The organism is Liquorilactobacillus mali KCTC 3596 = DSM 20444, assembly GCF_000260415.1.
In the GTDB taxonomy this organism is placed as follows: Bacteria; Bacillota; Bacilli; order Lactobacillales; family Lactobacillaceae; genus Liquorilactobacillus; species Liquorilactobacillus mali.
The window spans coordinates 1-57671 of the sequence record NZ_BACP01000057.1 but is presented as its reverse complement, the minus strand read 5'-3'; the positions used below and the strand labels follow the sequence as shown (position 1 = coordinate 57671).

The window sequence follows — 57671 nt, the reverse complement described above, 5'->3', positions numbered from 1 at the left end:
GAATACCCCTCCAATGACAGCTGAAGGTATTGCATTGATCAAGGCCGATAATTTTCCTAGGAATGATAAAGCAATGAAGAAAATCGATGCGCCAACAAAAACCCTACGGCTCGCAACACCTGTAATTGAAATGATCCCAGCGTTAGTCGAATATCCAGTTAATGGTGTTGCACCTACTAATGAAGATATAAAGCATCCAATTCCTTCACCAATCACACCACGATTAACTTGCTCATCCTTCAAGGGTTCTTCGATAACCGCACTAACGGCAAACCATGTACCTGTTGTTTCAGCCAGTAACACCATATAGATAACAAGCATTGTCAAGATTGCTGACCAGTTAAATGATAATCCATAATTAATGAATGCAATATGTGGCAAACTGAAAAATGGTGCACTAGCGACAGATGAAAGATCTAATCCACCCATCAAAGATGCTGCAAAAGAACCACAAGCTAAAGCAATAATTACCGAGCTGATTCTGAAAATTCTACCAAATTTTGAAAAATACACTCCTAGCATAGAAAATATAATCATAATTGCGGCTGTAATAAATGCTAGGAAGACATTTTGATTCATTGACAATGCCTTCGTTGAGATATAAATATTACTTGTAAAAGCCGTTGGTAATAATGTTAAACCAACAATCATAATAATCGTTCCACTGACGATTGATGGAATAAAGTGCTTTACAATATACTTGTATACGCCTGTGAGCCCTAATAAAGTAACTGCAATTGCACCAATTAATGTTGCGCCCATTGCCGTGTCCAATTTTCCACCATCACTTATGATAATACCCACTAAAGCACCAATTGGAACAAATGATGGCCCCTGACACACTGGTAATCTTAGGAAAAACAATACCTGAATTAATGATGCAATCCCAGCACCCAAGAATGTTGATTGAATAAGTGCAGCTGAATTTGTTGCTGACATTGCTACGGCTGATGCAATAATAACAGGTGGAACATAAACATCCATTGCTAAAACATGCTGTAAACCTAAAATTAATGATTGTTGCCATGAAATTTTTTCATCCACTCCAATTGAAAGATTAGAGTATCTGATTCCACTCGTTTTTTCCATTTTTTCTAAATCTCCTTAGGATTTTTTACTTTATTACCCTGGACCCATACTTCCGTAATATTTGCAGGGGTACTCAAGTACAATAACTTAGCCAATCGGCTGAATGGTTCTGTGTATATGTCGAAACCTGGCAAACTATTAGCAGGTTGATTGGGATCAAGAACTTGAGCGTCAAAGATTTGACCCTCTTTGAAGAGACCAACAGGTAGACTTAATGCCTCACCGCCTCCACAAGTTGCAAGGTAGAAAGCTTCCAATACAGAAACTCTCGAGTCTGAAACACCTCTTTTTTCCTGTTCGATAGTTACATCAACACCATCAGTCAGCATTCTGCTTGAAATAACAGTTTGCTTGATATTATCATACAGACTTGGAGAAAATCCTCCTGAAATATCTGTCCCAAGACCAACTTTCACACCTTGTTTTTTCAAACGATTGACCGGTAATACTCCATTTGCAAAATAAGCATTTGAAATTGGACAATGAGCGATTGCTGCGCCATGCTCGGCAAAAAGCTCACCATCATGATCATTGACAAAATTGCAATGATCCATGATAGACTTATCATTCACCAAACCAAAATCAGCAAGAACATCTGCATCTCGCTTACCATATCTATCTAAAACGTAGCCATGTTCCCATTGGCCCTCACTACAATGAGTTTGTACATAAGCATCATATTTGTGTGCAAGTATTCCCAATCCTCTAAGAGTCTCATCCGTACAACTTGGCACAAATCTTGGTGTTACAACCGGATAGACACCTTGAGTAACGTTTTTTGCGAGTTCTCTAACCCTCACAATGAATGCTTCCGTATCAGCAATTGCTTGTTCGCTGCTCTCATCACGATAATAATCATGCGTCTGTTCTGGATTATCCATCGCAACTTTGCCAACAAAGGCTCTTTGACCCAATTGGGCAGATATTTTTGCTAATTCTATACTTGATTCAAGATGCTGTGTTGCAAAATAAACAGCCGTTGTTGTCCCACGGTTAAGCAACTGGCGTACCAAATCAGAGTATACCTTTTTAGCAAATTCAAGATCACTGTATCTTGCTTCAAGTGGAAAAGTGCATTCATCAAGCCAGACATTTAGAGGTTCATCCAGTGCAACTCCCGCTTGCGGCCATTGTGGTGCATGAATGTGCAAGTCTATAAAGCCTGGCAAAACAAACTTGTCTCCAAAATCAACTAGCAGATTGCTGGCCTTTGCTTCTGCTAATACCGCTTGATAATCAGAACTGCTCTGTGACAGCACGCTCTCAATAATACCTCGCTTATTAACAGTAATTAGCGTCTCCTCTAAATATTCGGCTTTACCATATGTAGGTGCATGAAAAAAATTACCCTTGAAAACTTGTTTACTTCGCAAAATACTACCTCCATAAATGGGATAACTTTTATGATAGTCATTTATCAGTTGAAAGTCAAACTATTTCGTTGGCTAAATAATAGATAGTTCGTTTTTTAATAGCTGTTAAATTTACAGTTTCATTTGCTTTTTATGAGTGGAAAATTTGTATTACGAGTATTTACACATATATTTATAATAAATCACGAATTTAATAACAAATTTTGAGCTGCCGCTACCTCATAATATAATCTTTTACCTAATTCCGAACTAATCTTATCGTTTTGAATCATTAGATTTATTTGTGTTAATTCGTATTGTAAAATTTCACTCAATTCATTGGTCTCTTCTACTTCGGAACTTAATCGCTTTTCCATCCTATTTTGTTCTGCCAAAATGCTCTGCTTCAATGCAACAACAATCGTTTTATCATCCGTTTCATTCTCCAATTTTTTGATAAATTCTTTATCAATTGGTTCAAAAAAGCTTTCAAGTTCATTGTATGCACCTATCCATCTATTGCGATAGTCAACATCAGAATATTTCTCTAATATAAGCAGGCGCTTGTTGTAAATCTTTATTTTCTCCATAATCTTATTTTTCTTATTTTCAGTCTCCGTTTTACTTAATTTCCGTTTATACTTACGAATCTTATCCTGCGTACTTTCTATCTCCTTACTAACATTATCTCTTTTAAAGATCTTTCTTAAAAAGTATCTCCAATTATGCTTAATGAACTCTTTGTACATTCGACTGCGCCTAATTGCTTTATTATTAATATCAGCATTTTTGAGCATCATTTTATCCCAGAGGTTAACTGCATCCGCTGACAAAGCATCTTCACCAATCGCTTCCCTCACCGCTTCATCACGCTTAAGGTTTAACTGTTTCATCACATCGTGCCATTCTTGACGATCGAGTCTCTGTGAATCCTCATATCCTAACTGTGAACGTATGCTCAACAACAGTTTTTGTTTCATACTTTTTTCAACCTCAAGCTGTTCAATATAATTAGTTGCTGAATTAACTAATTCTGCATGTGCTTTGCGCAATTCTTCATCAGTATATGACGTTTCCTTCTTTTTTAGGAAGAATCGTAAAACTATCAATGGAGTTAACAAACTCAGTAAAATTACAAATACCGCGATCCCAAGAATTTCCTGCACAATAGCTGAATTGCGTGACAAATCCATTGTTAATGGAATAGTTAAAGCTAATGCTAGAGTTACGGTTCCATGAACACCACTAATTGCAAAGATAAATGCATCTTTAATTTTCTTATCCTTCAGATAAACATAACTGAATCTAACTATTCCCATCACAACATATATTGTAATTGCAAGACTGATTAGTTTTGTCCATTCCGACACATCAGCTTTACGTGAAAAAATTTGAACGATTGAAGTTCCAAGTATTACAAAGACAATCCCATTTAATAAATCAGTTAAAATTTTCCAAATTTGATTAATCAAATTAATCATCTGTGAAGACTGCAGCAAAGTTCGATCTTGCTCTTCTCGGTGAAAAACTCCAGCAATAACAACCGCAATAACGCCTGAAACATGAATTTCTTCTGCTAACATATAAATAATAATAGGTGTCAAAATCTGTAGCATGATGTGTCCTGTTAAATCATTTAACTGACCTTTCAGCAAATTTTGCCGGATTCTTACTATTACAAATGTACTAATAATGCCAAATAAAGCACCTCCTAATGAAACAAGCAGAAACTTCGAAATACTCTCGCCTGGTGATAAATGTCCTGTGACCGCCCAAATTCCAGCAAGTTCAAGTGCCACTAATCCAGATGCATCGTTAAACATCGCCTCAAAGCTTAAGGACTGTTCTATCTTTACTGGCATTACCAGCCCTTCCTTAACAGACTCAAGAGCTGTTGCGTCCGTTGGGGTCGCAATAGCAGAAAGAGCAAGTGCCAGTGCAATTGGCCAGTTAAATGCAAATTTGAGTATTAAGGTCAAAAAGAACATAGTAATAATTGCTAAAATCACTGCCAACTGAACTATTTTCTTCAAATTTTTTGAAACAATCCTAGCCTTTGTTTGTTGACCCTCGTAAAAAAGCAGCGGAGCGATAATTAAAACCATAAACCACTCCGGATCTAGACTAACTTCGATTTTTGCCAGTCCTGGAATAACAGCAATTAAGACTCCCAAAATAATCTGCCACATAGCTTGTGGAATTATTTTAAACCTCTGTGCCAAAAAATTTGCAATGATAACTGTTATAATTACTCCCAAAATTTCAAATAATATTTCCATACTTTCTCCCGCCTCGTTTTTACTACTCAAAAATATAGTATCATATCATCCATAATTAACTTATCTTAATGGCTTTCATATGCTATAATAAATTACGTTATTTCTGGGTCATTAGCTCAGTTGGGAGAGCGCCTGCTTCGCAAGTAGGAGGTCATCGGTTCAAGTCCGACATGATCCATTTATCCTTCAATTCAATCGCTTTACTTTGTTTTTGTTAGTATGTATTATTATTGTGAGTAACAATAGAAATGAGGAATCTATACTATGGAAGACAAAGAAGCTTTGAGGGCACGATTATCATCTGAAGAATTCGAAGTTACACAAAACGCTGCAACTGAACGGCCATTCACTGGGAAATACGATGATTTCTACCAAGATGGCATCTATGTCGATGTTGTCAGTGGTGAACCACTATTCAGCTCAACAGATAAGTATGATGCTGGATGCGGTTGGCCATCATTCACTAAGCCAATTGATAGAACGCATATTTCTGAAAAAAGTGATTGGTCCCTGGGAATGCACCGCACTGAAGTTAGAAGTAAGGATGCAGCATCTCATTTAGGACATGTTTTTACAGATGGACCTGTTAGTGAGGGTGGTCTACGTTATTGTATTAATTCGGCTGCCTTACGCTTTATCCCCGTAGCTGATTTAGATAAAAACGGATATAGTGAATTTAGAAGTCTATTTGAAAAATGAATCTGGTATAAAAAATAGAGGAGTTGGGTTAAAAGTTAACTTTTAGCCTGACTCCTCTATCTATTCTTTTCCGCATAATCATGTTCCATAAGTCTGTCTCAAATTACTCACGGCAAAGTCAAAGCACTCTCTATGTTCTTAGTTTCGCGTTAGTACTCAAATTTTTCAGACTTATATCACATTATTCTTAACTTTTTTACGATAAATTATTTCTACTTAGCAAAACTATAATTTTTATTCTTTGCTTGATGAAGTAAATTTGACGAGCCCATTAAGTTATCAAAGTCTGCCTCTTCCATAAGATTTTCAGACAATATAATTTTTCTAATAGAGCAATGCTCTTTCAACGCCCGCTTTACAACCTTTGTCGTTACTTGATATCCTAGAACGGGTGTCAGTGCAGTTGCTAAGATAACTGAATTTTCAACTTCATTCTTGCAAACATCCTGATTTACTTCAATTCCTGCAACACAGTTCTCAATCAAGGTTGTAATTGTATTTTCCAAATAACTCTCATTTTGCAATAAATTCCTAAAAATCAGCGGTTCAAACGCATTTAACTCAAGTTGTCCGCCTTCAGTCGCCATTGTGATTGCCGCGTCATTGCCAACAACTTGGAAAGCAACCTGATTTACGACCTCAGGAATAACTGGATTTATTTTACCTGGCATGATTGATGAACCTGCCTGTCTTGCTGGTAATCTCAATTCTGCCAAACCAGCTTGTGGGCCGCTTGATAATAGTCTTAAATCATTGCTGAATTTTGACAAGTTAACCGCCAGTGTCTTCAACACTCCCGAAAATTCAACAAAGACATCACAATTCTGGGTTGCATCTATTAAATTATCTGCCGGTTTCAAAGGTATCCTTGTAATTGAACTAAGCTTTCCCACAATATTCTTTTGATAAATATCATCAGCATTCAACCCAGTTCCAATGGCCGTCCCCCCAATGTTGACAAAACTGAGATTATCTTTTGCACGCTCTAAGCGCTTGTAATCTCGTTTAAACAATGAAGCATATGCCCTAAAAGAATTTCCAAAAGTTGTCGGTACAGCATCTTGTAACTGAGTTCTGCCTAATTTGACAACATCATTAAACTCAGTTGCCTTTTTATCTAATGTTTCAATCAAATCAAGTACCTTAGACTGTACTTTTGGAAGTAGCTTCAAAAGTGCAACTTTACCAGCAGTTGGAAAAGTATCATTAGTGGACTGTGCTAAGTTAACATCATCATTGGGATGCACTTTTTGTGAATTACTCTGCCTATTTGCCAGATTAGCAATTACTTCATTAACATTCATATTGACCGATGTCCCAGCTCCACCCTGAAAAGCAGGAACTATAAAGGCATTTTGCTTATAGTCTTCATCGAGCAGCGTATCACATGCAGCAATGATAGCTTTTGCTTTTGTTCCATCCAATGCGCCTGAAATATGGTTCGACATTGCTGCCGCCTTTTTTACCTCAATCAGACTTATGATAAGTAACGGGTTCACCGGTTCATTTGAAATTGGAAAGTTGCGTACTGCTCTTGCAGCATTGATTCCAAATAAAGCATCTTCTTCTATTTCTAATTCACCAACACAGTCTCTTTCAACACGCATAATATGCCTCCATTTATGATTATCATATTTTATAATATGTAAATTATGATATACCAATTATGAAAACATTCAATATTTTATCTTCCAACCTCACTTCAAAATCCTTTGATAAGCATTGAATCCGTGCTTCGATATTTAAGAAATAAAAGTATACCATTATCCAAGAGCAAGGCTGTCATTTACTTCATAAATTTTTGCTTCTTTTCTCAGTAACATCTCGTCGGACAAAGAAATCTCAATTGGCAGCAAACTATTATATGATTCAAAAAAATATCTACGTGTTTCTAAACAAAATGCTGTCCGATACACAGTGTAATTAGCTTGATATTTCTTGCTTTTGGGCACAACAACACTATTCAAAATATGCCAGCTACTTACAAAGTTTTCAGACTCATTTTCAGGAATATCGGTCCTTTCACGATAGTAGACCGCCCGCAAAAATCTACCCGTTGGTGTATATGAACTCGAGGGTACTTTCTTTCCAGCAAAGCTACCAGTACTGATTCGCTGCGGCACTTGTCTTTGAGCTACCAAATTACTGCGAATATTAAGATAGTCAGCTAACTTAGCAGCTTGTTTCTCAAAATCTGCTGCATTGGTTACTACTCCATAGTTATTCACTATCATTTTCATTGGGTTTTGATCCGGTTCCAAAATTAAAAGCTGACCGCTTCTATCCGTTATTGCATAATGAAGATGTGGATTCTCATAGGGACGAACTGCATCCTCACCAGACATCAGCTGAATATTCTCAATATCAGCAATAATTTCCCTAATTGACTTGTATTTTCCTAATAAATAAAAAGGCAGCTCAAAGGGAGCTAATCCCACGTTGCCCATATCCAGCTCCTGATTAAGCTTTGCTCCATGACTGAAAGTCAGTTTTTGCACACTTAAACCGCATTCATTAATGCCATCTGAAATATCAAACTCAAATTGCCTTTTCCTACCAGTTCCAAGTATCCCATACTTGTTTTGAAATGAACGATCATTATAATCAGTCTGCCACCGATATTCACGTGGTACAAAAACGGGACCCGCTTGCAGTGAAGTCCAATCCATTGTTCTAGAAAAAACATGTGTCCCATCATTCGCAATTTGTAAGATACTTGTACACATTACTTTTCCCCCTTTGACTCCTACTATCATAGTCCTTTCAAAATCGGCTGATCATCTTTACCTAAGATAAAACAGACGATAAAATGCATGATTCATGATTCTAAGATAAAGATTTTTAGCACTCAGTTTTTTTAAATATTTATTGTCTTTTCGGTTCGGAAACCATTCCTGTGTTTTCTGCCAAATCAAGTCCAATAATTCAGTTCTAATTTTCTTGTCCTTTAGCCTAATTACCTTGCGCAACAAAACATTCCCGAAAAGATTTCGGTAAAAACGATACTCCAATTCATCATAGTATTCTTCAAATAATTGCTTATCTTTATAGTAATTCAGAATATCAGCGTATATCCATATGATTTCAGCGATACGCCCAGTCTCGCTATAAGAAATTGAATTGCTTCGCTGTACATAATGAACTTCGCACTTTGTATCAATTGCAACTTCGGAAATATCATTTAGCCATGCAACTACCTTGAAGAAAAAGTTTTGGTCTTCGTACAGTTTGCCCACCGGAAATGTTATCTTTGTTCTTTCAATCCATTCCCGCAAATACAACTTATTCCAGGCTACAACTCTGCCGTTTACTAGATAATCAGCTAGTGAATCATAGCCTTGACGCACATCTGATCTTGTCTTATCCTCAAAGTCCCAGAAAAAATTGCATTCAACAATTTTTTTTGAACCTCCACTACTTTGAGCGTACATTCGCTCCAGCATCTCAGATTCGACAAAATCATCTGAATCTATAAACAATAAATAATCTCCGAATACATATTGCAAAGCATAGTTGCGTGCATCAGATAAGCCACCATTTTGCTTGTGCAAAGTTCGGATCTGCTCAAAGTTTGCTTGGTATTCATCACACAAATTACCAGACCCATCCGTGCTTCCATCATCAACAAGGATAATTTCAAAGTCATTTTTATTCATCGTCTGTCCAAGTAGGCTGTCCACACATCTCTTCAAATAGTTTGCTACATTGTAAACCGGCACAATTACACTTATTTTTTTAGTCTTCGTATAATTTTCTTCGGTCATTAATTATTCTCCTCTTGAAATCAGTGATTAAACATCCTACGAATTCTACGGGCAAGTCCCCATGAAATACGAAAGAACCAGTTAATTTTCATGCCTATTTTTTTCCCAAATCGCCTATTGATACTCCTAATGATTTTCGTATGTTCCTGACTACGCTCGTCTTGCCAAAGCGCACTATAATGATGGATGCTGATAGTATTCTTCGTTTCGTTTGATTCTCCTGTCAAAAAATCCATTGGTGCAAAATATTCTGTCGGGTAAATATCGACACCTGCAATATTTTGATACTCATTCTTTCTAAATAGTCCTTTTTTGGCAAGATAATTTGTGGTATAGACTGGAATCGCTACAATATTCATTTCACCATCTTTTTTTATGAAATCAACTGTATCATAGATATCTCGCAAGTCCTTAATAACTTGATTTTTCGGTTCTGCGCCAAAACCCAGACCAGGATTAACAGATACTCCACCTTCATTTTCTTCCATTCCCATAAAGGCTTTCGACTTCAATAAATTATCCAGTGATTTTTTCAATTCAACGTCAGTATCTAGATAAATCCCACCATTTTGATAAACAATATCAAAGCCTGCATAATCAGAGACAAAGCTCCATTTCTTACGATCATAAGCTTGTTTCATGTATTTATTTTTCCTAACATCGTAGTTAGATTCGTCCCATTGAATTATCTCGTATTCTGGACATAGCTCACGCCACTTTGCAATATACTTCTTGTATTCATCTGGTAATTCTTTGCCACCAAACCAACAATAGTGAATCTTCGTAGGTATCATTTGGCTCTCCTTTAGTTAATTTCTAATAATTTTTGCATAGCTTTTGTAATATAGTGTCCATCACGGATTCTTTGTCCAATAATTCTGACATTCTTGCACAACTCCTGATATTTTTCTTCGGTAATACTGGCAAGAACACTATCAAGTTCAGACAAACTTTCAATGGTAATTCCCAAATTATTTTGCTCTACAAAGCTTGCTAAAGCAGCCTTCTTCCAAACAATTACGGGCAATCCAGAGCTTAAATAAAGGGATGCCTTGTGGGGATTATTATATCTTAGATATTCACCGAAAATTCCATTACACTTCGCTAAACTATCACCATCCCAAATTAAACCAAAACTTTGTTTGAGATATTTTGGAAGTTCTTCTGGTGAATATGAACCCTGATAGTTGATATTTTCAGGATACTCATTAGCTTGATTCGGGCCATACAAGTACACTGGAGTCTTACATTCCATTTTCTTTAAAAATTCTGATTTACCAAGATTCCCAGCAAAACAAACAGTTCTGTCATATTTATCATGCCCTACCATCTGCTGCGGATTGTCATAGTCAAAGATTTCTAGGGATACAATTGGCTTAATCATCCCTTCTCTCTTGAGCCACTTGACCATTTCTTCGTTATGAGCAATTATTCCATCACACTTATTAAAAAAAGCAATCTCTTCAGAAATATATTCAGGTTCATTGCGATGTAATCTTAACGACTCAACATCATGAAGCAGTAAAAATATTTTTGTTCCATTTTTCTTTTTTACTTCTTCAACAATTTTGTTATTTGTTCGTTCGTTAAATGCAGGATATTGAAACAGTACGTTATTCATTTCCTGCCTCTTTATTTCCCACGGAATATCCCACATAACCTGTTTAATACTCATTAGCTTTGCCTTACGGGCACCATTAAAATAAAAGATGATACTTTTAAAATCTGCCTTTTTCAAAAATTTAACAACATCCATTTTTGCCTTTGGGCCTGCCTCATATTGTGTTTTATCGTACATTGAAATCACAAAATTACTCATAATTACCTGACCATTTCCTCTATATAATATAATGAAGATTTCCTACAGTTTATTATACCCGATTGTTCAAAAAAATGAGAGTGCGATATAAAACACAAAAGTTGAGTATTAACCCCAATTTACAAATAAGTATAAAAAAGAGGTTTGGCCAAAAGTAAAATTTTAACCTAGCCCCCCTACTTATTCCGGATAAACGTGTTCTATAATTTCTCGTTAGTTCTCAAATTTTACCAATTTACATCTTACTTTCTCCCAAATACTAGTGACATTGAAAATATCATTGACAAATAAAAAAAATAGGTTCATAATTTTCATCATAAATAAGGTACTAAAGTACCTTATAAAAGAGAAGGAGCTAATTTATGTATTCTATTTTAACGCACTCAATTTCAAAGAATTATAAGGATTTTAAGGCTGTCAGTAACGTAGATTTAGCAGTTAAAGCCGGGGAAATATATGGTTTTATCGGGCTCAACGGTGCAGGAAAGACTACGATGATGCGCATGCTGCTCAATATGGTTGACCCAAGTGAGGGAAATGCTTTGATTTTAGGACAAGAAGTAGGAAAAGCAGCACCATTATTTTGGAATAATGTGGGTTATCTGATTGAAACACCACATAGTTACCCTAATTTAACTGTTGCAGAAAATTTGGATTTATATGGGAAGATGCGCTTAATTAAGCGTCCAATACGCGAAAAAAGAATTAATTATTTAATGGATCAATTAGCACTAACTTCGTATAAAAATTTCCTAGTCAAAGACCTCTCACTTGGAAACAACCAGAAGATTGGTTTAATAAAGGCCCTAATACATCAACCAAAAATATTATTGTTAGATGAACCAACTAATGGCCTTGATCCGGAAGGTTTAACACATGTTAGACATCTTCTAGTTCATTTAGCAAAAGATGAAGGTGTCACAATTCTAATTTCTAGCCATATTTTAAATGAAATGGAAAAAATATTTACTACTATTGGTATTTTGCATCAAGGAAAGCTTTTAAGGCAGGAAAGTAAAGTGGAATATCTAAAAAATGCTAAACATCAATTACAAATCACATTTTCGTCAGTAGAAGAAGTAATTGAAGCAAAGGATATCTATAAACAGCACAAAGTTAACTGGGTAAATAGCGAAACACCTTATCAACTGCGATTAGCAGAGTTCAAAGATATAGCAGCCAAGCAACGAATTTTAATAGATAACGGTATTACCCCAGTCGAATGGCATGAAGAAGTTGAAAGTATGGAAGAATATTTCTTATCAGTGTTAAAGGAGGCAGATAAAAAATGATATTACAGAATATTTTTGATTTAAAAATAATTGTTTCAATTGAACTCAGAAAAATCTTTAAAAGCCACCTTGTTGAGATGATTATTGCAGGGTTTTGTTTCTTAATGTTGATTCGAAGAGGTACCAATTGGACAAATTTTATTAATAATTCACTGTTGTTTTTATCAGCAGTAATTGGATCAGTTGGCTTTGGAATCCTGGCTAGTTGGGTATTTTCAAGAGAATTTACTGATGGAATATTTAAGGATCTGCTGGCTTTGCCAATTTCTAGATCCAACTTTGTTTTAGGTAAATTAATTGCAATTGAAATAGCAGAATTGTTTATTGTATCTATCTCGTTGTTATTAATTTTAATAACAGGACATTTTATCTTCAGTTCAGCGCCTACCATGGAATCTTTAAAAATGCTGTTGTCTAAGACCGAAGTGACATTTGTATACAATGTTTTACTAGCTTTTTTATGGCCATTACTAGCATCTTTTTTCAGAAGTGCGTTATTTCCAATGTCTCTCGCTTTTATTAGTTTAATTATTGACGTAATGTTTTCTTCTCAACCTGCAGGTCAATACATTCCATGGGCTATCCCTGGTTTTTACTTGGCCCACGCAGGCATGAACCTTTTTACAAGCAAAATAATTATTTGTCTCATAGGGAGTATCGGAATCTACGGAACCATCTTCTTGTGGAAACACCCTAAAAGAGTTTAAATCCTAGGAGGAACTTATGAATAAAAAAAAATCTACGGTTTCAATTGCCTTAACATTAGTCTTGGGAGCATTAGCACCAATGCTAGATACGACAATGACTAATATTGCAATAAATCAGATGATTAGAAGTTTAAGTACCACTGTTAATATTATGCAGTGGGTCACTACCTTATACGTTTTGGCAATGGGAATAACGGTTCCCATTGCCAGCTGGTTGATTGATCGAATTAATGGCAAAACACTTTACCAATTTGGAATCATTCTTTTCGGAATTGGTTCATTAGTATCAGCACTGTCAAATTCAATTCAACTATTAATAATAGGTCGTCTCCTTCAAGGAATTGCAGCCGGCTTAATCGTACCAACTTTGACAACATTGTTAGTACGCGTTTCTGGCGGAAATGGTCTTGGAAAGTTGATGGCGATTATTGGATTACCGGTAGTCTTGGCACCAATTCTCGGCCCTAGTATTGGCGGAGTCCTAATTCATTTCTTGAACTGGCATTGGATTTTTTGGATTAATTTGCCAATCGTTGCCCTTTCAGTTATCCTTATTTGGTTATTGTTACCCTCATTTAGTGATGACTTAAGAAAAACAAAACTAGATCTCAAAGGATTTTTACTCACTTCTGGTATTTTTACAACGTTTATTCTAGCAATCAATGAGTTAGGCAACTTGCCTAAAGAAAATACAATCTTTTGGACACTTTTAGAAATCCTAATTGGATTGAATTTAATAATTGTCTATATCATACATGCTCAAAAGAATGGTATAAAAGCAATTATTCCATTAAGTTTATTCAAAAATAATAATTTTTCTGCATCCACAACATTGTTATTCATGTCAGGGTTAACAGTTAATGGAGCTATGTTTCTTTTACCACTTTATTTTCAAAATATTCGTGGGCTTTCGATTATTTCAACAGGACTATATTTAATTCCACAAGGAGTAGGATTGCTTCTAGCAAGAACACAGGTTGGTAAACTAACAGATCTGTATGGCGCTAAATGGCCTACAATCATTTCAATTTTTATCTCGCTTTTTAGTACCCTGCCCTTTGTATTTTTCACAAAGCAAACTAATATTTCAATTATTATTGTGGTTTTATTGATCCGCGGTGTTGCGGAGGGAGGATTAACAATCCCTGTGATGACAGACGCATATAAAGGAGTCGAAAAATCTTTAATTGCTCAAGCAACAACTGGAATTCGAACAATCCAAAATATTGGTGGTGCTTTTGGCACAGCTATATTATCAACGATAATCCAATTTCAAATTAATGGTAGATTCCCAACTCTTGGCGTTTTGACACCAGTATACCAAGTTGCTTTTTGGGCAACAATTATAGGCACAAGTTTGGCTTTCATTCCTGCTATATTTTTGAGTCATAACTCAGTAAAACATTGAAAGATGGTGGACTAAATGTTAATACTAATTATTTTTTTGTTGTTTTCTATACTAGTTTTTAAAATTTTTAAAAATAAATGTCATTACAGATTAACAATCCTACTAGCAATTCTATTGATTGCTTTTGAAAGTTTGGCCTTGTTAGATAGTAAATATCACTATGGAACACACACTTTACAACTATCTTCTACTGAGAAAATCGCACCCCTAATTAAAGTAGGATCAGATGGAATATTGCTAAAAAGGCATGTCAATGAAGGAAAAGAGAAGTACAATGTGTATGTATATCATAATATAAAAAATAATAATAAGGAGTTTCTTTACTCTAAAAACCAGCATATCAGTATAGATCAACATATGAATGTGATGAATATTAAAACTGAGCGCCAGATTCGTAAATATAATAATGCTCTTGCCAAGATTTTCTTTGTAGGAATAACAACACAAAATCAAACAATAAGTTTGTCAAAAACTCTCGAGTTAACAAAAGAAAATCATATTTTGACAATAAATCAGTTGAAAAAATTTACAGTTAACATGAAAAAAGATAAATTGAGTAATAACTAAATTGAATGTAAAACACTGCTTGCTTAAGTGGAGGAACAGTTGATGGTTGAACGTAGAAGAGGAAAAAATTTAGAAAGCGCAATTCTTTCTGTGGTGTGGTCAGAGCTGCAAAATATTGGCTATCAAAGTCTAACAATTAGTGACATTGCAAAAAAAGCAAAGACTAATAAAAATACGGTCTATCGCCATTGGAAAAGTAAACCAGAATTAGTTTTTGCGGCCATTCAGCAACATATTCCAGACGTGTCTTTGGAGGCCCCTAATACTGGCAATATAGAAGAAGACTTAAAAGCGGTTTTGGGATTTTTGACTCCTATTTTAGATGTTGTTTCCAAGGAAACCTGGAAACAACTGTTGCCTGAGGCATTATTAGTCTTTTCCACAAATGATAACTATGTTAATGGATTGGTTAAGGCTATCAACGAATCCAACTTGATTACATTACAAATAAAAAAGGTTATTGAACAAGCAAAAAAAAGACATGAACACGTTCGAAGTAATATTACAGACGATCAACTTGCCTTGCCTGCATTACTTGTTATAAATCAAATATTGTTTTCAGGAACATTAACGCAGAGCAAAATCAACTCGTTAGTTAAAGAAATACTGATACCTGTATATATAGAACCCGCATAATTTAAAAAGTAAGTTTTGCAAACAATTTAATTAACTAGGACCCAAATGAAAAAAGGGTGCCATAAGACGGTAAAATTCTAGCTTAGACAGAAAATTTTGAGTTATTGAAACATTTTTGTGAGGAAACTAGGTCAAAAGTTAACTTTTGGCTTAATTTCTTCTACTGTTTTAATTATTCACCAATTTCTTCTAACTTATAAATATTCCTTTATTAGCCAAGTTATCAATACATTCTTTCATATATCGTTCATCATGTTCTGGATAAATTGGTCGTGTCTTTTTGACCATGCCCAAATTCTCATAAGGTGAGCAAGATTTGCCGCGATAATCTTTATCGTACCAGGCTGCATCCGGTTGATACCCTCTTCTTCTCATTTCATCCATTACCAAAATATGAAATTGGTACAACTTATATGGTGAGTATAAGAAAACATAATTTACAGTCGCATGTTTCTTCCCCCAGCCATTTCCTCTAAGTGCCGCAATTTCTCTATGCTGCCCCAAGAGTTGTTGCCTTGGTAATTTTGTAATAAGATCTTCGTGCCATAGTCTCATTATTTATTTGCCTTTCTTAATTTTTTTATCAATGTTGACTCCATAAGATATTTAACTTCGTATTTATCCGTTAATTTGACCAAGTATTGACCTAATTCATCATCTTTTTCTCTGAGTTTAATCAGCAATGCTTGATATTTCTTCTTTTCTTCAATTGTCGCTTTATTTTTAAAATAACCCCAAACATGTTGGTATGCAGTCGTTAGTGTCTTGATTGTTGGGTATATAGACTCCGTTTCCCTCAAAATTTGCTGATATCTTTTCTGACTTTCTTCATCCCAATGATTTCCCTTCGCTAAAGTCCTAATTTCATTGTAAAATTGCTGCGATCGCGACATCACCCAATATTTATTTTGTGCCCAAGGTTCTTGCCACTTCTCCATTATGTACTCCTTATGCTTCTTTTTATTTCTTTTCTAAGCATACATTCTAATTATCCATACTGCAAAAAATCAAACTTAGATAACTGAGAATCCAATAAAAAGACTTGAAGTGTGACATAAGTCTGTAAAAATCTGACTACTAATGAGAAATTGCAAATATAGCGCGTACTTTGCTATGAGCAATTCGAGATTAGGCGGAGAATTTTGACTTATGGAACACGTTTATCCGCAACAAAAAAGGAGCTAAGTCAAAAATTTGCTTTTGACCCAGTCCTTACTCAATCCGTCAGCTTCATGATTTTTTCAGTGTTCAGAGTTCTATCTAACTCCACCAACTGTCACACTTCACTTTATTACTTAGTTCTCTTAACTCGTTGCAGTCCGTGCATGTTACCTAGAATGAACACCAGAATTCCTAACCATATAAACACAAATACAACTGCTTTATGCCAACTGAATGATTCATTCATCACAAAAATTGCCATTAACAACTGGATAGTTGGATTTAAATATTGGATGAATCCAAGTGTTATAAAGTCCGTATTTTTCGTTGCCACTGCGAATAACAACAACGGAATCACCGTAATAATACCGCTAAATATCAGCAAAGTTGTTACTCCTAATCCATCCTGCGTCATCACATGAGGTGAAATCAGAAGATATACTATGGCGACTGGTGCCACAAAAATGGTTTCTAGCGTTAATGAAATAGTCGCGGGTAACTGAACTTGCTTCTTAATTAATCCGTACAAGCAAAAAGAGGCTGCCATTAATAGTGTATTTAAGGGTAACGAACCAGTTTGAATTGTAAGGATTACCACTCCAACGATGACCAGTAAAAGTGCAATTGCTTTTGAACGTGATAATTTTTCATGCAAAAACATAAGCGCAATAACAACATTCATCAGCGGCATTATATAATACCCCAGACTTGCTTCCGTTGCTTCGTGATGAGTAACCATATAGATATAAATGAACCAATTGATAGAAATTAAATATGAACTTAAGATAATCCAAAAAATTTTACGGTTCTTAATTAATTGCTTAGTTGTCCACCAAATTGTTTTCCAATCCCTTTGGACTGTCAGTACTATACAAATTGTAAGTAAGGAGAACACAATTCTATATGCAAGTGTATCCAATGCCGGCACCACACTGAGCAATTCCCAAAATACACCTAATAGCCCCCATAAAGTGTAGGCGGCTAAACCCGAGGTTATGCCTAAACGTCTTTTTTCCATCACTATTCTCCTTCATTATTCTCACTGCTATTAAAAATCAAAATTAATGCATCTTAAATTGTAAGAATAAGTCATTATATTTACTCAAATTTTTCTGTGACAAAGCATCATACACTTCAAGATGTGAAATTGTTTTGTTCGTTGGATACATTACTTTATCGTCTTGCATACTCTTGGGTAACATTTTCTTTGCTGCCTTATTTGGAGTAGCATACGCTACATATTCCGCATTTTGAGCAGCATTTTTAGGCTCTAACATAAAGTTCAGAAACGCATATGCACCCTTTATATTTTTGGCCGTTCTAGGAATGACCATATTGTCAAACCAGATATTTGAACCTTCTTCTGGAATTATGTAATGCAAATGCTTGTTGTTATCCATCATTTCCATTGCTTCACCTGAGTATGATACTGCAAGCGGTGCCTCATCTTGTGCCATATAGACTTTTATTTCATCAGCCAAAATTGCTTTGACATTAGGTGATAACTTTTTGAGCTTTTCATAAGCTGCTTGCAAGTCTTTGACATTGGTATCATTAACCGACTTTCCCTGACTATTTAAAGTCAGCCCCATGACCTCGCGTGCTCCATCAATCAGCATAATACTATTCTTGAATCTAGGATTCCATAGGTCATCCCAATGTTTAACTTCACTAGCTTTTACATATTTATCGTTATATATAATCCCTAGCGTTCCCCAAAAATATGGTAAAGAGTATTTATTGCCTGGATCAAAGGGAAGATTCAAAAATTTGGAATCAATATTGCCTAATCCCTTTAACTTACTGTGATCAATTGGTAATAATAAGTGATTATCAATCATCTTTTTTATTGTGTAGTCACTGGGAATTGCAATATCGTAAGCAGTTCCCCCTTGCTTAATCTTCGTATACATTGCCTCATTAGAATCAAAAGTCTCATACGAAACCTTATATCCAGTTTGTTTTTCGAATTTCGTAATCAATTTGGGATCAATATAGTCTCCCCAGTTAAAAATATTAACAGTTTTATCACTTTCCCCACTGCTGCTGTCCTTTTCAAGCTCAAATGAAATTATGAAAAGTGTAAGGCAGATCAAAATAATTCCGAAAAACATAATATTTATTTTTTTCATCTACTCTACCCCACTATCTAATCAAGTTTTGTTGAGCTTTACGATCTTTACGTTTACCCTTGGGACTATCTTTGCTGATGAAATAATACCCCATGACTAAAACCAATGAGAACAAGAACATTAATGCACTCAAGGCATTGATTTCTAAGCTAATGCCCTGACGCGCTCTTGAGTATATTTCAACTGACAATGTTTCAAAGCCATTTCCAGTCACAAAAAATGTTACTGCGAAATCATCTAGTGAATAAGTAAACGCCATGAAATAGCCTGCAATCATCCCAGGAGTTATAATCGGCAGAATTACACCTTTTAGTATCTGCCAATGATTTGCACCGAGATCTTGTGCCACATTAATAAATGAGGAGTTCATCTCCTGTAGTTTAGGCAGTACCATCAAGACAACAATTGGAATACTGAACGCAATATGCGAAAGCAAGACAGATATAAATCCTAGTTTAATCCCCAAAACAGTAAAGAATATTAAAAAGCTTGAACCAATAATTACATCAGGGGAGACTAAAAGAATATTATTCAATCCTAAAATCAAGGTACGTACTTGCGGATTCCTGACCGAATATATTCCAAGTGCTCCACTTGTACCGATAATCGTGGCAAGTAATGAAGACAGAAAAGCTAAAAAGAAGGTCTGTACCGTAATTAAAATCAATCTTTGATCCGACCAAATTTCCTGATAATGTGCCCATGTAAAATGAGCAAAATGATTCATCCCACCACTACTATTGAAGGAGTAAAAAATCAAGTAAAAAATTGGCAAATACAAAATCAAAAAAGCAACTATCAAGTATAAATTACGCCAATAATGTCTCTTTTTAGTATTCATTACCTGCCCCTCCTTTTCTTTTCACCCGTGAGAAACATAATTAATATCATCGCGGCAATCAAAATAACCCCAATCGTTGACCCCATTCCCCAGTCTTGTGTGACAAGAAAATTCTCTTCAATTGCAGTTCCAAGTGTAATCACTTTGTTTCCTCCAATTAAACGTGTCAACATAAATAATGAAAGAGATGGGATAAAGACAACCTGAACTCCACTTTTTATTCCATTCAAAGTCAGTGGGAATGTCACATTCCAAAAAGTCTGAAATTTGTTAGCTCCCAAATCACGACTAACATTGATTAGTGATTCATCCAATTCATCAATTGCGTTAAAAATTGGTAAAATCATGAATGGCAATTCAATATAAGCTGCAACAAGCATAAAGCTGGTATTAGTAAAGAGTAATTGATGTGAACCCAAGCCTAGCCACTCTAAGGAATTATTAACCGGTCCAGCTTGGCTAAAAATTCCAATGAATGCATATGCCTTCAGCAAAATATTTATCCATGTTGGCAAGATTATTAACATCAGCCAGAGCTGTTTATATTTTGTTCTTGTTAGAAAATAGGCTGTTGGATAGCTAATCAACAGTGTAATTAATGTAATCAAACCTGCATAAAAAACTGAATTAAAGGTCATACGCAAGTAAGCAACTATTTTGAAGAAATTCTCATAGTTGGTAATTGTAAAATTCCCATTAATACTGATAAATGATTGATATAAAATTAGTGCAACAGGAGCTAGGACAAATAAGAGCAGCCACAGGACATACGAACTGAAATAAAGCCCTTTTGCTTTCATTTTATTTCCCCCTCAACTTTTTGATTTTGACTACTTAGCCGCAAAATCATCCTAACTCCCTTGATAATTTTCTAAGCGCTGATAGAACTCAGTTTCAGTTTCATTAAATCGCATAATGTGGATTGCCTCAGGATCGAAGTCTAAACCAACATTCGCACCTACTTTTACCTTTTTTGTTGATCTAATCTTCCATTCATTTCCATCTATATCGGTGCAAACAATCTCGTAATGAACTCCACGGAATAACTGTGAAATAACTGTCCCCACGACTTTTCCCTTTTGTGCTGTAGTTACTTCAATATCTTCTGGTCGCAAAACAACTTCGATGGGCTCATTCTCTTCCATACCACCATCGACACATTCAAAAGTTTTTCCTGCAAATTTAACTTGTTCGTCAGCCATCATTGTTCCCTCAACAATATTACTTTCTCCAATGAAATCAGCAACAAATCGATTCAGTGGCTCGTCATATATTGCCGTTGGTGTTCCACGTTGAATTATCTTGCCATGATTCATTACAAAAATTTCATCACTCATCGCAAGTGCTTCTTCTTGATCATGTGTAACAAAAATAAAAGTTATCCCTAGTCTTTTTTGCAGCTCGCGTAATTCATACTGCATTTCCTTTCGTAACTTCATGTCCAATGCAGAGAGTGGTTCATCCAATAACAATACCTCTGGTTCATTTACCAAAGCTCTAGCAATTGCTACTCGCTGCTTTTGCCCACCAGACATTTCACTAATTTCACGATCTCCAAAGTCAGGTAAACGCACCATTTTAAGAGCCTCGTTTACCTTTTCCTTAATTTCCTTTTTACTTTTCTTCTTAATCTTCAATCCGAATGCAATATTATCGAATACATTCAAGTGCGGGAAGAGGGCATAATCTTGAAAAACAGTGTTAATCTTTCGCTTATTAGCCGGAATATGATTTATTTTCTGTTCATTCATCAAAATATCGCCGGAACTCTCTTCCATGAATCCTGCAATTAGGGACAGTGTGGTTGTTTTTCCACAACCAGACGGTCCCAACAGAGTATAAAACTTGCCTTTCTCTAATTTAAAGCTGATATTTTCCAAAATTACTGTATCTTTGTACTTCTTGGTCACATTACGAAATGTAATAATTGACTCAACCATTTTGATACCCTCCCCAAATAAATTAACTCGTGCCTCGCCTCATTTCTTTGGGTTCTTTTGCTAATTAGAATTTTTAAGGTTCTTTTTCAATTTTGCATCAGTCTCAACAAATCTAATCCGCGAGGAGTTTGTCAAATAGTTTTTTATGAACATTCAAAAGGGAAAGCCCTCTTCATTGACTGTTACTACAGCCGGATGGGAGACTTTCCCACGAATCAGTTTAACAGAATTAAAAGTAATAGACCACATTATTTTTAATTTTCGTGCAATAATGAAAAAATATATATGTGCATACCAGCAATCACTAATTTTTGCACACTAGTTACATTATCCGTCATTACCAGATGTACCAGATGAATTTTTTTACACTACCCTCCATATAACAGTCAACGAAGGGGCTGTGCCAAAAAATCATTACGGCACAACCCCCAGCTATTGTTATTTTAGTTTTTACTCGACTGCCTCAATCTTCACTACTTTACCCAATTCTTCAACTGTCGGTCGTTTCTTTAAGATACTTTTCAAATGATCCAGACTTACACCGGAACTCCATGAGAGAACCCCTGCTAAGACATCCTTCTCAAAATAATAGACAATATACTTCTCATCTCCAAGTTTCTCTGCGTACATCTCTAAATTTGAATCAACCTTACCAAATGCTTCCCAATTGATATCAAACACCCAACTATAAAAAACTGGTGTGTAATCATAAATTCCATTCTCGCCAGCCATCTGTTTCCCGACAAACAATCCTGAATTAATAGCATGTCTCACATGACCAGCACTTTGGCGGCCTAAAATCTGATCAGGATAAGAAATGATATCTCCAGCCGCCCAAATATCAGGGGCTGATGTTTTAAGATGTTCATCAACGACAACTCCATGCTCATCTACTTTAAGTCCTGCTTCACTTGCTAAACTATAATCTGTAAATGCTCCGATGCCTAAGACAAGCCCAGCAGCTTCTAATTCGGTTCCATCATCAAGCTGGACCTTGACTCCATTTTTGGTGAGCTCATAGTCAGATGCTTTACTGTTATGATAGATTTTCATTCCGGCTTCAAGATATTTTTGTTCATATTTTTCACTTAAAAATGCGGGAAATTTCTTATCAAAAATTCTGTCTCCCGTAATTACTAACGAAACTTCAGTGTCACTTTGAATCAATCCAGCAGCAATTTCACTTCCAATATAACCATTTCCTACAACAATCACATGATTGCCTTTACCGCTAAACTTGCGAATTTTAAGGTAATCCTGTTTTGATCTTAATGCAACTACTCGATCACTTTTTTCACCGTTAAGCGCTTTCGCTTTGCTCCCAGTTGCAAGGAGTAACTCATCATACGCATATTTCTCGCCCTTGTCGGTCTCTACGGCATGATTTTCAGGTTCAACTTTTGTCACTCGCGTTGCTAAACTTATCTGTGCATTATATTTTTGCGCTGTATGAAAATCAATATCCTCATCATGAAAATCTGGATCCACCCAAAGTTTTTTACTTAATGCTGGCCTAGCATAGGGCTCATCCGTGTCCGCAGAGATGATCCCAATCGTTCCTTCTTTATCTATCGAACGAATTCCAGCCACTGCTTGATCCGCAGCCATTCCGCCACCAACAATTAAATAATTATATTTTTTAGTTTCTTTTGCCATTCAAGTTGCCTCCTCTTATTGATAAAACAAGACTATTTTTACTAAACACTAAATAGTTCTCTGATTGTATTATAAAGTATCTTCTAAGCAACTTAAAAAAATTTGCTTATTTTTTATTTAAATTTGGTAGAAATGTTACAATTAATTGATTATTCAATTAAGAAAAGGAGCGATTCAGAGTGTATACTATTGGACTAACTTCCTGGAGTGAACATAAATCATTGATCAAAAATATCAATCATCCACTGACTCTGCAAGAATATAGTGCATTTTTTCCAACAGTTGAACTTGATACTTTCTTCTATGGAATACCACGTGTTACAAGCGTTGCTTCCTGGCTTACTCAGGTTCCAAGTAACTTTAAATTCGTCATCAAAGCTAATCATTCATTTACACTTCACCCTAGAGAAGAATTAACTACAGAAGAAATCTCGGAGAAGATTAGTGAATTTAAAAAGGCAATTAGTCCACTAGTTGATAACAATGCGCTTAAAACTATTTTATGCCAGTTCCCACCATACTTTGATGCAACAACAAAAAACGTAACTTATTTAAGATACCTGATAAAAGAACTTGCCAACCTGCCCCTCTCCTTTGAATTCAGAAATCGCAGCTGGTTTAACGTACACACATTCAACTCGCTCATTAACTTTTGCACTCAAAATGATGTAACTTTGGTTGCCGTAGATGAACCAGACGTTGGACAATTATCTATACCTTTCAAGTCTGTGATAACTAATAAGAAACTGCTGCTGGTTCGACTTCATGGTAGGAATAAAGCGGGTTGGCAGCATAAAGGACCTGACTGGCGTAAATACAGGACCTTTTATGATTACACTGACAGTGAGCTAAGTCATTTAAAAGATACCCTTTTACTTCAGCAAAATTCAGTCCAAGAAATCTGCATTATCTTCAATAATAATTCTGGCGGTCATGCAGCGAAAAATGCGTTATCACTAAAAAGTATGATGAATATCAAATTCGATAATTTGAATAAGAAGCCACCAGAACAATTGGACTTCTTTTGATTTTTGTTAAAAAAAGATTTAAAGAACAGTGATAAATAAGTTACCATAATTGATACTGAGTTAAATATTCAAAAAAGAAAGCGTAGAATGTACTGGTAATATTTAAGTAATTCCAAGTTAACCGAGAAATTTTGATCTAACACACTTATGAGGAACAAATAAAAAAACCAGGTCAACATTTAACTTTTGCCCCAGCTCTCTTAATTTCATATAACCATGTTCTATATTTTTTTCTAAATAATAATTCCGTCACAATGATCCATCTCATGTTGGATGATTTGTGCAATCAATCCTGAAAAATCCTGACTTTGTTGCACAAATTTCCTGTCTAAATACTCAACTGTAATATTTTCATATCGAGTTGTTGGTCGCTCCCCCATCAGAGACAAACATCCTTCTTTTGTTTGGTACAGCTTACTTTTTTTAGTGATTCGTGGATTAATCATTGGAACTGCAAATGGTCCCATCTGACAAATGACTATCCGCTTATATTCACCAATCATATTTGCTGCCATACCAACACATTCATCTTCATGAGCTTTTAAGGTATCTACCAAATCAATAATTATCTGCTTATCAGAAAGACTTGCCTCATCAGATTTAACACGCAGCTTACTAACATTTTTATTGATCGCACGAATCATCTGATGGCCCCGTCCGTATAGATTGGATGCACATCCGTCAATGCCTTCACCTTTTTTGCAACCTCGTGCAATACAGCTGAGTCTTCAGGTGTTTCTAATACTTTTACGATCAGCTTTGCAACTTCTATTACATCACTTTCATCAAAACCACGACTGGTAATTGCAGCAGTTCCTACACGGATTCCACTGGTTTTGAATGGACTCAATGTTTCAAATGGAATTGAATTTTTGTTAACCGTAATGTTGACTGAATCTAACAATTTTTCAGCTTGTTTACCATTTAGCCCAAAACCTAATACATCGACTAAAATCAAATGATTATCAGTCCCACCAGAAACTAAGCGTGCCTTATCATCATTCTCAAATACGTCTGCCATTGCTGCCGTATTTGCAATAACCCGCTTGCAATATTCCTTAAAACTAGGATCAAGCGCTTCTTTGAATGCTGCCGCCTTGCCCGCAATCACATGCTCTAACGGACCACCCTGCGTTCCAGGAAAAATTGCACTATTGATTTTCTTAGCCAGTTCTTCATCATTTGTCAGAATCATCCCACCGCGAGGTCCACGCAATGTCTTATGTGTTGTGGTAGTTGTGATGTCAGCATATGGCACTGGACTAGGATGCAAACCAGCCGCAACAAGCCCAGCAATATGTGCCATATCAACCATAAGTTTTGCTCCAACTTCATCTGCAATTTTTCTAAACTTTGAGAAATCGATTATTCTTGAATAAGCACTTGCACCTGCAACAATCAGCTTTGGTTTATGTTTCTTAGCTAATTCTAGAATTTCATCATAATCAAGCATTTCAGTATTCTTATCTACACCATATCCAACAAAATTATATGTTTTACCGCTAAAATTAACTGGAGAACCATGAGTTAAGTGTCCTCCTGCGGCTAAGTCCATTCCTAAAACAGTATCTCCAGGTTGAATCATAGCCAAATATGCAGCTGCGTTTGCCTGTGAACCTGAATGCGGCTGTACATTAGCAAATTTTGCTCCAAATAATTTCTTAGCACGTTCAATGGCTAAACTTTCGACAACATCTATGTACTCACATCCACCATAATATCGTTTTCCTGGATATCCTTCCGCATACTTATTAGTTAGTACACTTCCTTGGGCGGCAAGTACAGCCTTCGACACAATATTCTCTGAAGCAATCAACTCCAAATTTCCTTGTTGTCGCTTTTCTTCAGCAGCAATCGCCTGCCATAATTCTGAATCAAATTCTTTGTAATCCATCAGCCAATCATCTCCATTCTTGTTTGTTATTGTACCATAGCAAAAGATTTTGAACGAGGTGAGATATAAGTTGCTAAAATTTGCTTTAGCCCGAAGAATCTGGCTTACAGCACACATTTTATACTCAACCTTTCTAAATAATATTGCCCTCATACAAATAATATATCTCGGGATTTTTATGTGGCTTTCCATCTTCATCTTTCCAGAAGAAGTTCTTTTGGTTAACTCGATGTAATCCCTTATGATCATAAAATCTAAAGTTGGACGAATTATCGGTAAATAAATAAAAATTTTTCACATCTAAGTTTTGTAGGTAATCATAAAAATGTTTGTATAATTTACCCCCGATGCCTAACCCTTGGTATCCTTCTTTAACAATCAATAAGTTTAGAGCTCCACCATATTTCTTACCACTTAATGCCAGCAATTCTTCATCAATGTTCATAGTTTCCATATATTGTGCAAAAATATAATTTTTATCTTCGAATCCTGCTAACTGCAGCAATGCTTTTAACTGTCGCCTCTGCCAAACATATTGCAATCTTGACCATTGCTCGTGGCTTGTAGCAACTATTCCTGCAACCTTGTTATCAATTACTGCCACAAAAACATCATCTGATGCGACTAATAAATCACATAAGAAAAACTCTGCCATTGGCTTGACCAAGGGTTTTTCAATCCACTCACGATAATCCCATGTCTCTATGACCATTTCTAAAACTTCTTGATAGTCCGCATCTGCCATTTTTCTATAAACAATTTTCTCTCTCATCTTCAAACTCCCTAGGTATTTAAACCAATTTCTGTATTCTATCGTACCGTAAAACTCACGAAAGGCAAAATTCTTGCTGCTTTATTTATAATATTTTCCCCTTATCACCCATTTTCATAATGCCCTAACACTCTTTATGCTATACTAAGGGTGGAATATAAAATAATAAAAATAATTGGTGGAATTAATAATGACGCATCGCGTTTTCGCTCTATCACTTGGACCACCTTTTTTGGATTAACAATCCTAATAATACAAAAAATACAGAGGAGTCATACAATGGTAGAAGCAATTGGATTAAAAGTAGGAATGATTTTTGAAAAGAATGGTAAACTCATAAAAGTACTTGAAACTAACCATCACAAACCTGGTAAAGGCAACACAGTTATGCAAATGAAGCTGAACGATATTCGTTCTGGCTCCATTGTTCAAACTACTATGCGTCCTACAGAAAAGGTTGAATTAGCAGAAATTGATAAAAAGAATGCTCAATTCTTATACAAGCAAGATAATATTGTTTTCTTTATGGATTTAGATACCTATGAACAATATGAATTACCTGCTCAACTAATTGAGGCGGAAAGTAAATACTTAATCCCTGACTTACAAGTCCAATTAAACTTTTGCGGCAACGAGCTGATTGGAATGGATTTACCGACGACTGTTGAAATGACAGTTGTTGAAACAGAGCCAAACATTAAAGGGGCCACAGCTGCTAATGGTGGAAAACCTGCAACAATGGATACAGGGCTTATTGTTACTGTCCCAGATTTCATAAAAAAAGGTGAAAAATTGGTTATTAGTACCTTAAATGGGACATATAAGCAAAGAGCTTAAGGATTTTATCAATAACATCCCACTCTTTACCTGCTTTAATAGGTTACAGTATCAGCACAAAAAAGGACTGGATCAAGAGTTAAATTTTGATCTAGTCCTTTTTTTCAGATAACCGTGTTCCATAAGTCAAATTTATCCTTTTACTCCAATTTACTCACAGCAAAAAATGTTACGCTGCAAACTTTTGTTAGTTTTCAAATTTGATCTTCTTACATCATACAATCATTTCTATTTTGATAATTCCCCATAAAAATCTGATCATTTAATAATTTTTAAGTTATTAGGTTGCTCCGCTTTAATCACTTTGCGGTCCCTCAAATACTTGGCAATCAACTTTGGCATATCATCTTCATACACGCGTATGCTTTTATCCATATTAAACATTGGATATTCACCACCGCCAACGGCCCGGTACTGGCTAATAGCAACATCGATCCTATCGGTATCTTCAAGTACCTGATTATGGTACAAAATTCTAACAACCCGCTGCCCCAATGGCTTGGTTAAATCAAAAGTGTAATCTATTCCTGAATAATAATCATAATTATATAACTGGGATTTAACTACATTATGTCCATTTGTCATACTTACCGAACCATCCGCCTGAAGCTCAAAAAAGCTGGCACACCGCTCAAGTGCTGCCTTCAAGTCAGCACCACTAATTCGTTCAACTACCAAAGTATTTGGATAAACATAGCTATTCAAAATATCGCGTATGGTAATTTGAGTATCGTAGCCGCTAACCTCATCATTAAATAGTGCAGAACCTGCAATATCTGTTCTTGTAGCATCCATCTGAATGCGATTAATCAAATCCAAGTACGCATGTCCATACAGTCGCGCGTCCACATGATCATAAATTTGCATGTCACCTTCAACAGTTGCTACTGGCATGTCTAGCCAATCCTCAACGTCATGTCGCCAGTCCGTTAAAAGTGATTCTAGTTCTTGATTCACCGGTTTTTCAGTCGTATTAATAAGCTCCGCGCTCGCGCTTATAATTTTTTTATCATTGTCCAACTCTATTACAATCTGTCCTACATTTTCGGCACGATATCCGGGCTGAGTCGTTGGAATTCCATTAACAAGTTGAGCTATTTTTCTGTGTTGATGACCTGTCACTAGAGCATCGATCCCTGGTACTTCAGAAAGTAGTGCATACCCTTCGTTTTCTCCTGTTAACCTTTCAGTTAGTTTACCAGTATCAAGGCTTTTTTCAAAACCACCATGATAGGCAACCACAACTACGTCTGCTTGCTTTTTTAAAATCGGGACATATTTTTTTGCTGTTTCGAGAGCAGAACTAAAAGTTACTTCCTCAATGTTTCCTGCTTTTTCCCAATGTGGCACATACTGCGTGGTCAATCCTAGGACTGCAACCTTTATTCCCGCTTTCTCAATTATTCGATATGGTTGATCAATAATGGATTGTGCCATCTTTCCGCTAATATTCGCACCTAAAACCGGATATTTTCTATTTTTCAAAGTTTCCTTAATATATACTAGCCCATAATCAAATTCATGATTTCCCAAAACACCTGCATCTGCACCTAAAAAATTCGTCATTTGGCAATACTTCTGATTATATTTCTTAGTTTTCCTTGTTTGATAGGTATACTCAGATATGGGTGAACCTTCTAAAAAGTCTCCATTTTCAATATATATAACAACTTCATCATTAGCTGTTTCTTCCTTTATTTTCTTAATAACTTGTGCTGCTTTCAAATAGCCAAATGGATGTGAGTCTATTCTACTGCTAAAATTAGTTGGAAAAATGTAGCCATGTACATCACTTGTCGAGAGAATCCTAACCTTCATATGCCTAAACCGTCTTTCTTCTCAGCCTTTTTAAAAGTAAATTAATAAAAATAGCTTATTTTCAGTAGAATAATTTAACCAGTCCCCTCATTCAACGTGGCCCAATTCATAAAAATATTTTTCCATCTTCTTAACTAATTTTTCGAGAAATAACATAAAAACTCCTTCAATAATTTAATTCAATATACATTTCATTTTTAGACTTTTGTATCTGAAATAATAGTCTCATGATCCATAATCTTGCTTAGTCGCTCTCGATTCTCAGCAATCAGCAGCAGAAAAATTGTCTCTACAGCTGTCATTGCAGCAACCCGCGAAAAATAATACTCTGATTGCAAGACTCTTTGTCTAACTGCGGTACGTAGATGAATATCTGCCTCCAATGCAATTGGCGAGTCATTGCGATTCGTAATTGCAATGACTTTCATACCTTGTTTTTTAGCCACTTCAATTTGCTTTAACAATGACTTAGACTCACCTGAATTTGAGATGACCATCAATACATCCTTATCAGTCAAATTAAGAGTCTGACCTATAGAGGTCTGCCACGATTCTGAACAAATCGATAAAACTCCAATCTGATTAAATCGATAAGCTGCATCTGCAACAACAGGGAATGTATTACCCTCTGCTGCAATTTGTAAGATATGTGCGTTTTGAACTAATCTCATAATTTTTTTAATAGTCGGAGTAGATACACTATTTAGCGTATTAGTAATCTCAGCATTCTTATTATCCCTAATGTTAGCGATTGCCTGTTGAATATTATCAATATTAATAACTTTATAGTAATTAGACTCATCGTCGGAGACTTTCGCTAATTCAATCTTCAATTGATGAAACCCGGATAGCTGCAAATTTTTGCAAAAACGTGAAACAGAAGCTTCGCTGACAGCTGCTTTAGCTGCAAGCTCCGAAATTGTATAATTCACTGCATTTCCGGGATTCTTCAAAATAACCTGTGCAATCTTTTTGTCGGTCTGGGTCATAGCACTCAAGTTACTATATATTGTATCAACTACATTTTCGCTACTCATTAATCTCAGTCCTCCAAATAACTATATAAAATAGAATTAATTATATAGTATCATTTATTCTTTAAAAAGCGCTATTTTTTTTGGCTTCCAAATACCATAAATTGTCCCAGCTACAGCAGCTCCAATTATTAGTGCCAATACAAAATACAAAGGATTGTGCATTAATAAAACAACCCATAAACCACCATGAGGCGCAGGTACACTAACCTTCCATAATTGAGCCAATCCACCACCGATTACAGAACCAATAATGCAAGAACCGATTACCCGTAATGGATCAGCAATTGCAAAAGGAATTGCCCCTTCAGTAATAAATGAAATTCCTAAGACATAGTTACTGATTCCTGCTTTACGCTCATCTTCTGTGAACTTGTTCTTCCAAATTGTTGTAGCAATTGCTATTGCTAATGGTGGAATCATCCCACCAACCATAACAGATGCCATCATACTGCCATCCCCTGTTGCTGTTAATACACCAATTGCAGTCGTGTATGCTGCCTTATTCACTGGTCCGCCTAAATCAACTGCCTGCATCCCGCCAAGAATCGCTCCGAGTAAGATTGCATTTGCAGTTCCCATAGTTGTCAAAAAATGAACTAAAAACAGATTAACTACTGAAAAAATTGGATCAATCACAAAAAACATCAATGTTCCAACAAGAAACAAACCCAACACGGGAAATAATATCATTGGTTTTAAACCATCTAATGATCTTGGTAATTTAACAAACATTTTCTTCAGCATTAAAATCAAATAACCTGCGATAAAACCCGCAATAATACCACCAATAAATCCTGCACTACCACTTGATTTAACAATACTTGCACTTGCTTGGGTCGCCATATACCCACCGACAAAACCTGGCATCATAGCCGGACGATCACCAATCGAAAAAGCAATAAATCCTGCTAAAATTGGAATTAGGAAACTAAATGCGTTTGTTCCAAGAGAATTTAAGAAGATAAAAGCCGTTGAGTTTTTGCCCAATGATTGCTCTAATAGAAATGAAATTGCCATCAAAATACCGCCACCAACAACAAAGGGCAGCATATTTGAAATTCCGCTCATCAAATCTTGATAAACATGATGCCAGATCCCCCCTTGCCCATTGTCATCACTTGGGCTGCTATTTCTGTGTTCAACTTCAAAAGTAGCTAAATTCCCGTCTAACACACGCTGAATAAGTTCTTCAGGCTTCTTAATACCATCGATAACTGCAGTCTGTAAGACTTTCTTCTCAGCAAAGCGATCCACTTCAACTTTTTTATCCGCAGCAATGATTACACCAACAGCATTAGAAATCTCACTTGGACTCAGGCGATGCTTGACTCCTTCAGAGCCATTCGTCTCAACTCTCATCCTAACATTCATTTTTTTACCAGCATCAAGTAATGCTGACTCGGCCATATATGTGTGCGCGATTCCAGTTGGACAAGCAGTTACAGCAACGATTAATGGTAAATCTTTATTTTCAGACTGATGTATCTCACCCACTTTTTTCTTGTCGCTAGCCATTTTAAATAACTGCTGAACTTCCAATGGTGTTTTTGCCTTTTTTAAATCTGCAATTAAATTATTATCTAACAATAGTGATGATAGGTTAGCCAAAGCCTGCAAATGAATATCATTAGCATTGGCTGGCGCTGCAATCATAAAAAAGAGATACACTGGTTTACCATCAAGTGCATTATAATCAATTCCTTGTTCACTTTTCGCAAATAAAACAGCAGCCTCTTTTACCGCCCTATTTCTAGCATGAGGCATTGCAATTCCATCGCCAATTCCTGTTGTTGCTTCTTCTTCACGCTTGAAAATATCTTGTTCAAAAAGTGTTCGATCATTAATTATATCGTTTACAAAAAATGAGTTAACCATTTCGTGTAATGCATCTTCCTTGGTTTTTGCTTTTAAATCCATAATCATGACGTCTTTTTTTAATATGCTTAATATATCCACTTTGAAAACCTCTTTCCTATTTTTTTATTTAGTGAAAATAATTACAATCAAAATGTAAACGCTTTTTGTAAAAAAGTCAACATCCAATTTAAAGTGTTGACAAATAAATTTTCACGTAATACTATGTTGTTGTAAATTAATTTCATAAATATAATTTTTATGAAAAAATAAAAGAGGTGATTAAGTTGACACCAATAATCAAACGAGCTCTCACACTTATCAAACCAAATATGAATATAAGTCTAGGTGGTGGAAGCAACGTTGCCAATCTCGCTAATGCCCTTGCAGCAAAACCTGATTTGAATCTAACTATCTGTACTCCGTCCGAACTCACTAGAAGTCTTTGTGAGTCGCTCGGAATAACAGTTGCAGATAGCAATAAAATTAAACATCTCGATCTTGCCTTTGATGGATGTGATTCGCTGGACATAAATCTTAATGCTTTAAAGAGTAATGGTGGTATTCATTTATTTGAGAAAATCAATGCTGAATTGGCCGATAGATATATCATTTTGGCACCGTTGCAAAGAGTAACAAAATTACTCAATCCTGAGGTACCGCTCACACTTGAAATAGTTGCTGCCGCAAGAGCAACAGTATTGCGGCAAATTGAAAAATTAAATCTGAAAAGCAGTATTAGGATGGCAAATGATATTGCAGGTTACGCAAGAACACCCTTGGGGAATCTCTTGGTAGATTGTTATTCAAGTGACTGGAGTAACATTTCTGAGATTAACTCTGTGATTTCACAACAAAATGGAGTTATTGCAACGTCTTTTTTTGAAAATCTAGTAACACTTGGTTTAACTTTTGATGAAAATGGAAAAGTTCATGAATTTAGAAAGGAAGATTAATATGACAAAATATAATTGGGGCATGATTGGTACAGGCTGGATTGCACATGAAATGGCTGACGCGTTGAATGATGTTAACGGTGAGGTTTATGCTGTTGCCGATGTTAACAAAGAAATGTTGGAGAAATTTGCGTCAGAAAAGCATATTAAAAAAACATATACTGATGCAAATGAAATGATCAACAATCCAGATATCGATGTGATCTATATTGCTACTCCACACACATACCATTACCAATATATCAAGGCAGCTCTGGAAGCTGGCAAACATGTATTCTGCGAAAAGGCAATTACTGTCAATGCTAAACAGTTTGATGAAGTTGAGGTCCTTGCAAAAGAAAAGAACCTGATTTTAACCGAAGGACTCACCCTATATCACATGCCTGTTTTCAATCAAGTAAAAGAACTTATCGCTGCTGGTAAGTTAGGCGATATCAAATTGGTACAAGTGAACTTTGGAAGTTTAAAGGACTATGACCCTAAAAATCGCTTCTTCAATAAAGACCTCGCAGGCGGAGCCTTATTAGATATCGGAGGCTATGCAACTGCATTTGCAAGGACTTTCTTAACCAGTCAACCAAATACAACATTAACGACAGTTAAATTCTTTGAAACCGGTGTCGATGAACAATCTGGTATCATCTTGAAAAATGATCAAGAACAATTAGCCGTGATGGCATTATCAATGCGTGCAAAACAACCAAAACGTGGTGTTGTTTCAGGAACAAAGGGCTACGTTGAAATCAATAACTATCCCCGTGCTACAAGCGCTGAAATCACATATACTACAGATGCTCATGAACAAGCCAATGAGGTTTTGAAGGCTGGTGATGACACCCAAGCATTACGTTATGAAGTCCGTGATATGCAACGCTATATTGATAATGGTCATGATGATGGTCAACTCGCAATTTCAAGAGATGTTGCTCATATCCTAGATAGTGTCCGCAATGCTTGGGGAATGAAATATCCATTTGACTAAAAGTCGCTATAAGATGTAAAGCCTCAAATGACAATAAAAGTTGCTTATAGCAAGGCCTTCATTAAGAAGCTTTTTATTTTGACAATAAAATGTTGCTGTGTTAAATTATTCCCAGAAATTGGGGGTAATTAGCGTGAAGAAAAAAATTGTCATTGTCGGTGCTTCTCATGGTGGTCATCAGTCTATTCTTGAACTGCTCAGTCGCTATGAGGACGTCGATATTACATTATTTGAAGCGGGAGATTTTATTTCGTTTATGTCCTGTGGTATGGAATTATACCTGGAAAATAGTGTAACTAATGTTAACGATGTACGTAATTTCAGGTCTGAAAGTTTTCCGCAAGAAAATGTCCATATTTTAAATAATCATGAAGTAACTAAGATAAATAGCGATAAAAAAACTGTTTCGGTTACTGATTTAAAAAGTGGCAAGAGTTCTGAGGAATCTTATGATAAGTTGATTCTCAGTTCAGGTGTAACTCCCAAGTCCTTACCAATACCTGGTAAAGAACTAGAAAATGTTTTCTTGATGCGTGGATATGATTGGGCAACAAAAATAAAGGCTAAATTAGAAGACCCTAGTGTTAAAAATATTACAGTTATTGGTGCTGGCTACATTGGTATTGAGGCTGCTGAAGCTGCTACCAAAGCTGGAAAACACGTAAATCTTTTGGATGTTATTGACCGTCCTTTAGGAACATATCTTGATTCTGAATTAACAGATATTATCAGCAAACATTTAGAAAAAAACGGTGTTGCTATTCATACTGGGGTTAAAATATCAGAATACAGTGGACAAGATAATAAAGTTCAAACTGTTAAGAGTGATCAAGGAGATTTCCCAAGTGATGTAGTTATTCAAGCCGCTGGGATCCAACCTAACACTGATTGGTTAAAAGGAATAGTCAATCTTGATAATCGCGGTTGGATTAAAAATGACGAATATCTAAGAACCAACCTTTCTGACGTATATGCAATTGGTGATGCAACATTAGCATATTCAGTCGCTGCAGGTAAAAAAATTCCAGTAGCACTGGCTACTGTTGCTCGTCGTGAAGCTCGTTATTTGGTAAAACACATTTTCGAAAAAACTCCATCCGTTCCTTTTGCAGGAATAGTTGGTTCATCTGCTTTGAGTGTTTTTGATTATCACTTCGCTCAAAGTGGGTTAAATAGCTTTACTGCGGGGCGTGCAGGCGTTGAAATAGCTGGTTGTTTCTATGAAGATACCCTACGTCCAAGTTATGTACCTGAAGATAAGGGAAATACCAAAGTTTACGTAAAACTTTTCTTCAATCCAGAAAGTCATCTTCTCCTTGGCGGCGCGGTATTATCAACATATGACATAACTGCTCAAGGAAATGTCATAGCTCTTGCCATTCAACACCAGTTAAAATTAGAAGATTTGGCCGAAGCTGATTTCTTCTTCCAACCTGGTTTTGATCGTCAATGGAGTTTGCTTAACTTGGCTGCTCAACATGCTTTAAAGGAAGTAGAATTCACCAGAAAATAATTCATATTTAATTTGTAATAAAAAGCAAGATGCGGTTCAAGCTGAACCATACCTTGCTTTTTTTATACGCTCTTAAAATAATGAGCATGAATTTTGTTGTTAATGTTAGCCGATGAAACCAGACATATGTTAAGCTTCACGAATAAGTTTTAAATTTTCACGATTATCAGTAACAAATTGCAGATAATGAGCAAAGCATTCTTCTAAAAAGGAGATAGTTTTAGCATTTGTCAACTGGGATTGTTTATCGAATTGCTCCTTAGCATTACTTAATAAGAATTCATAACCTGGCATGACAAAAGCATTAACACCAGGAGAATTTAAAATTTGTCGAAGATTATCTTGAGCACGCGCTGTTCCTTGAAGGCCTAAGGAAGCTCCAACAATCATTATTGGCTGAGTTGTGAACGGATGTGTAGCTGCCGACAGCCATTCTATCGTACTTTTAAGTGCTGCCGGAATTGCATGATCGTATTCAGGTGTAGCAATGATAATCCCATCAGCAGCAGCTAGCTGATCACTCAAAGTATAAACACTCTCAGGAATATCTGCTAATCCTTCTTCGCTGAACAACGGAATATCAGCTATTTCGGCCAATGTAATAGTAACATCGTTAATAAAATGTTGTTGCATATACGTTAAAAGCATACGATTATATGAGATTTGAGCGTTCGTTCCCACTAATCCTACTAAGTTAAGTGACATCTAAATTTCCTCCGGTTTCTGATTAAGTTTGTGATTTTGTCTATCAACTATGGTATAAATGGCCATAATAATAGTCAAAATGGCGAATCCCCAGCTGCACAACATCAAGACAAAGTAAGGCTGATCGTTCCCAAATAAATTTGCAACACCGTTAACTAAAGTTGGTGATAAAAAAGCACCTAAGTTAATACCCACTAGAATAATAGAAGTCGATAAGTTTCCGGAATTAGCTGGAGCTATTTGGGCTGCTCGGTAAAAAGCTTGTGGGAAAACCCAGCCAAAGAAAATTCCGCAAATGATAACACCAAGTGTCACCACTAGGACACTAGTCGCCGTAGCGACAATCATAAAACCAATTGAAATACCTAAGAGAGCAATGGGTAAAATAAAGTTACCAAGAAATTTACTAATTTTTCCGAATGGCATGCTAGCAAACATCGAAGCTGCTCCCATTCCAGCCAAAATACTTGAGGCAATTGCAGGAGTGGTAATGTGTTGTGCAGTCACAAAACTAGCTAGTTTAATCGTCATCATCATGAACATTCCAAAAATTATAAGCATTAAAAACGCAAGCATAAAGACATGAACATTAGTTGACTGTTTCGGTGCTTCATTTTCACTATTGTGGTGTTCAATCGGAATCTTAACAAAAAGTCCAAACATCAGTAAAGGAATCATTGCAATTAAGTAACCTGCAAATGCTGTTTTCCAACCAGCAAGAACCAAAACACCTAGTAATAAACCGAAACCCGCATTTCCTAAATTCTGTGAGGTATTTTGATAACCCAGCATATCTGCTAATTCTTGCTTTTTATAGAAACGGTACATTAAACTAACAGCAAACGGGTTAAAAAGTCCAATACCAAGGCCCATGATGAAGCGAGCAATTATAATGATTGTATAATTAGTAATAAAAACAGGAGTTAATCCTCCAATTAAGTACATTATCAAACCACCCATTATTGTTCGCTTAATTCCAAATTTATGGGCAATCAAGGTTGAAAACATAATCATGAGTAATACACCCAAATTAGGTAAAGTTGAGATCATTTCAACTTGCGCGGTAGTTTGCTCCGTAAATGTTTTTTCCATTAATGGGATGGCAATTGCAACTGATGGTGCAGTCATTGATAAAATCGAAAGAGATAGGATCGATAACTTGAATAACCAACTGTGCGATTTAATATTTTCCATAAGATTAAGCCCTCCTAGCTTATTTTTTTATCAATTTATCATTTTTAATTTTTATATATTCACTAGCACTTGTCCCAGCAATTCGTCCAGATGTCCAAGTAAAACCAGAAGCTAAACCTTCATAAGCAGGATAACAGTGGCCTTGATAATAGCCCCCCGCATTAGCTCCACCCGTATAGAGACCAGGAATAGGTTTGAATTTGTCATCTAAAACGTTTAAATTAGTATCAACACGAACCCCACCTACAGTACCTAGGTAAGCGACTTGAGCGGTAAAAGCGTAAAAAGGACCTTGTTCAACTGCATAGACAAGTGACTGCCCAGATTTTGCGAAATCAGTATCGACACGATTATGAACATTATGATTATACGCAGTAACTGCCTGTACCAATGTATTTGAATCCATGCCAGCAGCAGTAGCTAATTCAGCCAAAGAATTTCCCTTAAAAGCAGTTCCAGCAGCAACAGAATCGTTGGCAAGTTTAGTGAAATCACCAGGCTCAGTATTAGCACCAGGACCGGCTTTAGAGACCTCGAGTTGACCACCATTTTCGGTGAAGTCATCAAGAGTTGCTTGGTCAACTACAAAATAATACTTACCACCAACCGAGTACCCAGCATTAGCCCATTCAACAGTATCATAGACCACATCTTCATTAGTAAATCGTTCTCCCTTTGGACTTACCCAGAATAATGGTGTCAACAATAGTTGAGTTAAAGCAGAATTAGAGAAACCAGCCAGATGTTCCTTTGAACTTTTCTTAGTGACTTTGGATTTAGCAAGTTGTGCAGCATGAATTAAGGCTGTTCCATCAATGTTGATTCCACCGGCAGCAACAAGCGCCTTGAGTCCTTCTCCATTATTGGGTACCCCTAATTGACGCAGGTTACGCGTATGCATAGTCTTGGCAACTAGATCACTGTCGCCACCAAAGCCACCTGTTGCAACAATAGTAGCCTGTGCCTCAACTTCAATGATTTCACCATTAGCGTCAGTGGCTGTGATACCAATAACTTGACCAGTGCTGTCTTGTTCAATAGATTGCATAGTGACGTTAAATTCAAACTTAACACCTTCATCAATCAGGGTTTGCTGAATACGTTCATAACTACCGTCTTTATCTTGATACATATGATAAACGCCACCTTGATAATCTCGATTACGATGCGCAAACTGTGTTGTATCAGCGGTAGCATTTAATTTAATATGCATTCCCATCTTTTGGATCCAAGCCAAGGTATCAGCTGCAGTATTAACAATTTTATGAACTAACGGCCCATTAGAAATGTTATGGTTGTAGCTAGTCAACTGCCGAATAGCTTCAGCTTTGGACATAACCATCCCACGTTCACGCTGTTCCTTGGAGTCAACGGCGAAAAAACCACTCGAGATTTTAGTGTTTCCACCGATTTGAGATTGTTTTTCTAAAACTAAGACTTGCAAACCATGTTCAGCTGCGGCATACGCAGCAGCCAATCCAGTTCCACCAGCACCTGCAACGACAACATCCGTTTTAATTGATTTGGTCATAATAATCACTCCTACATTAAGTTATGATTATATTTTATAGTGAAATGTTGCACAATATCAGTGGAAAATGTATCTTAATCTTATGGTAAATATATCTTTTATAAAAAGCAGGTGATTTTAAATGGCTACAAACTATACAACAAAAAGCGCTTTAAAGGTTGATGGAATAGTATCTAAGCAACTAGAATTACCCTCAATTACAAGCAGTACAACTAATTGTTTTAAAGTTCACATGCAAATGGTTGAATGCCTAGCAACTTGTGCAGTAACATTAGGTACAACTGAAATTCCCTTACGGCCGTTTGATTTGATCTTAATTCAACAAATAGATCAATTAATATTTAAAGCCACTGATCAACCCGTTGAAATTAGAATTTTTGATGAATGGCTACAAGTACCTAATCCATTAAACATGATGTTAGTAGGCGATAATCCACTGATTCACGATTTGATGAATGCTGTTGATTCGCAACAAAATCAGTATATAGTTTTTCGACATTTGGAAACTAAAATTGTTCATGAATACTTAAATATAATTGCTACTTTAGAAAAGTATTCACCAGATAAATTTCTGACATTCCAGCGAGAAAGCCTACTGGGCTTGTTATATACTGAACTATCACGCAAACATCATCAAAAAGTTTCGAAAACAGATTCCTTTTTCCCCCAGGGCCCAATTCGTTATGCTGGACCAGATGCACAGGCAGGAGCAATTTTTACGTATTTAACCCAACATATTAACGACGTAACTTTAGTAAGTGCCGCAACTCATTTTGGTTATCAGCAAAACTATTTTTCACGTTTATGTCGAAAATTGTTTAAGCAATCTTTCTCAAAGTTGAAAACAACATTACGTATGGAAATGGCGTCTCGTATGTTGTCACTATCAAATAAAAATATTGATGAAATTAGTAATGAGTTAGGCTACAAAAATTTAACTAGTTTTTATAGCCATTTTCGTAATGAGCGTGGTCGAACTCCTCGCCAATTTCGCGAAGATTACCAACAGCACATTTATCATCCATAATGGTTACCATATAATATTTATTCGGCTGGTAACCTAGTCTTCTCCAACTCATACTCTTTAAAGAAACTATACAATTTCGTTGCGAGAATTTTTTATCTCACTTAAACGTACGCGATTTATTTAGCTTGAATAACAAAAAGGGATCCAGTTAACTTCCTTTGTAGGAAATTAACTAGATCCTGTTTGAATCACTGATTACATGTTCATAATTTAATTTATTAATAATTCTTCAAGAAGTGGTCATACTGCAACCTTTGAAGAGTTAATTTTACTTGGATTTTCTTAAGTAAGGTGCCATCATACTAATCAACCCAATTGTTTGACTTGGAAATGCTAGAATTGCCTTGTTCAAATCATCTTGGGTCAGCTTTAGACCAATTATCATTGCCAAGATGTTAATTAATTCTGGTGCTTCGTCACCATAAACGCTTGCCCCTACCAAATAAGAATCCCGATTAAATATTAAGGTCGCTTCTGCGTCAGGTTCATTTTTAGTTTGAAAACGTAGCCGTTTACCATAGGGTATCTCCTTAATGAGATACTTATCTTTTTTGTTCTCTATATCCATCTCGCTCAATCCGACTTGTGCAATTCTTGGAAGAGTGAAAACGACACTTGCAATAACAGGATAGATGATTGATTCAGTATTCTCACCTAATAACAGACTTGCCAAGTAATTAGATTCAAAAGTTGCTGTAGGTGTTAATCTAGGAATCTGCTTATCAATGACATCACCACTAGCATAAATATGTGGTACAGATGTTCGTAAGTGATCATCAACAACTATTCCGCCTTTTTTATACTCTACTCCAGCAGCGTCAAGGTTCAAACCATTTATATTTGGAATTCTGCCAGTTGCATCAAGTACATAGTCAGTCCTAACCTCCAGGCCAGATGCTGTTGAGACTATTAGTTGATTATCTCTTTTTTGAATTTTTTGCACAGCCTCATTAAAATAAATTTTTATTCCCATTTCTTCCATTTGCTGCAGTAATTTACCCACATATTTTTGATTAAACCCGCGCAGAGCTCCAGGTGCGAATTCAATAATAGAAACTTCTGTTCCCGCAGCTTTTACAAGCATCGCAAACTCTAATGAAACAATCCCAGCTCCGACAAAAGTCATCCGGTTTGGCAATTCCGACAAATCTAAGAATTCACGGCTATCATGCAGAAATTCATTTCCATCAACTGGTAACCGATTTGGTGTTTGCCCAGTTCCAATTATGAAATTCGTTGCACTCAAAATTTTCTCGCCTACTTTAATAGAATGTTGATCAAGAAAAGAAGCTGTCCCATTAAAAATTTCAATCCCAACTGCTTTAAATTGCTGTTCTAGCATTAAGTGAATTGGATTAATTGTTGCCTGTTTATATGCCATTAGTTCTGGCCAATCGATATGCAAATCACCTTTTAAACCCATGCCTGTGTATGCCTGCGATTGATGAATTAGGTCAGCTGCTCCATCTAACAAAATCTTTGCGTTACAGCCATAGTTAGTGCATGTGCCAGCAATTAGATCTTTCTCAACTATTGCAACTTTCTTACCTTTTTTCTGTAAATCAACTGCTGCATGCCAGTTTGCATGTCCGCTACCAATAAAAATAACATCAAATTTTTCCATATCTTATCACCTTTTTATTTTTTATTTGTTAATTCATCAATAAGTTCCTGTACTCGATTATTCAAAGTATGTGTCTGACTTAGTATTTTGGTAAACTGTTGCTGGTCATCTCCTACTAACTTTTCTTGAATTCTTGCAATCTCAATCTGAATTAGTTCAAACTTCTGTTCTGCACTATTAGTGAGAAACAGTTCAAAACTTCGTCCGTCAGTAACAGACTTCTCACGCTTTATCCAGTTCTTTATCATCAACTTCTTAACAACTGGTGTTAAAGTATTTGTATCCAAATCCAAATTCCTACAAATCACGACTAAAGTGCTTTTCCCTTGCTGCTTTATATTCAGTAAAACCATATATTGCAGATATGTTAACTCATACTTGCCTAAAACTATCTGATATAATTGGTGAAAATAACGATTTGTTGTGTAAATGGATAGACACAGTTCATCATAAAAAACATTCTGGTTATTCATAGTCTCCCTCCCTTTTATATCGTATGCGATACATATTACCATTTAAACTTTTAATAAGCAAATTTTTTTATCTTTTCATTCTTTAATACAAAAAAGAACTGGGTCAAAAATTATATTCTGACCTAGTCCTCTATTTATTCCGTATGGATGTGTTCCATAATCCGAGCTAAAACTATTCTTTTTTATCTTTTTCTTCAAAATACTGTTGTAATCTTCTTAATTCACTTACTTGTGACTCAATAGAACCCAGCATCTCCGTTTGAATCTTCTGAATTTGCAATAAGTTAGGTTGATCTTGCTGAATCAAATGATCGATTTTTGAATGCAGAACTCTAATCTCTTCTTCTGACTTCTGATTAACCTGATAATCATTACGCGACTCCATCCGGTCATACTCAGACGAGCGATTCTGACTCATCATTATCAGTGGTGCTTGGATGGCAGCCACCATACTTAAAAATAGATTCAGCAAAATAAACGGATACGAATCGAAATGTACGCCAAACCAATGAAATATATTTAAGAGTATCCAGAAAATCATAATTCCAACAAAACTTAAAATAAATGCCCAGCTGCCACCAAAATGTGCAACTCCATCAGCTATCTTTTGTCCAAAAGTCAAAGAATGTTCTAGTTGCTCGCGTACATCTACCATTTGATAGGCATCATTTTCCATCACACGTGTTAATTTTCTAGTTAACTTATCATTTTGCCGGTAATCTTTTGCAATCATTTGATCCATTTTTTTCACACGATATTGCACTAAATGCTCACTACAGATAAATTGACTATCAGCCGCTTTAGGATAGTCTCTTCTTATCAGTGCTCTTAGAGAACCATCTAGGTCTTTTAGAAAAACTCCATCTACTAAATCATATTCCTTTTGATCTACAAGACATTTTAGTCTTTGCTCCATATTTTTCTTCATTGACAATTTCCCCTCAATTGAATTATTTTAGGCGCTTATGTTGCGAGGGTTCGTAATCATCAGCACCATTAGCTTTTGCTTCAGCACCATTTACACTACACCTATGACTATCTGACATTTCCCTCACCACACTTTCTAAAATTCTCATAATTTCATACATATTTACCATAGCTATTTCTTGCAGGAGTGTCAATCATTCAACTGAACAATATTTTTTTAATATCTTAAATAAAATAATAAATTATGCTCTAATGCTTCATTTAAAAATTAAATTGTCTGTAATAACTATAAATTACAATTAATTATTAATTTTGCTACTTGCCGTTTCTCACTCTTTTTCATATAATTTCCATGCTAGGATAATCTAATAACTTAAAAGAGGCTTAATTCTTATGAAAAGTTTTCAGAAACATCTACTAGTAGCTGGGTGTTTAATTTCGTTTTCAATACTGTTAGTTCTCCCACAATATTTTTCCGGTGGAATAATTTTAGGCCCAGATTTTCTATTTCATTACAACCGTTTTTATGACACTGCTATGCAAATAAAAAACGGTAACTTTCAATATTTCATCTCTACATACGGATTTCAACAATCTGGCCGAATTGTTAATGCTTTATACGGTCCAATTTTTGCTTATTTACAGGGAATATTATTACTATTATCAAGAACTTGGTATAACTACCAAATCTTTTCGCGCCTTGTTCTAAATATGATCGCCAGTTTCTCTATGTATTATTTAATGCGCACAGCTCGTATAAAAACTCGAGTAGCGGTTCCGATGGCTTGCTTTTATTTAACGACCTTCTCTATTCAGGATTGGACATTTCGTCAAGGATTCACAAGCTGGGGGGCTGCAATCATCCCACTTGCTTTAATCCCAGCATTCAAGTACATCACCGATCACAAGATAAATAGTATTCAACTTGCTTTGTGTGTCTCATTGCTTCTCCAGATTCATGTTCTAAGTACTATTCTTTTGGTGATAACCTACATTCCTTTTTTTACTTATGGGCTATTAAAATCATCAACGCCTAAAAAAGATATTTTTAAAATCTGCATTGCTATTTTTATCTTTTTGTTGCTGACGATGAATATATGGACTGTTTTACTCGCTATTAGTCACTCAAATAACTTAGTATTGCCATTTATAAACAAGCAAATGTATTCATACTCTGTTACAGAAATCGGATGCTATTGGCTTTTTACTTCGTTGCCGCTTATGGCAATAATAGTATTTCTTCTTTATTTATCCATAAAGAAGTGGCATAGTCATACTCCACTTGCTAAAATCTGCAGTATTAATTTTTTCATATTTTCACTTCTGTCTACCAGTATTTTCCCTTGGTATTTGATAATTAAGTACCAAATAAAGCCTCTCGAAATTTTTCAATTTCCTTTCCGCTTTTTTGTAATTGTGACGATTTTTGCTTGTGTCTTGTTTGCACACTTTCTTTCAAATCACCTATCTAGGAGTAATAATAATAAAATTTATGGTGTCCTCTCACTAGTTGTTCTTGTGGGCCTTTTTCAAACAACTACCTTCGCAAATAAAAAATATGAATACTGGATGACTAATAGTTCGCCTCTTAAAAATCTAGGTATGCTTGTTTTTAATTCTAAAAATGATAAAAAGATTCACAATTCACTTTATTCTACAGATCTTAATTCAATACTAGAACTGGTTCAGAAAAAGACACCTGATTATTTACCGAGTTATCATAACAATACCAAAAAAAATTACAAATTGTATAATCGCTATATTATTTCTGCTAATTCACACTTTATAAAAAGTGTTCACAATAATTCATTAGTTATTATTTGGTATGCAAAAAAGAGAAAGATGATTAGTGTACCTGTAATAAAATACCGTAATACAAAACTAATTTTGAATGGACATAAAATAACAGGCAAAAAGAATCAATACCACCTGACAAAGATTGGAACACCTATTGTGAGCCAAAAGAAAGGAAGAAATAAGCTAGTTATTAGTTATAACATCGGTAATTGGTTCTTGCCCGTCATGTACATTGTTATAATTACATGGTTTAGTTGCCTAACTTATATTGGATGGAAATTCTTTAGAAAATTAAAAAATAGACAATAAATTTAATAAAAAAGAATTGATAAAAATTAGCATGAGCTAACATTATCAATTCTTTTTCATTTTTAGTATCAACGGCGAACAAATTAATTTCTTATTTTAAATCCAATTACTCATTCTCATTGAGTTCACGCTTCCTAAGATACGGCAACAAGAATCCGACCCCAAATAAAACAAAGACAGTGATAAAGTTCATTATCAATTGGTAATCGAATGACTTAGTTCCAAAATCAGCATCCTGTGGAATAAAACCTAATGTGGCACACACAAACGTAAACAAGAAACACCATCCGCCAACAGTTAATGCAAGTTTACGATTCCGAATAAATATATAATCTGAATGGAATTCTTTGTCACGCCATCTAATTGCTAAGAATGCAAAAAATACCCAGCATGTTTTATATGGCGAAACTATTCCATTGATATTTAACAACCAATTATAGATAGTATTAATATTTGGCAAAGTTCCCGTCAATAATAATAAGAACAAGCTCAATCCTGTAGTCATCAGATATGAATTGACTGGTAATCCTTTTTTATTTTTCTTGGTTAACCAGCTTGGCATGAACTTATCAGCCACATCTCCTGCAAAAACACGACTCGATGCATCCAATAAAACCGCTAATTGTGCCATCATGAAAATTGCTTGTACGACTGCAAAGATATACATTAGAAGTTTGCCTAATCCCAATTCTGCGCCAAGCATTGAAAAAGCATAATATGGACCATTCATCTTGAAATCGTGTGGAATTGCATTCGCATTGAAAAAGACTGCTAATGACAATGTTCCAAAGATAGTTAAAAATGCCGTCATTAATGCCAGCAACCACATTGCCTTAGGAAATTCATGCTTAGGATCGCGCATTTGTACTATATACGGAGCTGCTAGTTCGGCACCAGACATTGCAAAAATCAGTAATCCTGTAGTCGAGAAGTATTTCAAACTAAAGTTTGGCATGAATGCTCCCAAATTAAATGGCTGTGTTGCGATATGCGTACCATGCATCAATGCATAACCCGCCAATAAAACAAACAACATTGACATAACGAACATTGCCCCGCCACCGATTAGTGACAATATTTCTAAAGAGTTTTTAATCGCATTTTCTAATAAGATAAATATTAGTATTATCGCAAAGGTCAATAAGCCAAATTCAAATGTAGACATCCTATCACCTAAGGTATTATTTCCAAGAATCATCCAACTAAATGAAACAATTACCGAATTAGAAACGTCCACTATATAGGGAACACTTTGAATCCAGTACATCCACGAAGTCCAATAGCCTAGAGTATCATTACCGCCTCGTCTTACCCAGGAAGCCAATCCCCCACTTTGATTGTTAAAAGTAAGACTCAGCTGACTGACAATTAGTTCATATGGGATTACGTAGGCAAATAATAGGAAGATCCAAGATACAACAACAGAAAGCCCTTGATTTTGGAATGGATAAAAAATGTTTTCAAAACTAATGATGGTTACGAAATCTAAAAGTGCAATTACCGGCCAACTCATATAATTCTTTTTGGACTGTAACAAATTATTAGACATGCTTATTCCTCCAAATTTAATTGTTTTATAAAGTAAAACAATTATCATTTGGTGGCTTATGCATGGTTGTAGCTATTTCTAAACACAAAAAAGGTTTCCTCACTTAATCTAAAATCGACTAACAATTAGTCACAATTAAGTATTTTAAAACAAATAGTTAAAGAAATAAAGAGGGTACTCTTTAGCAGGAACTGTAAAACATTAGTCCACTTCTTGATTGTTAGTTTCAGGTCCAAAAAAATATACAATAATTGCTGCAATGACAGCAAAGCTACTTATTACGGTAAAGATCATTGTTGTATTTGAGATACTCAGTAACCATGCAACACCAATTGGCATCCCTACAGTTATTAATTTAGAGATTCCGTTCGCAATTCCTGCGCCACGAAAACGATACTTAGTGGTAAATAACTCTGAAACATAAACGCCGACAACAGATGCCATCAACACATAAAAACAAGTCGTCAATAAGAATCCAAGTGCCATAACAATAGTTGGGTCAGTTTGCCGTGAATAAATAATTCCTAAGATTGCTGCTAAGATAAATGCTGTAACAATTGTTGGCTTCCTACCAATCCTATCAACTAATTGTGATCCTAAAAATGCACCTGCTGGGGCTCCCATCATCATCACTGTCGTGAACCCTAATGAAGAAACGATATTAATTCCTTGCTTGACCAAAAGTGTTGGTACCCAAGAAGTAAACGTATATTGGCAGACAATTGTTGCCGAAACAGCAAAAATTGCAACAAGGAGATTGCGTCCAAAATGACTATTAATTTCATCAGCAACCTCGGCGCTATTTATCTTGGAATTAATTTGAGCTTTGCCTACTCCTTCATCTTTCATCTCGTTTTCAATCTCATTAATAACACCTTGAGCCTCTTCTATTCGGCCATGTGCAATGCTCCAACGAGGTGATTCAGGTAATTTACGTCGAAAATACCATAAGATTAAAGCCGATATTCCAGAGATAATAAACATTATTCTCCATGTGAAATGGGGAATCAACAAGGTACACATCAGCATTGTAATTGGCGCTCCACAGTTAGCAATGAATGAGGTCAGTGCACACCATTTTCCACGACTCTTGACTGGTGCAAATTCATTAATCATTGCATATCCGGTAACTATTTCAGTTCCTAATCCAATACTTGCAATCAGGCGGCAGACAATCAAGAAGTACATGTTGGGTGCGAATGAACCAATCAAGGTAAAAGAACCGAAAACTATTAAGTTAAGCTGGTATGCCTTTTTTCTGCCAAAAAAGTCGCCCACTACTCCTGCAAAAACTGATCCCAAAAATAAGCCGAAGAAACCAACTGCCAAAAAAATTGAGTTAAGTTTCAGCGTTGACCAATTTGTTTCCAACAAGTAGCTGCTTACTCCACTCGCTAAGTAGACATCAATCGCATCTAGAAACATACCAGCTGAAACTAAAACAAAAATCTTATAAAAGGTTGTTGTTGGTTGTATCTGATTCATTCTTATCTTTAATTGCCTTGCTTTTTTATCATCTTGTATATTCTGTGAATTGATTGCTTCTTCCATATATACTTCCCCCTTTATTCAAACACTGGCATGTTTTTTTCGAAGTTTCTTATCTTCTCTTCTTGTTTCAGTGTTAGCTCAATGTCATCTATTCCATCAATAAACTTCTGTTTCCAAGTTGCATCAATCTCAAATGAATACACGTTATCTCGGCAAATCACTTTTTGCTGTGGCAGATCAACCGTAATCTCGTCATCAGGTGCCAATTGTGCCAAAGTATTTCTAACACTCTGCGGCAAAATAATTGGTAATATTCCATTCTTTGTACAATTCATAAAGAAGATATCGCTGTAACCACCAGCTATTATGATTTTGAAACCCCAATCTTTTAGAGCCCATGCAGCATGTTCACGTGAGGAGCCACAACCAAAGTTGTCACCACTGATTAGAATAGTTGCATTTTTACGTTCTTCTTTATTTAAAATAAAGTCTGGATTGGGTGTCCCATCATCTAGAAAGCGCCAGTCATGAAAGAGATGTTGACCATAGCCCACTTTTAAAATGTTCTTCAAGAACTGTTTTGGGATAATTTGATCTGTATCAATGTTGTTGTTCATCAAAGGGATAGTTGTTCCCTTATGTATTGTAATTGCTTCCATATTAGATTGCCTCCTCTTGGCGAATATCAATAAAATGTCCATGAATTGCTGCAGCTGCGACCATTGCTGGACTTGCAAGATGTGTCCTTGCATCTTTTCCTTGCCTACCTTCAAAGTTACGATTAGTTGTTGAAGCACAGTGAATTCCCGCCGGAATTTTATCTGGATTCATTGCTAAACATGCTGAACACCCTGGTTCGCGCCACTCACATCCTGCATCCTTAAAAATCTGATCAAGCCCCAACTTTTCAGCTTCATTTTTTACCGTCCTTGATCCAGGAACAATCCACGCAGTTACATTTTTAGCAATGTGATGTCCCTTCATGACTCGTGCAGCTTCTTGAATATCGGCTAAGCGACCATTTGTACATGATCCGATAAAAATCCACTGAATTGGAATATCAGTTGCCTTAATTGATGGTTTTAAGTCCATATAATCATATGCTCGTTGAACATTCATATCTGTAATCTTCGGCAAAGTTGCATTCACTGGAACTGCCATTGAAGGATTAGTTCCCCACGAAACATAGGGTGCCAATGTGCTAACATCAAATTCAATTACAGTATCGTAGTCGGCAACATCGTCCGTGTAGAATTGTTTCCAGTACTCAATAGCTTTATCCATATTTTTAGGTGCATATTTGCGGCCTTTCAGATAATCAAAAGTTGTTTGATCTGGACGCATCATCCCCATCTTTGCTCCACCTTCAATTGCCATGTTGCAGATAGTCATCCGATTTTCCATCGATAATTGCTTTACCGTTTCACCAAAGAACTCAACTGCATATCCAGTCCCGAAATCGACACCATTTTGCGCAATCAAAGCCATGATAATATCCTTTGCAGCAACACCTTCTTGCAATTTGCCATACAAATGAATTCCCATCGTTTTAGGTTTGAGCTGCCAAATCGTTTGTGTAGCTAGAACATGTTCAACTTCAGAGGTTCCTATTCCAAATGCAATTGAGCCAAATGCCCCATGTGTTGCAGTATGCGAATCTCCACAAACTACGATTTCTCCAGGTTGTGTTAGTCCAAGTTGTGGCCCAATCACATGAACAATTCCTTGATCTTCATTCCCCATATCTGCCAATCTAAGTCCAAATTCCTTACAATTTGCTCGAAGTGTCTCAATTTGCTTGCGTGAAATCTGATCTTTAATATTGAAAATATCTTTTGTTGGTACATTGTGATCCATCGTTGCAAACGTTCGATCTGGACGTCTTACCGTCCGCTTGTTCGTTCTCAAGCCCTCAAAAGCCTGCGGCGATGTAACTTCGTGAACAAGGTGCAAATCCACATAGATTAATTGTGGTTCGCCTTCTTCTCCACTAACCACATGTTTTTCCCAAAGCTTATCAAATAATGTTTTTCCCATTTTATTCATCCTCTCAAATTTTCAATTATTTGTTCTATGACTTCCTTAGTCGTTGCCTTTCCTCCAAGATCTGGTGTTACAATACCTGTTTCAATGGTTTGTTCAACTGCCCTTGCAATTCTATCGGCTATCTCATACTCAGCAAATGACTCGCGCAGCATCATTTCGATACTTTGAATCATTGAGATTGGATCGGCAATTCCTTTACCAGCAATATCTGGTGCCGAACCATGAATTGGTTCATACAAACTCGGTCCATTAACTCCAGTACTCATAGAAGGAATTGTTCCAAGCGACCCTGTTAAAACAGATGCCTCATCACTCAAAATATCTCCAAATAAGTTTGCCGTGATAACTACATCAAAGGAACTTGGCTGTGTAATAATTTTCATTGCAGCAGCATCAACATAACAGTAATCCACTTCAACTTGCGGATATTCATTACTCATTTTTTGTGCTACTTCGCGCCACAATTTTGAGGTAGCTAGAACATTTGCCTTATCTACAACAGTTACATGTTTCTTACGATGCATACTCATTTCAAAACCTATGTGCATAATTCTTTCAATCTCTTCCACTGTGTAACTTGAAGTATCGATTGCTTCATGTTCATCTTTTTTTCTAGGAGTTCCAAAATATATCCCACTTGTCAGTTCTCGAACAATTACAAAATCAGTATTTTGAATTACCTCCTCTTTGATTGGAGACTTTCTAGCCAAGATTGGATTGATCTTAGTTGGACGGATATTTGCAAACAATCCAAGTTCATTTCTGATTGTCAATAATCCAGCTTCTGGCCTGACACTTGCTTTGTCCCACTTAGGACCGCCAATCGCACTCAATAAGATTGCATCAGAACTCTTACATCCTTCGATTGTACTTTGTGGTAACGGCTCACCACATTTATCAATCGCCTCTCCACCAAAATTATATTTATGTATTTGATATTCAAAATCTGTCCCCTGCCTTGCGGCTTCCAATACCTCAAGTCCTGCACTCATTATCTCTGGCCCAATATAATCACCTTGTAAAACCGCAATTTTTTTTGTTTTCATTCACTTTATTCCTCTCAATTATTTTTAATTAATTTACTCGGACAAAAAAGGCGCCTCATTCAAATTAGAATGAGACGCCTTCCTCTCGAGCCCCATTCCTACAACGGTAAATAGGACTCGACTAATAATGTCAGAGTCCTGGGTCATAGTAGTAGGGCAAATTCAATTGTGAAACTATTACACATACTATTACTCATGATTAGAACTCCTTCCGTTTAATTTAAGAATAATTTAACGCCATTTACATTGCTTGTCAATGATAAATTGAAATAAATCTTAATAATAATAAAAAAATTCTCAATTTATAAAATTTAAAATTATGCTTAAGCGATTATTTCACAATAACACTTTCTCCTTCATTTATAATTCAATTCCCAAAAAATGGGCAACTTGCTCAACATCTTTATCTCCACGTCCAGAAATATTAATAATCACAATTTGATCTTTCCTCATTTTGGGAACAATTTTCACAGCTTCAGCAACTGCATGAGAACTCTCCAATGCTGGGATTATTCCTTCAGTCTTGGATAACAGAATAAATGCATCAATTGCATCCTGATCGGTGATTGCATCATATTGTGCACGTTTCGTATCCTTAAGATAGGCGTGCTCTGGTCCGACTCCAGGATAATCAAGTCCTGCAGAAATTGAGTATGCTGGTAACACATTTCCCTTTCCATCTTGCAGAACATACGTTTTCATCCCGTCCGAAATACCAACCGTTCCGTTTGTCATCGTAGCTGCATTGTCCGGTGTATCGACACCCTTCCCAGCCGCTTCAGCACCAAACAACTTAACTTCAGGATCATTAATAAATTCCGCGAATGCTCCAATGGCGTTAGAACCGCCGCCAACGCAAGCAATTATTGCATCTGGCAACCGACCTTCTTTCTCCAGTATCTGTTTACGGGCTTCTTTACTGATAACACTTTGAAAGTCTTTGACAATTGCTGGATAAGGATACGGTCCGACAGCTGAACCCAATACGTAGAAAGTATCATCTAAATGCTGTGCATAATGGCCAAAAGCAGCATCAACTGCATTTTTCAAGGTACCGTTACCTTCCTCGACCGAATGAACCTTGGCTCCTAATAAATTAATTCTAAAAACATTCAGTCTCTGCCTGCGAACATCCTCCGCTCCCATAAATATCTCACAATCCATGCCAAATTTTGCTGCCGCTGCCGCAGTTGCTACACCATGTTGTCCCGCACCCGTTTCGGCTATAACCTTTGTCTTGCCCATTCGTTTTGCAAGAAGTATCTGTCCTAGCACATTATTTAATTTATGAGCTCCTAAGTGATTCAAGTCTTCTCGTTTTAAATATACTTTTGCCCCACCCAATTTATCGGTTAGTGACTCAGCAAAATAAAGCGGTGTTTCACGCCCAGAGTAGTCTTTTAAATAATATGCCAATTCCGCTCTAAACTTTTCATCATCCTTATATTTCAGATAAGCATCTTCAAGTTGTTTCAGTGCTTTTGCAACATCATCAGGTACATATTGTCCACCAAAAATTCCATAATAACCATTGTTTGTCATAATAAAAACTCCTTTTTATTTTTATAAAAAGAGAGTCCTGTCCAAATAAAAAAACTGACAGTACATAACTATGCACCATCAGTCCTTAAACAACTGTATTCGGCATAGACTCTCTCAAAACTACAAAGTAATTAAGCAAGTCTATGTCCATTAAAAACACTCAACTTGCTCTAGCTACGCCAAAGTTGCCATTTTTGAATGTTTAAACTCATAATACAGTCATCCTTTCTATCATTAATTGTTAATTATTATCACTTTATTCTAATCAAAAGTCAAGTTCTTTATCGTTTTAAAAATAGGCTTGCTTTAGCCGTTACATTTGTAAAATGTAAAGTAAGTCTCTACAAATCTGCAATCATTAAAATCATAATATCCTAAGCATTCTTCACTAGGTGCCTCACAGCCTCAATTTTTTTCTCCCTCACAATGTCATAACTGATTCGTTAAATAAATAATTGTGCACAACACAGTTCTAAATAATGTAATTTTACACCTTTTTATTTACGATTAATTTGTTACAATTATTTTTAATTACATGTATGTGATATAATTGGCATATAATATCGAAAGATAGGGGAAAGTTAAATGAAAATTAGATTAAAGCTTTTTTTTGCGTTATTTTTTGCGTCACTAGGACTGTTTGCATGGCAAGCTCCTACAGTGCACGCTGAAACCACTTATACAATTGGTACAGATGTTACCTTCCCACCATTTGTTTATGCAAATTCCAATAATAAATATGTGGGAATTGATATGGAATTAATCCGCTCTATTGCTAAAGAGGAAGGCTTTAAAGTCGATATAAAACCACTTGGTTTCAATGCCGCCGTTCAGTCTCTCAGCTCCGGACAAATTGATGGTGTGATCGCTGGAATGACGATTACCGATGAACGCAAACAAACTCTTGATTTCTCAACACCTTACTATGAATCTGGAATTGTCATGGCAGTTGCCCCTAGTAGTAAAATTACAAGTCTCAAAGGGCTAAAAGGTAAAACTGTTGCTGTCAAGACTGGTACACAAGGTGCCGCATACGCCAACTCAATTAAGGATAAATATGGGTTCAAAGTCGTTACATTTGATGATTCTGATAATGTCTATAATGATGTTAAAACAGGTAATTCTGCAGCATGTTTTGATGACAGTGCCGTTCTTAACTATGGCGTTAAAACAGGTTTAGGATTAAAGGTCGTCACAAAACCTGCAGATGTTGGTCAATACGGTTTTGCTGTTAAAAAAGGCCAAAACCAAAAATTACTAAAGATGTTCAACGCTGGGTTGGCTAAGCTAAAGAAAAATGGCAAATATGATCAAATTATCAAGAAGTATACTGGTAAAACGGCCACAAGCAAGACAACTAAATCAAACTCTGAAGACAGAACATTCTTAGGACTTTTGCGTCAAAACCAAAAAGCCATCTTAAATGGGATTTTGGAAACTCTTAAGTTAACGATTGTTTCTATCATTTGTGCAACAATCTTTGGTATTCTTGTCGGATTACTTGGAGTTTTACCAAATAAATTTGCACGGGGTGCTTCTACCACAATTATCTACATTTTCAGAGGCTTGCCTCTTCTTGTTTTAGCTTTATTCATTTATAATGGTATACCAAGCTTGACTGGTACCAAAATTCCAGCCTTTGTAGCTGGTATTATAACCTTGACATTAAACGAAGGTGCTTATACTGCCGCATTTGTTAAAGGTGGAATCGATGCCGTCGACAGTGGCCAAATGGAAGCTGCAAGAAGTCTGGGCTTGCCTTTTGGTAAAGCAATGCGCAAAGTTATCCTGCCTCAAGGTATCAAAATAATGGTTCCTTCATTCATCAATCAATTTATCATCACTTTGAAGGATACTTCAATTCTATCAATTATCGGAATTCTAGAATTGACTCAGACAGGTAAGATTATTATTGCTCGTAACCTTGAAGGATTCAAAGTCTGGGCAATCATTGCAGTAATCTATCTCTTAATTATCACATTGCTAACATTACTATCTAAGTGGGTTGAACGGAGGATTAATGACTAATGGCAAATTTAAAAGTAGATGTATCAGATCTAAATAAAAGTTTTGGTGATAATCATGTTCTAAAAGGTATTGACTTCAAGGTTGCTAATAATGAAGTTGTTGTGCTAATTGGACCATCAGGTTCAGGTAAAAGTACACTTTTACGTTGTCTGAACAGGCTTGAGGCCCCTACTTCTGGAGAAGTATCAATTGACGGAAGGGATATTAGTAATATCAAGACCAATATTGATCAGGCACGTGAAAATATCGGAATGGTTTTCCAGCATTTTAATCTCTTTAACAATTTGACAGTTGGCCAAAATATTGAACTGGCTCCCGTTGAATTAGGCAAACTTTCAAAAGAAGATGCTGCTGCGCAAGCTAAAAAATTACTCGCAACTGTTGGTCTGGAAGATAAATATGATGCTAAACCGCAGTCTCTCTCTGGTGGACAAAAACAGCGTGTTGCGATTGCACGGGCACTTGCAATGAATCCCGATATTATGTTATTCGATGAACCAACATCAGCTCTTGATCCTGAGATGGTCGGCGATGTTTTAGAAGTAATGAAGAAACTGGCTAAGGAAGGGATGACAATGGTCGTTGTTACCCATGAAATGGGCTTTGCAAAAGAAATGGCCGATCGTGTTGTCTTTATGGCCGACGGTGTAGTCGTAGAAGAAGGAAAGCCTGAAGATGTCTTCGATCATCCACAAAATGAACGAACAAAGGCATTCTTGGATAAAGTTATTAACGTCTAAAAAATAGTATCAGCATAGCATTTAGCATGAGTACTTCAAATATAAAATACATTTATTTGTAATAACTACCAGAGGGTTGGGTCAAAAGGTAAATTTTGACCTAGCCCTTTATTTATTTCGGATAAACGTGATACATACATCAAAATTCTCTGTTTCACTTTGAATTACTTATAGCAAAGAACATGCGATATTCGTAATTTCGCGTTAATAATCAAATTTTACCGACTTGTGTCACACATTTTTTCTCTAAAAATTCATGTTTTATTTGAAAAACAAGCAAATATCATTTCAAAAAAAGTCTCATGTTTCCTCTAGAATATATATGTAACTCATGTTTCACATATATTTATTTAGAAAAGAGGTTTATTTTGGCTAATACTACTACTGCAAAAAAACGTCAGCATTTGTATGAAATTGATTTTATGCGTATTTTTTTTACGCTAGGGGTCTTATTTAACCATACCGTTAATCAATTCACTTCAGCAATGACAGACGGTGATGCCTACTACACTGTACGCAGTGTCCGTGTCATGTTTCACTATACCAGAATGGGTTTTATTTTTATTAGTGGTGTCGTTTTAACTTTGACATACTTTAAAAAACATGACTGGTCAAAATTCCTTAAAAAAAGATTTGGTGGTAGTATCTGGCCTTATCTATCATGGAATGCTCTCTTAATGATTCTAATGATACTGGTTGGTAATCCGAACTATTCACTTAACTCATTTGGCAGTAAATACTTTACAATTGTTATGCATGGCAGCAGTTTTTACCTTTATTACATGTTGCTCGTGATGCAATTATATCTGTTATTTCCCGTAATAGTCTATATTTTCCAGCGTTTTACAAATTTTCACTCGCTGATTCTATCAATCAGTTTTATCATCCAATTATTGACAGACTTTTGGGTTAAGTTCGGTATGAGCCAAACTGATACTAGTTCATGGCCCTACTGGTTCAAGGCAGTCAGCATCAACATTTTTGCATATCAATTCTATATATTCTTTGGAGTTTATACTTGGCTGTATCATAAGAAGGTTTACGCATTTCTTGACAAACATATTAAAAAACTAGTCACACTCGCCATATTGATGGCATTTGGCATGATTATCTATTACCGTGTCTGGAATCAGCAATACTTGAAGCTGGATAGTGATCACGCCTTGTCCCTTCATCAACCCTATATCGTATGTTACGATATTGTAATGCTTAGCCTAATCTTTTGGATTGGGAAAAAGTACGCAGAACGACAAGCTCGTGGTTTACCCAATTGGCTACAATCATTAATGGATCGAGCTGTCAAAGTCAGTTTTGGTATGTACTTAAATCAGACGATTGGTCTCTTAATCGTAAGTACAATTTTGCATACACTTTCATTGCCCAACTGGTTATTAGTTGTGCTCATCCCTGTCGGCTGGCTCGTTGTTGTTCTCATTTCATTTACACTTGCATGGACTTGCTATAAGGTTCCTCCATTTGGATTCCTAATAGGACGTCCAAATTGGCATCCGTTTAAGAATCGCAATCTACCTTCCATCAAGAACATTTTGATTTCTAAAGAATAAAATAAAAACGAATAAAAAAAGGGCTGTGCTAGAAAACCTAATTG

50 protein-coding genes and 1 tRNA gene (1 of these 51 running past the window's edge) are annotated in these 57671 nt (G+C 36.0%); 17 read left to right on the top strand and 34 right to left on the bottom strand.

The window, feature by feature from the left end:
- The 3 genes from GSM_RS09935 to GSM_RS09925 all read right to left on the bottom strand — a co-directional run.
- A protein-coding gene (locus tag GSM_RS09935) for a uracil-xanthine permease family protein (protein WP_003691501.1) crosses the window boundary here: on the bottom strand, positions 1–1089 show its 5' portion. The gene continues 237 nt to the left of window position 1, outside the view; the window shows 1089 of its 1326 coding nt (coding positions 1–1089); its start codon is at positions 1087–1089; its stop codon lies off the left edge, out of view.
- A 5-nt stretch (positions 1090–1094) separates the two neighbouring features.
- Positions 1095–2462 (bottom strand): guanine deaminase, encoded by a 1368-nt coding sequence (gene guaD, locus GSM_RS09930; RefSeq protein WP_003691503.1) that lies wholly within the window; start codon positions 2460–2462, stop codon positions 1095–1097.
- A gap of 182 nt (positions 2463–2644) precedes the next feature.
- Positions 2645–4720: a cation:proton antiporter domain-containing protein gene (locus GSM_RS09925; RefSeq protein WP_003691504.1), complete on the bottom strand. Its 2076-nt coding sequence runs from the start codon at positions 4718–4720 to the stop codon at positions 2645–2647.
- A 105-nt stretch (positions 4721–4825) separates the two neighbouring features.
- On the opposite strand from GSM_RS09925, the gene GSM_RS09920 reads away from it, so the two are divergent.
- Together GSM_RS09920 and msrB are read left to right on the top strand one after the other, a co-directional pair.
- Positions 4826–4898 (top strand) — tRNA-Ala (locus GSM_RS09920).
- A gap of 86 nt (positions 4899–4984) precedes the next feature.
- Positions 4985–5419 (top strand): peptide-methionine (R)-S-oxide reductase MsrB, encoded by a 435-nt coding sequence (msrB, locus tag GSM_RS09915; protein ID WP_003691506.1) that lies wholly within the window; start codon positions 4985–4987, stop codon positions 5417–5419.
- 212 nt (positions 5420–5631) lie between these two features.
- Here the strand turns inward: msrB and GSM_RS14250 are convergent, their stop codons facing one another.
- The 5 genes from GSM_RS14250 to GSM_RS09890 form a co-directional block, all read right to left on the bottom strand.
- Entirely contained in the window at positions 5632–7026 is a 1395-nt protein-coding gene (locus GSM_RS14250; protein ID WP_003691507.1) for an aspartate ammonia-lyase, read from the bottom strand.
- Between the two features lie 156 nt (positions 7027–7182).
- Complete coding sequence (locus GSM_RS09905; protein ID WP_003691509.1) at positions 7183–8145, bottom strand: linear amide C-N hydrolase; 963 nt, start codon at positions 8143–8145, stop codon at positions 7183–7185.
- 57 nt (positions 8146–8202) lie between these two features.
- Positions 8203–9183: a glycosyltransferase family 2 protein gene (locus GSM_RS09900; protein ID WP_003691511.1), complete on the bottom strand. Its 981-nt coding sequence runs from the start codon at positions 9181–9183 to the stop codon at positions 8203–8205.
- 20 nt (positions 9184–9203) lie between these two features.
- Positions 9204–9977: a glycosyltransferase family 32 protein gene (locus GSM_RS09895; protein WP_003691512.1), complete on the bottom strand. Its 774-nt coding sequence runs from the start codon at positions 9975–9977 to the stop codon at positions 9204–9206.
- Between the two features lie 11 nt (positions 9978–9988).
- Entirely contained in the window at positions 9989–11002 is a 1014-nt protein-coding gene (locus tag GSM_RS09890; protein ID WP_003691513.1) for a sugar transferase, read from the bottom strand.
- A 362-nt stretch (positions 11003–11364) separates the two neighbouring features.
- On the opposite strand from GSM_RS09890, the gene GSM_RS09885 reads away from it, so the two are divergent.
- From GSM_RS09885 to GSM_RS09865, 5 genes are read left to right on the top strand one after another with little or no spacing between them, the layout of a single operon-like run.
- Entirely contained in the window at positions 11365–12294 is a 930-nt protein-coding gene (locus GSM_RS09885; RefSeq protein ID WP_003691514.1) for an ABC transporter ATP-binding protein, read from the top strand.
- Positions 12291–13001: an ABC transporter permease gene (locus GSM_RS09880; RefSeq protein ID WP_003691515.1), complete on the top strand. Its 711-nt coding sequence runs from the start codon at positions 12291–12293 to the stop codon at positions 12999–13001. The genes GSM_RS09885 and GSM_RS09880 overlap by 4 nt, the downstream gene beginning before the upstream one ends.
- Positions 13002–13017: 16 nt before the next feature.
- On the top strand, positions 13018–14409 hold the full coding sequence (locus GSM_RS09875) for a DHA2 family efflux MFS transporter permease subunit (RefSeq protein ID WP_003691517.1): 1392 nt from the start codon (positions 13018–13020) through the stop codon (positions 14407–14409).
- 15 nt (positions 14410–14424) lie between these two features.
- On the top strand, positions 14425–14976 hold the full coding sequence (locus GSM_RS09870) for a DUF4811 domain-containing protein (protein WP_003691519.1): 552 nt from the start codon (positions 14425–14427) through the stop codon (positions 14974–14976).
- Between the two features lie 42 nt (positions 14977–15018).
- Positions 15019–15612 (top strand): TetR/AcrR family transcriptional regulator, encoded by a 594-nt coding sequence (locus GSM_RS09865; RefSeq protein ID WP_003691520.1) that lies wholly within the window; start codon positions 15019–15021, stop codon positions 15610–15612.
- A 189-nt stretch (positions 15613–15801) separates the two neighbouring features.
- On the opposite strand, the gene GSM_RS09860 is transcribed toward GSM_RS09865, so the two are convergent.
- From GSM_RS09860 to GSM_RS09825, 8 genes are all read right to left on the bottom strand, one after another.
- Positions 15802–16167, bottom strand: coding sequence for a TIGR02328 family protein (locus tag GSM_RS09860; RefSeq protein WP_003691521.1), 366 nt, complete (start codon positions 16165–16167; stop codon positions 15802–15804).
- Complete coding sequence (locus GSM_RS09855; protein WP_003691522.1) at positions 16167–16550, bottom strand: DUF1722 domain-containing protein; 384 nt, start codon at positions 16548–16550, stop codon at positions 16167–16169. The genes GSM_RS09860 and GSM_RS09855 overlap by 1 nt, the downstream gene beginning before the upstream one ends.
- Before the next feature lie 353 nt (positions 16551–16903).
- Positions 16904–17791: an EamA family transporter RarD gene (rarD, locus tag GSM_RS09850; protein WP_003691523.1), complete on the bottom strand. Its 888-nt coding sequence runs from the start codon at positions 17789–17791 to the stop codon at positions 16904–16906.
- Between the two features lie 43 nt (positions 17792–17834).
- On the bottom strand, positions 17835–18905 hold the full coding sequence (locus GSM_RS09845) for an ABC transporter substrate-binding protein (RefSeq protein ID WP_003691524.1): 1071 nt from the start codon (positions 18903–18905) through the stop codon (positions 17835–17837).
- 13 nt (positions 18906–18918) lie between these two features.
- Positions 18919–19746 (bottom strand): ABC transporter permease, encoded by an 828-nt coding sequence (locus tag GSM_RS09840; RefSeq protein ID WP_003691531.1) that lies wholly within the window; start codon positions 19744–19746, stop codon positions 18919–18921.
- Positions 19746–20546, bottom strand: coding sequence for an ABC transporter permease (locus GSM_RS09835; RefSeq protein WP_003691533.1), 801 nt, complete (start codon positions 20544–20546; stop codon positions 19746–19748). The genes GSM_RS09840 and GSM_RS09835 overlap by 1 nt, the downstream gene beginning before the upstream one ends.
- Before the next feature lie 51 nt (positions 20547–20597).
- Positions 20598–21686, bottom strand: coding sequence for an ABC transporter ATP-binding protein (locus tag GSM_RS09830; RefSeq protein ID WP_003691534.1), 1089 nt, complete (start codon positions 21684–21686; stop codon positions 20598–20600).
- Positions 21687–22136: 450 nt separating this feature from the next.
- Positions 22137–23342: an NAD(P)/FAD-dependent oxidoreductase gene (locus GSM_RS09825; RefSeq protein ID WP_010078183.1), complete on the bottom strand. Its 1206-nt coding sequence runs from the start codon at positions 23340–23342 to the stop codon at positions 22137–22139.
- 179 nt (positions 23343–23521) lie between these two features.
- On the opposite strand from GSM_RS09825, the gene GSM_RS09820 reads away from it, so the two are divergent.
- Positions 23522–24370 (top strand): DUF72 domain-containing protein, encoded by an 849-nt coding sequence (locus tag GSM_RS09820; protein ID WP_003691540.1) that lies wholly within the window; start codon positions 23522–23524, stop codon positions 24368–24370.
- A gap of 233 nt (positions 24371–24603) precedes the next feature.
- On the opposite strand, the gene GSM_RS09815 is transcribed toward GSM_RS09820, so the two are convergent.
- From GSM_RS09815 to GSM_RS09805, 3 genes are all read right to left on the bottom strand, one after another.
- Positions 24604–25014: a peptide deformylase gene (locus GSM_RS09815; protein WP_003691541.1), complete on the bottom strand. Its 411-nt coding sequence runs from the start codon at positions 25012–25014 to the stop codon at positions 24604–24606.
- Positions 25011–26264 carry a serine hydroxymethyltransferase gene (gene glyA / locus GSM_RS09810; protein ID WP_003691542.1) on the bottom strand — a complete coding sequence of 418 codons (1254 nt, stop codon included), beginning with the start codon at positions 26262–26264 and terminating at the stop codon, positions 25011–25013. The genes GSM_RS09815 and glyA overlap by 4 nt, the downstream gene beginning before the upstream one ends.
- Positions 26265–26397: 133 nt before the next feature.
- Entirely contained in the window at positions 26398–27036 is a 639-nt protein-coding gene (locus GSM_RS09805) for a GNAT family N-acetyltransferase (RefSeq protein ID WP_003691543.1), read from the bottom strand.
- 279 nt (positions 27037–27315) lie between these two features.
- On the opposite strand from GSM_RS09805, the gene efp reads away from it, so the two are divergent.
- A complete protein-coding gene (gene efp, locus GSM_RS09800; RefSeq protein ID WP_003691545.1) occupies positions 27316–27873 on the top strand; it encodes an elongation factor P in 558 nt (185 codons plus the stop codon).
- A 258-nt stretch (positions 27874–28131) separates the two neighbouring features.
- Here efp and GSM_RS09795 read toward each other — a convergent pair whose 3' ends face one another.
- The 3 genes from GSM_RS09795 to GSM_RS09785 form a co-directional block, all read right to left on the bottom strand.
- Positions 28132–29691 (bottom strand): bifunctional metallophosphatase/5'-nucleotidase, encoded by a 1560-nt coding sequence (locus GSM_RS09795; RefSeq protein ID WP_003691547.1) that lies wholly within the window; start codon positions 29689–29691, stop codon positions 28132–28134.
- Between the two features lie 197 nt (positions 29692–29888).
- Positions 29889–30728 (bottom strand): MurR/RpiR family transcriptional regulator, encoded by an 840-nt coding sequence (locus tag GSM_RS09790; RefSeq protein ID WP_003691548.1) that lies wholly within the window; start codon positions 30726–30728, stop codon positions 29889–29891.
- Positions 30729–30782: 54 nt separating this feature from the next.
- Complete coding sequence (locus GSM_RS09785) at positions 30783–32684, bottom strand: PTS fructose transporter subunit IIABC (protein ID WP_003691549.1); 1902 nt, start codon at positions 32682–32684, stop codon at positions 30783–30785.
- A 185-nt stretch (positions 32685–32869) separates the two neighbouring features.
- Between GSM_RS09785 and GSM_RS09780 the strand changes: the two genes are divergently transcribed.
- The 3 genes from GSM_RS09780 (at position 32870) to GSM_RS09770 (ending at position 36033) form a co-directional block, all read left to right on the top strand.
- A complete protein-coding gene (locus tag GSM_RS09780) occupies positions 32870–33538 on the top strand; it encodes a ribose-5-phosphate isomerase A (protein WP_003691550.1) in 669 nt (222 codons plus the stop codon).
- A 1-nt stretch (position 33539) separates the two neighbouring features.
- Complete coding sequence (locus tag GSM_RS09775; RefSeq protein ID WP_003691551.1) at positions 33540–34520, top strand: Gfo/Idh/MocA family protein; 981 nt, start codon at positions 33540–33542, stop codon at positions 34518–34520.
- A gap of 133 nt (positions 34521–34653) precedes the next feature.
- The gene (locus GSM_RS09770; protein WP_003691552.1) at positions 34654–36033 is read left to right on the top strand and encodes an NAD(P)/FAD-dependent oxidoreductase; all 1380 of its coding nucleotides are present in this window, start codon (positions 34654–34656) and stop codon (positions 36031–36033) included.
- 129 nt (positions 36034–36162) lie between these two features.
- Here GSM_RS09770 and GSM_RS09765 read toward each other — a convergent pair whose 3' ends face one another.
- The 3 genes from GSM_RS09765 to GSM_RS09755 are packed head-to-tail and all read right to left on the bottom strand — an operon-like array spanning position 36163 to position 39463.
- Positions 36163–36738, bottom strand: coding sequence for an NADPH-dependent FMN reductase (locus GSM_RS09765; protein ID WP_003691553.1), 576 nt, complete (start codon positions 36736–36738; stop codon positions 36163–36165).
- Positions 36739–37932: an MFS transporter gene (locus GSM_RS09760; RefSeq protein WP_003691555.1), complete on the bottom strand. Its 1194-nt coding sequence runs from the start codon at positions 37930–37932 to the stop codon at positions 36739–36741.
- Positions 37933–37951: 19 nt separating this feature from the next.
- Positions 37952–39463: an FAD-dependent oxidoreductase gene (locus GSM_RS09755; RefSeq protein ID WP_003691557.1), complete on the bottom strand. Its 1512-nt coding sequence runs from the start codon at positions 39461–39463 to the stop codon at positions 37952–37954.
- A 121-nt stretch (positions 39464–39584) separates the two neighbouring features.
- Here GSM_RS09755 and GSM_RS09750 point away from each other — a divergent pair, with 121 nt between their 5' ends.
- Positions 39585–40490, top strand: coding sequence for a helix-turn-helix transcriptional regulator (locus GSM_RS09750; protein ID WP_003691558.1), 906 nt, complete (start codon positions 39585–39587; stop codon positions 40488–40490).
- Positions 40491–40758: 268 nt separating this feature from the next.
- On the opposite strand, the gene GSM_RS09745 is transcribed toward GSM_RS09750, so the two are convergent.
- The 3 genes from GSM_RS09745 to GSM_RS09735 all read right to left on the bottom strand — a co-directional run bounded on the left by GSM_RS09745 (position 40759) and on the right by GSM_RS09735 (position 43515).
- Entirely contained in the window at positions 40759–42114 is a 1356-nt protein-coding gene (locus GSM_RS09745; RefSeq protein ID WP_003691559.1) for a dihydrolipoyl dehydrogenase family protein, read from the bottom strand.
- Positions 42115–42128: 14 nt separating this feature from the next.
- Positions 42129–42587, bottom strand: a complete 459-nt coding sequence (locus GSM_RS09740; protein ID WP_003691560.1) for a MarR family winged helix-turn-helix transcriptional regulator — start codon at positions 42585–42587, stop codon at positions 42129–42131.
- A 172-nt stretch (positions 42588–42759) separates the two neighbouring features.
- Positions 42760–43515, bottom strand: coding sequence for a DUF1003 domain-containing protein (locus GSM_RS09735; RefSeq protein WP_003691561.1), 756 nt, complete (start codon positions 43513–43515; stop codon positions 42760–42762).
- A gap of 392 nt (positions 43516–43907) precedes the next feature.
- Between GSM_RS09735 and GSM_RS09725 the strand changes: the two genes are divergently transcribed.
- A complete protein-coding gene (locus GSM_RS09725; RefSeq protein WP_003691562.1) occupies positions 43908–45620 on the top strand; it encodes a putative glycosyltransferase family protein in 1713 nt (570 codons plus the stop codon).
- A 106-nt stretch (positions 45621–45726) separates the two neighbouring features.
- Here the strand turns inward: GSM_RS09725 and GSM_RS09720 are convergent, their stop codons facing one another.
- The 6 genes from GSM_RS09720 to trpB all read right to left on the bottom strand — a co-directional run bounded on the left by GSM_RS09720 (position 45727) and on the right by trpB (position 53294).
- Positions 45727–47169, bottom strand: coding sequence for an APC family permease (locus tag GSM_RS09720; protein ID WP_003691564.1), 1443 nt, complete (start codon positions 47167–47169; stop codon positions 45727–45729).
- A gap of 201 nt (positions 47170–47370) precedes the next feature.
- Entirely contained in the window at positions 47371–48720 is a 1350-nt protein-coding gene (locus GSM_RS09715; protein WP_003691566.1) for an MFS transporter, read from the bottom strand.
- 14 nt (positions 48721–48734) lie between these two features.
- Positions 48735–49319: a 3-isopropylmalate dehydratase small subunit gene (gene leuD / locus GSM_RS09710; RefSeq protein ID WP_003691568.1), complete on the bottom strand. Its 585-nt coding sequence runs from the start codon at positions 49317–49319 to the stop codon at positions 48735–48737.
- Between the two features lies 1 nt (position 49320).
- Positions 49321–50697, bottom strand: a complete 1377-nt coding sequence (gene leuC, locus GSM_RS09705; RefSeq protein ID WP_003691569.1) for a 3-isopropylmalate dehydratase large subunit — start codon at positions 50695–50697, stop codon at positions 49321–49323.
- Positions 50698–50702: 5 nt separating this feature from the next.
- Entirely contained in the window at positions 50703–51752 is a 1050-nt protein-coding gene (leuB, locus tag GSM_RS09700; RefSeq protein WP_003691570.1) for a 3-isopropylmalate dehydrogenase, read from the bottom strand.
- Positions 51753–52112: 360 nt separating this feature from the next.
- A complete protein-coding gene (gene trpB / locus GSM_RS09695) occupies positions 52113–53294 on the bottom strand; it encodes a tryptophan synthase subunit beta (protein ID WP_010078182.1) in 1182 nt (393 codons plus the stop codon).
- A 585-nt stretch (positions 53295–53879) separates the two neighbouring features.
- Here trpB and GSM_RS09690 point away from each other — a divergent pair.
- The 3 genes from GSM_RS09690 (at position 53880) to GSM_RS09680 (ending at position 57627) form a co-directional block, all read left to right on the top strand.
- Positions 53880–55322, top strand: a complete 1443-nt coding sequence (locus GSM_RS09690) for an amino acid ABC transporter substrate-binding protein/permease (protein ID WP_003691465.1) — start codon at positions 53880–53882, stop codon at positions 55320–55322.
- A complete protein-coding gene (locus GSM_RS09685) occupies positions 55322–56062 on the top strand; it encodes an amino acid ABC transporter ATP-binding protein (RefSeq protein ID WP_003691466.1) in 741 nt (246 codons plus the stop codon). The genes GSM_RS09690 and GSM_RS09685 overlap by 1 nt, the downstream gene beginning before the upstream one ends.
- Before the next feature lie 368 nt (positions 56063–56430).
- Positions 56431–57627, top strand: coding sequence for an acyltransferase family protein (locus GSM_RS09680; protein ID WP_003691467.1), 1197 nt, complete (start codon positions 56431–56433; stop codon positions 57625–57627).
- Positions 57628–57671: the final 44 nt, after the last annotated feature.

What these genes read in the sequence shown, in the direction of transcription:
- GSM_RS09925 (WP_003691504.1), bottom strand. Translation starts at nt 4,720, where the DNA reads ATGGAAATATTATTTGAAATTTTGGGAGTAATTATAACAGTTATCATT.
- msrB (WP_003691506.1), top strand. Translation starts at nt 4,985, where the DNA reads ATGGAAGACAAAGAAGCTTTGAGGGCACGATTATCATCTGAAGAATTC.
- GSM_RS14250 (WP_003691507.1), bottom strand. Translation starts at nt 7,026, where the DNA reads ATGCGTGTTGAAAGAGACTGTGTTGGTGAATTAGAAATAGAAGAAGAT.
- GSM_RS09905 (WP_003691509.1), bottom strand. Translation starts at nt 8,145, where the DNA reads ATGTGTACAAGTATCTTACAAATTGCGAATGATGGGACACATGTTTTT.
- GSM_RS09900 (WP_003691511.1), bottom strand. Translation starts at nt 9,183, where the DNA reads ATGACCGAAGAAAATTATACGAAGACTAAAAAAATAAGTGTAATTGTG.
- GSM_RS09895 (WP_003691512.1), bottom strand. Translation starts at nt 9,977, where the DNA reads ATGATACCTACGAAGATTCACTATTGTTGGTTTGGTGGCAAAGAATTA.
- GSM_RS09890 (WP_003691513.1), bottom strand. Translation starts at nt 11,002, where the DNA reads ATGAGTAATTTTGTGATTTCAATGTACGATAAAACACAATATGAGGCA.
- GSM_RS09885 (WP_003691514.1), top strand. Translation starts at nt 11,365, where the DNA reads ATGTATTCTATTTTAACGCACTCAATTTCAAAGAATTATAAGGATTTT.
- GSM_RS09880 (WP_003691515.1), top strand. Translation starts at nt 12,291, where the DNA reads ATGATATTACAGAATATTTTTGATTTAAAAATAATTGTTTCAATTGAA.
- GSM_RS09875 (WP_003691517.1), top strand. Translation starts at nt 13,018, where the DNA reads ATGAATAAAAAAAAATCTACGGTTTCAATTGCCTTAACATTAGTCTTG.
- GSM_RS09870 (WP_003691519.1), top strand. Translation starts at nt 14,425, where the DNA reads ATGTTAATACTAATTATTTTTTTGTTGTTTTCTATACTAGTTTTTAAA.
- GSM_RS09865 (WP_003691520.1), top strand. Translation starts at nt 15,019, where the DNA reads ATGGTTGAACGTAGAAGAGGAAAAAATTTAGAAAGCGCAATTCTTTCT.
- GSM_RS09860 (WP_003691521.1), bottom strand. Translation starts at nt 16,167, where the DNA reads ATGAGACTATGGCACGAAGATCTTATTACAAAATTACCAAGGCAACAA.
- GSM_RS09855 (WP_003691522.1), bottom strand. Translation starts at nt 16,550, where the DNA reads ATGGAGAAGTGGCAAGAACCTTGGGCACAAAATAAATATTGGGTGATG.
- rarD (WP_003691523.1), bottom strand. Translation starts at nt 17,791, where the DNA reads ATGGAAAAAAGACGTTTAGGCATAACCTCGGGTTTAGCCGCCTACACT.
- GSM_RS09845 (WP_003691524.1), bottom strand. Translation starts at nt 18,905, where the DNA reads ATGAAAAAAATAAATATTATGTTTTTCGGAATTATTTTGATCTGCCTT.
- GSM_RS09840 (WP_003691531.1), bottom strand. Translation starts at nt 19,746, where the DNA reads ATGAATACTAAAAAGAGACATTATTGGCGTAATTTATACTTGATAGTT.
- GSM_RS09835 (WP_003691533.1), bottom strand. Translation starts at nt 20,546, where the DNA reads ATGAAAGCAAAAGGGCTTTATTTCAGTTCGTATGTCCTGTGGCTGCTC.
- GSM_RS09830 (WP_003691534.1), bottom strand. Translation starts at nt 21,686, where the DNA reads ATGGTTGAGTCAATTATTACATTTCGTAATGTGACCAAGAAGTACAAA.
- GSM_RS09825 (WP_010078183.1), bottom strand. Translation starts at nt 23,342, where the DNA reads ATGGCAAAAGAAACTAAAAAATATAATTATTTAATTGTTGGTGGCGGA.
- GSM_RS09815 (WP_003691541.1), bottom strand. Translation starts at nt 25,014, where the DNA reads ATGATTCGTGCGATCAATAAAAATGTTAGTAAGCTGCGTGTTAAATCT.
- glyA (WP_003691542.1), bottom strand. Translation starts at nt 26,264, where the DNA reads ATGGATTACAAAGAATTTGATTCAGAATTATGGCAGGCGATTGCTGCT.
- GSM_RS09805 (WP_003691543.1), bottom strand. Translation starts at nt 27,036, where the DNA reads ATGAGAGAGAAAATTGTTTATAGAAAAATGGCAGATGCGGACTATCAA.
- efp (WP_003691545.1), top strand. Translation starts at nt 27,316, where the DNA reads ATGGTAGAAGCAATTGGATTAAAAGTAGGAATGATTTTTGAAAAGAAT.
- GSM_RS09795 (WP_003691547.1), bottom strand. Translation starts at nt 29,691, where the DNA reads ATGAAGGTTAGGATTCTCTCGACAAGTGATGTACATGGCTACATTTTT.
- GSM_RS09790 (WP_003691548.1), bottom strand. Translation starts at nt 30,728, where the DNA reads ATGAGTAGCGAAAATGTAGTTGATACAATATATAGTAACTTGAGTGCT.
- GSM_RS09775 (WP_003691551.1), top strand. Translation starts at nt 33,540, where the DNA reads ATGACAAAATATAATTGGGGCATGATTGGTACAGGCTGGATTGCACAT.
- GSM_RS09765 (WP_003691553.1), bottom strand. Translation starts at nt 36,738, where the DNA reads ATGTCACTTAACTTAGTAGGATTAGTGGGAACGAACGCTCAAATCTCA.
- GSM_RS09760 (WP_003691555.1), bottom strand. Translation starts at nt 37,932, where the DNA reads ATGGAAAATATTAAATCGCACAGTTGGTTATTCAAGTTATCGATCCTA.
- GSM_RS09755 (WP_003691557.1), bottom strand. Translation starts at nt 39,463, where the DNA reads ATGACCAAATCAATTAAAACGGATGTTGTCGTTGCAGGTGCTGGTGGA.
- GSM_RS09750 (WP_003691558.1), top strand. Translation starts at nt 39,585, where the DNA reads ATGGCTACAAACTATACAACAAAAAGCGCTTTAAAGGTTGATGGAATA.
- GSM_RS09745 (WP_003691559.1), bottom strand. Translation starts at nt 42,114, where the DNA reads ATGGAAAAATTTGATGTTATTTTTATTGGTAGCGGACATGCAAACTGG.
- GSM_RS09740 (WP_003691560.1), bottom strand. Translation starts at nt 42,587, where the DNA reads ATGAATAACCAGAATGTTTTTTATGATGAACTGTGTCTATCCATTTAC.
- GSM_RS09735 (WP_003691561.1), bottom strand. Translation starts at nt 43,515, where the DNA reads ATGAAGAAAAATATGGAGCAAAGACTAAAATGTCTTGTAGATCAAAAG.
- GSM_RS09725 (WP_003691562.1), top strand. Translation starts at nt 43,908, where the DNA reads ATGAAAAGTTTTCAGAAACATCTACTAGTAGCTGGGTGTTTAATTTCG.
- GSM_RS09720 (WP_003691564.1), bottom strand. Translation starts at nt 47,169, where the DNA reads ATGTCTAATAATTTGTTACAGTCCAAAAAGAATTATATGAGTTGGCCG.
- GSM_RS09715 (WP_003691566.1), bottom strand. Translation starts at nt 48,720, where the DNA reads ATGGAAGAAGCAATCAATTCACAGAATATACAAGATGATAAAAAAGCA.
- leuD (WP_003691568.1), bottom strand. Translation starts at nt 49,319, where the DNA reads ATGGAAGCAATTACAATACATAAGGGAACAACTATCCCTTTGATGAAC.
- leuC (WP_003691569.1), bottom strand. Translation starts at nt 50,697, where the DNA reads ATGGGAAAAACATTATTTGATAAGCTTTGGGAAAAACATGTGGTTAGT.
- leuB (WP_003691570.1), bottom strand. Translation starts at nt 51,752, where the DNA reads ATGAAAACAAAAAAAATTGCGGTTTTACAAGGTGATTATATTGGGCCA.
- trpB (WP_010078182.1), bottom strand. Translation starts at nt 53,294, where the DNA reads ATGACAAACAATGGTTATTATGGAATTTTTGGTGGACAATATGTACCT.
- GSM_RS09690 (WP_003691465.1), top strand. Translation starts at nt 53,880, where the DNA reads ATGAAAATTAGATTAAAGCTTTTTTTTGCGTTATTTTTTGCGTCACTA.
- GSM_RS09685 (WP_003691466.1), top strand. Translation starts at nt 55,322, where the DNA reads ATGGCAAATTTAAAAGTAGATGTATCAGATCTAAATAAAAGTTTTGGT.